Source organism: Emticicia aquatica (assembly GCF_923079645.1).
Classification (GTDB): Bacteria; Bacteroidota; Bacteroidia; order Cytophagales; family Spirosomataceae; genus Emticicia; species Emticicia aquatica.
Window position 1 is genome coordinate 1 of record NZ_CAKLPY010000004.1, and the last position, 57,671, is coordinate 57,671.

Annotated in this window: 33 protein-coding genes (1 of these 33 running past the window's edge); 13 read left to right on the forward strand and 20 right to left on the reverse strand. The window is 34.4% G+C overall.

The window, feature by feature from the left end:
* The 8 genes from MJQ71_RS18090 to MJQ71_RS18125 all read right to left on the reverse strand — a co-directional run.
* Window positions 1–5,704 (reverse strand): Ig-like domain-containing protein (locus MJQ71_RS18090; protein WP_238808267.1); only part of this gene is annotated, 5,704 nt, incomplete at its 3' end.
* Window positions 5,705–5,999: 295 nt separating this feature from the next.
* Window positions 6,000–7,055: a type IX secretion system protein PorQ gene (gene porQ, locus MJQ71_RS18095; protein ID WP_238808269.1), complete on the reverse strand. Its 1,056-nt coding sequence runs from the start codon at window positions 7,053–7,055 to the stop codon at window positions 6,000–6,002.
* Window positions 7,056–7,189: 134 nt separating this feature from the next.
* A complete protein-coding gene (locus MJQ71_RS18100; RefSeq protein ID WP_238808271.1) occupies window positions 7,190–8,722 on the reverse strand; it encodes a bifunctional metallophosphatase/5'-nucleotidase in 1,533 nt (510 codons plus the stop codon).
* Window positions 8,723–8,809: 87 nt separating this feature from the next.
* A complete protein-coding gene (locus MJQ71_RS18105) occupies window positions 8,810–10,888 on the reverse strand; it encodes a glycoside hydrolase family 97 protein (RefSeq protein ID WP_238808273.1) in 2,079 nt (692 codons plus the stop codon).
* A gap of 183 nt (window positions 10,889–11,071) precedes the next feature.
* Entirely contained in the window at window positions 11,072–12,406 is a 1,335-nt protein-coding gene (locus MJQ71_RS18110; protein WP_238808275.1) for an ABC1 kinase family protein, read from the reverse strand.
* 62 nt (window positions 12,407–12,468) lie between these two features.
* Complete coding sequence (locus MJQ71_RS18115) at window positions 12,469–13,110, reverse strand: TetR family transcriptional regulator C-terminal domain-containing protein (RefSeq protein WP_238808278.1); 642 nt, start codon at window positions 13,108–13,110, stop codon at window positions 12,469–12,471.
* A 68-nt stretch (window positions 13,111–13,178) separates the two neighbouring features.
* Window positions 13,179–14,147 carry an oxygenase MpaB family protein gene (locus MJQ71_RS18120; RefSeq protein WP_238808279.1) on the reverse strand — a complete coding sequence of 323 codons (969 nt, stop codon included), beginning with the start codon at window positions 14,145–14,147 and terminating at the stop codon, window positions 13,179–13,181.
* Between the two features lie 11 nt (window positions 14,148–14,158).
* Window positions 14,159–14,830: a hypothetical protein gene (locus tag MJQ71_RS18125; protein ID WP_238808280.1), complete on the reverse strand. Its 672-nt coding sequence runs from the start codon at window positions 14,828–14,830 to the stop codon at window positions 14,159–14,161.
* Between the two features lie 219 nt (window positions 14,831–15,049).
* Between MJQ71_RS18125 and MJQ71_RS18130 the strand changes: the two genes are divergently transcribed.
* The 4 genes from MJQ71_RS18130 to MJQ71_RS18145 all read left to right on the forward strand — a co-directional run bounded on the left by MJQ71_RS18130 (window position 15,050) and on the right by MJQ71_RS18145 (window position 21,366).
* The gene (locus MJQ71_RS18130; RefSeq protein WP_238808281.1) at window positions 15,050–15,868 is read left to right on the forward strand and encodes a hypothetical protein; all 819 of its coding nucleotides are present in this window, start codon (window positions 15,050–15,052) and stop codon (window positions 15,866–15,868) included.
* A gap of 144 nt (window positions 15,869–16,012) precedes the next feature.
* Entirely contained in the window at window positions 16,013–17,650 is a 1,638-nt protein-coding gene (gene pyrG / locus MJQ71_RS18135; RefSeq protein ID WP_238808282.1) for a CTP synthase, read from the forward strand.
* 99 nt (window positions 17,651–17,749) lie between these two features.
* Window positions 17,750–19,612 carry a membrane protein insertase YidC gene (gene yidC, locus MJQ71_RS18140; protein ID WP_238808283.1) on the forward strand — a complete coding sequence of 621 codons (1,863 nt, stop codon included), beginning with the start codon at window positions 17,750–17,752 and terminating at the stop codon, window positions 19,610–19,612.
* Window positions 19,613–19,692: 80 nt separating this feature from the next.
* The gene (locus MJQ71_RS18145; RefSeq protein WP_238808285.1) at window positions 19,693–21,366 is read left to right on the forward strand and encodes a hypothetical protein; all 1,674 of its coding nucleotides are present in this window, start codon (window positions 19,693–19,695) and stop codon (window positions 21,364–21,366) included.
* Window positions 21,367–21,422: 56 nt separating this feature from the next.
* Here the strand turns inward: MJQ71_RS18145 and MJQ71_RS18150 are convergent, their stop codons facing one another.
* Both MJQ71_RS18150 and MJQ71_RS18155 read right to left on the reverse strand, forming a co-directional pair.
* On the reverse strand, window positions 21,423–22,406 hold the full coding sequence (locus MJQ71_RS18150; RefSeq protein ID WP_238808286.1) for a hypothetical protein: 984 nt from the start codon (window positions 22,404–22,406) through the stop codon (window positions 21,423–21,425).
* Window positions 22,407–22,558: 152 nt separating this feature from the next.
* Window positions 22,559–23,224: a hypothetical protein gene (locus MJQ71_RS18155; RefSeq protein ID WP_238808287.1), complete on the reverse strand. Its 666-nt coding sequence runs from the start codon at window positions 23,222–23,224 to the stop codon at window positions 22,559–22,561.
* Window positions 23,225–23,491: 267 nt separating this feature from the next.
* Between MJQ71_RS18155 and MJQ71_RS18160 the strand changes: the two genes are divergently transcribed.
* The 3 genes from MJQ71_RS18160 to MJQ71_RS18170 are packed head-to-tail and all read left to right on the forward strand — an operon-like array spanning window position 23,492 to window position 27,565.
* A complete protein-coding gene (locus MJQ71_RS18160) occupies window positions 23,492–26,239 on the forward strand; it encodes a DUF1553 domain-containing protein (protein WP_238808288.1) in 2,748 nt (915 codons plus the stop codon).
* 51 nt (window positions 26,240–26,290) lie between these two features.
* Window positions 26,291–26,608, forward strand: coding sequence for a low molecular weight protein tyrosine phosphatase family protein (locus MJQ71_RS18165; protein WP_238808290.1), 318 nt, complete (start codon window positions 26,291–26,293; stop codon window positions 26,606–26,608).
* 54 nt (window positions 26,609–26,662) lie between these two features.
* Window positions 26,663–27,565, forward strand: a complete 903-nt coding sequence (locus MJQ71_RS18170) for a sugar phosphate isomerase/epimerase family protein (protein WP_238808292.1) — start codon at window positions 26,663–26,665, stop codon at window positions 27,563–27,565.
* Window positions 27,566–27,617: 52 nt separating this feature from the next.
* On the opposite strand, the gene porD is transcribed toward MJQ71_RS18170, so the two are convergent.
* Together porD and coaBC are read right to left on the reverse strand one after the other, a co-directional pair.
* Window positions 27,618–28,523 (reverse strand): type IX secretion system protein PorD, encoded by a 906-nt coding sequence (porD, locus tag MJQ71_RS18175; RefSeq protein WP_238808295.1) that lies wholly within the window; start codon window positions 28,521–28,523, stop codon window positions 27,618–27,620.
* A gap of 71 nt (window positions 28,524–28,594) precedes the next feature.
* Window positions 28,595–29,794, reverse strand: a complete 1,200-nt coding sequence (gene coaBC / locus MJQ71_RS18180) for a bifunctional phosphopantothenoylcysteine decarboxylase/phosphopantothenate--cysteine ligase CoaBC (RefSeq protein ID WP_238808297.1) — start codon at window positions 29,792–29,794, stop codon at window positions 28,595–28,597.
* Between the two features lie 126 nt (window positions 29,795–29,920).
* On the opposite strand from coaBC, the gene MJQ71_RS18185 reads away from it, so the two are divergent.
* Window positions 29,921–34,819, forward strand: coding sequence for a translocation/assembly module TamB domain-containing protein (locus MJQ71_RS18185; protein WP_238808299.1), 4,899 nt, complete (start codon window positions 29,921–29,923; stop codon window positions 34,817–34,819).
* A complete protein-coding gene (gene tamL / locus MJQ71_RS18190) occupies window positions 34,816–37,227 on the forward strand; it encodes a translocation and assembly module lipoprotein TamL (RefSeq protein WP_238808301.1) in 2,412 nt (803 codons plus the stop codon). Before MJQ71_RS18185 ends, tamL begins: the two co-directional genes overlap by 4 nt.
* 76 nt (window positions 37,228–37,303) lie before the next feature.
* On the opposite strand, the gene MJQ71_RS18195 is transcribed toward tamL, so the two are convergent.
* The 3 genes from MJQ71_RS18195 to MJQ71_RS18205 all read right to left on the reverse strand — a co-directional run bounded on the left by MJQ71_RS18195 (window position 37,304) and on the right by MJQ71_RS18205 (window position 39,534).
* A complete protein-coding gene (locus MJQ71_RS18195; RefSeq protein ID WP_238808302.1) occupies window positions 37,304–37,609 on the reverse strand; it encodes a DNA-directed RNA polymerase subunit omega in 306 nt (101 codons plus the stop codon).
* 88 nt (window positions 37,610–37,697) lie between these two features.
* On the reverse strand, window positions 37,698–38,627 hold the full coding sequence (locus tag MJQ71_RS18200; RefSeq protein ID WP_238808304.1) for an outer membrane protein assembly factor BamD: 930 nt from the start codon (window positions 38,625–38,627) through the stop codon (window positions 37,698–37,700).
* A gap of 118 nt (window positions 38,628–38,745) precedes the next feature.
* A complete protein-coding gene (locus MJQ71_RS18205) occupies window positions 38,746–39,534 on the reverse strand; it encodes a transglutaminase family protein (RefSeq protein WP_238808306.1) in 789 nt (262 codons plus the stop codon).
* A gap of 289 nt (window positions 39,535–39,823) precedes the next feature.
* On the opposite strand from MJQ71_RS18205, the gene ppk1 reads away from it, so the two are divergent.
* Window positions 39,824–42,136, forward strand: a complete 2,313-nt coding sequence (gene ppk1 / locus MJQ71_RS18210) for a polyphosphate kinase 1 (RefSeq protein ID WP_238808309.1) — start codon at window positions 39,824–39,826, stop codon at window positions 42,134–42,136.
* 18 nt (window positions 42,137–42,154) lie between these two features.
* On the opposite strand, the gene MJQ71_RS18215 is transcribed toward ppk1, so the two are convergent.
* From MJQ71_RS18215 to MJQ71_RS18235, 5 genes are all read right to left on the reverse strand, one after another.
* Window positions 42,155–43,165, reverse strand: a complete 1,011-nt coding sequence (locus MJQ71_RS18215; RefSeq protein WP_238808311.1) for a LacI family DNA-binding transcriptional regulator — start codon at window positions 43,163–43,165, stop codon at window positions 42,155–42,157.
* A 58-nt stretch (window positions 43,166–43,223) separates the two neighbouring features.
* The gene (locus tag MJQ71_RS18220) at window positions 43,224–44,945 is read right to left on the reverse strand and encodes a CRTAC1 family protein (protein ID WP_238808312.1); all 1,722 of its coding nucleotides are present in this window, start codon (window positions 44,943–44,945) and stop codon (window positions 43,224–43,226) included.
* The gene (locus tag MJQ71_RS18225; protein WP_238808313.1) at window positions 44,942–46,252 is read right to left on the reverse strand and encodes a vanadium-dependent haloperoxidase; all 1,311 of its coding nucleotides are present in this window, start codon (window positions 46,250–46,252) and stop codon (window positions 44,942–44,944) included. Before MJQ71_RS18225 ends, MJQ71_RS18220 begins: the two co-directional genes overlap by 4 nt.
* 178 nt (window positions 46,253–46,430) lie before the next feature.
* Window positions 46,431–48,314, reverse strand: coding sequence for a RagB/SusD family nutrient uptake outer membrane protein (locus MJQ71_RS18230; RefSeq protein WP_238808315.1), 1,884 nt, complete (start codon window positions 48,312–48,314; stop codon window positions 46,431–46,433).
* 15 nt (window positions 48,315–48,329) lie between these two features.
* Window positions 48,330–51,527: a SusC/RagA family TonB-linked outer membrane protein gene (locus MJQ71_RS18235; protein WP_238808317.1), complete on the reverse strand. Its 3,198-nt coding sequence runs from the start codon at window positions 51,525–51,527 to the stop codon at window positions 48,330–48,332.
* A 710-nt stretch (window positions 51,528–52,237) separates the two neighbouring features.
* Here MJQ71_RS18235 and MJQ71_RS18240 point away from each other — a divergent pair.
* From MJQ71_RS18240 to lacZ, 3 genes are all read left to right on the forward strand, one after another.
* Complete coding sequence (locus MJQ71_RS18240) at window positions 52,238–55,579, forward strand: VCBS repeat-containing protein (protein ID WP_238808318.1); 3,342 nt, start codon at window positions 52,238–52,240, stop codon at window positions 55,577–55,579.
* 241 nt (window positions 55,580–55,820) lie between these two features.
* Window positions 55,821–56,999 carry a galactokinase gene (gene galK, locus MJQ71_RS18245; RefSeq protein ID WP_238808320.1) on the forward strand — a complete coding sequence of 393 codons (1,179 nt, stop codon included), beginning with the start codon at window positions 55,821–55,823 and terminating at the stop codon, window positions 56,997–56,999.
* A 69-nt stretch (window positions 57,000–57,068) separates the two neighbouring features.
* Window positions 57,069–57,671, forward strand: the 5' end (the start) of a protein-coding gene (lacZ, locus tag MJQ71_RS18250) for a beta-galactosidase, LacZ type (protein WP_238808322.1). Its footprint extends 2,577 nt past the window's final position; the window shows 603 of its 3,180 coding nt (coding positions 1–603); its start codon is at window positions 57,069–57,071; its stop codon lies beyond the right edge, outside the window.

Sequence of the window (57,671 nt, forward strand, 5' to 3'; positions counted from 1 at the left end):
TGCTCACACAACCATTCAAACTACATTCTACATAATACGTTGTCGTCGTTGAAATACTTGGGGTCGTGTAACTTGCTCCGGTTGCTAAGGAGGTACCGCCTGTTAAACCTGCATACCATGAAATTGTGCCGCCGGCACAACCACTTGCACTTAAACTAACTGTGCCTGTACCACAGCGACTACCGCCCGCACTTGTTGGTGATGAAGGGATTGTTGTAATAGTTGCAATTGCAGATGACCTTGTACTCACACAAGTCCCTAAAGTACAATCTACATAATACGTTGTGCTTGTGGAAATACTAGGTGTTGTATATGTTGCTCCTGTACCTAAACTCGTCCCGCCTGTTAGTGCTGCATACCAGATATAAGTTCCTGCACAGCCACTTGCACTTAAACTAACCGTTCCTGTACCACAGCGACTGCTACTTGTCGTTGTCGGTGAAGTAAGACTTCCTGTTGTTGTAAGGCTAATTGTACTTGTAGCAGTACATCCACCTGCATCAAGGATAGTAATTGTATAAACTCCCGCTGCAAGACCTGAAAAAATATTACTAGACTGAAATGACCCACTATTTAATTTATACTGATATACTGGAGTAGTTAATGAGCTTGCTACATTTGGTCTGATTTTATCTCCTGGAATAACCTCACTTGGAGTAGTTGTACTTTCGCCAGGTTTCGACCATCCAATTGCAATATTATCACCTCCTCCACCTTCTTTATAAAGTGCCTCAAAATAATAGATTTGACCAGCTACAAGATTCAAGGCTATGCTTTTTTGACTTGCATATTTATTCCATTCTCTCGACGCTGTATAACCACTTACACTTGCAATTAAAGATTTATTGGCTGGATTTGAGTCTGAGCTTCCCCATAATTCGCTATAATCATCAGAAGAAATCCACAAATAATAAGTCCCAGTTGTTGGCGGCACCAAATAACCCGAAATTTTACCCCCAAAATTTTCATAAGCATTTTTGTATCCTTCAAGAATACCAATAGTAGTAGAAACAGAGGGTGCATTTGGATAACTAGCATTTGACGTTAAACTAGCAACATCACTTCCAGAAATGCCTAACCATAATTGGTATGTTGCTGAGCCTAATCCAGTTGTTCCTCCACTCCCTGTAACAGTTATACTACCAGTTGTTGAACAAGTTGGGTCTGTTTTTGCGAGATTTAATAATGGAACTTCAGTTGTATTAATGATCGTAAAGTTAGCATAAGAGCTACACCCATCTCCTTGTATTCCGATGGTGTACGTACCTGAAGTTAAATCGGTATAACTATTTTTAAATTGTGTCCATGATCCACCGTTAATATTTGTCAAAAAACCATCAGGTAGATTTGTTATTGAAATGCTTCCCAAAGCTACCGAACAACCAGTATTGACAACAGTGGCAGTAGGAGTAGCTGGAATAGCTACAATTGTAGCAATTGCTGATGACCTCGTACTTACACAACTACTAACTGTACAATCTACATAATAGGTTGTACTTGTGGAAATACTAGGTGTTGTATATGTTGATCCTGTGCCTAAACTCGTCCCGCCTGTTAGTGCTGCATACCAGGTATATGTGCCTGAACAACCACTTGCACTCAAACTAACCGTTCCTGTACCACAGCGACTACCGCCTGTAGTTGTCGGTGCGGATGGTATTGCAGTAACTGTTGCAATTGCCGATGACCTCGTACTTACACAACTACTAACTGTACAATCTACATAATAGGTTGTACTTGTGGAAATACTAGGTGTTGTATATGTTGATCCTGTACCTAAACTCGTCCCGCCTGTTAGTGCTGCATACCAGGTATATGTGCCTGAACAACCACTTGCACTCAAACTAACTGTGCCTGTACCACAACGACTACCGCCTGTAGTTGTCGGTGCGGATGGGGTTGTGGTAATCGTTACACTTGCTGTTGCTGTTGCTGTACATCCAGATGCGTTTGTAACAGTAACAGTATAAACACCTGCCATTGCACTGGTTGCTGAAGCAATAGTTGGATTTTGTGATGCACTTACAAATGAATTTGGACCTATCCAAGAGTATGATGTTCCACCTGTTGAGGCTAAAGAAATTGTTCCACCTGAACATTCAACATCTCCTGTGGCAGTAGCCGTTGGATTAGCACTTACAGTTACCGTTCCTGAAGCTGAACCACTCGTTGTAGATTTTGTAAGTGAAAAATTATCTAAATAAAAAATAGTTGATGGGTCTGCCCAAGCAAAAGCCTCAACCCAAGCAGTACCTGCGGGGGCAGTTCCAGTATAGGTATATTGTTGAAAAGAAGTTGAATTTATATCATCACTAAACTCACCTATTGATGTCCATGAAGAATTATAAAATTGTATTCCTGCTCCTGACCAAGGGGTTGTGCTACTTGCTTTCCCATAAACTGTCAATGTAAAGTTTTCACCAGCAACAGCTGCAACACTTTGAGCAAAACCACCTCCAGATGAAGATGCACTCACTTTTGCTCCATATGTTCCACTCTGACGTTCTGATGAAGTAGAAGTTATTGTTGTATAATTCCAGTTAGACCAAGGTGAAAGAACTCCTGTTTCAAAACTCGGATTTGTCAATAAATTAGCCGATGTTGAACCACAAGTTGCTGTATAAGTTGTAGTTGTTGTCGGATTCACTGTAATTGTAGTTCCAGTTGCCCCTGTGCTCCAAGTGACCGTTCCCGAACAATTACTTGCCGTCAATGTGGTACTTTGTCCTTGACAAATTGTTGCACTTGAAATCGAAAATCCAACATTAACCACCACATTAGTGGTTGCTGTTGCTGTACAACTACTATTTGTAACTGTTACGGTATAGACTCCCGCCATTGCAGTGGTTGCACTTGTTCTACTTGGATTTTGGGCGGTTGAAGTAAACGTGGCAGGTCCTGTCCATGAATAAGTGCCTCCACCAGTTGATGTAAAGTTGATTGTACTTCCAGTAGTTACTGGTGAATTTGAACTTGCAGTTACCGAACTACTCGAAACAACCGTAACTGTAATAACATTTGAAGTCGCAGCGTAAGGAATACAACCACTTCTACGAGCTTTTCTTCTATATTTTGTAGTTATTGTAATTGTATTTGTTTCATCATAAGTTGCAGATGTTGCACCTAAAATTTCAATCCATGTTGTTCCTTCATCAGTACTTTTTTCCCATTGATATTCAAGCGTTCCAGTGCCTCCCGATGCTGCAACTGAACTTGTAAATGCTGCTGGATTTCCTGAAGCACAAAGCGTTTGGTCTGAACCAACTGTACCGCCAGCCGTAACGTTTGAACAAGTTGTACAGTTCTGTGCAATACAAAAACCATCCAATGCAATACCATTATAAGGAGAACCCGTTGAATTATAAACTTTTAATCTTGAAATATCTACATAAGGCGTAAAATCCAAACAAATCTGTTGCCAATTAAGGGTTCTCCAATCGACAACTTGACCCGCAGCACCTGTGAAAGTGGCTCCATTAATGTCTTTTACATTGGTAGAAGCTGGTAAATTCCAAGTGAGTGTATTAAATGACCCGCTTTCGGAAATTGCACTAGGTGTTATCGAAAAATTTGATGCAACTCCAGGGTCTGTACTTCCATAAGCATCTTCATATTCTAAATTATATTCTGACGAAACATTAGCATTCGGATTTGTCGGGTCAAATTGTGCTACCCATAAACATATTTTGTAACAAGTATTTGTTGCATGTGTAAAGCCCATGCCTGAATTTGGGAACAAACATCTACCTCCTCCTGCCACAGAGGGAAATGCAAATAACCGATTCCCATCTTTCGCCCCCAAACCTCCATTTGTTGTAGCATCAACCCAATATCCTGTATCAATCATATAGCCAGTTATCGGCATATCAGCAACAATGTTTCCACTTGGAGCTCCTGATAAATAGACAGCTTGGCTACCACCATAAGTTGTTAATGTTCCTGTAACACCTGGTTCGGAAGTTGTGAAATTTGCAAAAATTCCATTTTCAAAACTAGCATTCGCATTCGTACACACACCCGACGTAGAACTGGAAACTGTTACACTTGTTGTTGCAGTAGCAGTACAAGCTCCAGAAGTAACAGTAACTGTATAAATACCACTCATAGCGGTTGTTGAGCTTGACCTAGTTGGATTTTGTAAATTTGAGGTAAAACTTGATGGCCCAGTCCAAGAAAAAGAAGTTCCAGTTGTTGAACTTGAAACTAAATAAAGTGTATTTCCAGTAATAACAGGCGAGTTAGAACTTGCTGAAATATTAGGTGTTGAACAAGTAGTTGTTAAACAAACTTGGTCTAGTTTTAGATAATCACCCGAGGCATAAAATTCTAAACGTAAATATGAAACACCACTTGGAGCTGTTGCTTTAAAATTATAAGCCATCAAATCTCCATAAAGGTCAACATCGTAATCTATCTTTTGAGTTACCGATGACAAAAGCGTTCCAGATGAATTATAAAATGCAATTTTTGCGGAGTGATTATAACTTGGGTCATGCGTACCTGAATAAAAATTCAAAGTATATTCTTTCCCAGCAGTAATACCTGAAATTTGTTGGTAAACAGAAGCACTTGAATTATATGCTTGCAAAAATGACGCATTAGCCCCACAAACCACATACGCACCTCCAGTGTAAAAATAACCATTTGTTGAGTTATATGTCCAACCTGTCGTTCCTGATTCAAAACTAGGATTTGTCACAAGATTCGTTCCGACACAAGAACAATATGATGGATTAAAAGGATGATAATGTATTTCTCCACCAGTTTTTGTCAATGATTGTCCGATTACTTGCCCATTGATGTTCGCTGAATTTGACTTAGTAATATTAGCATTCGGAGCTAATATCGAACCCATTATGGTGCTAGAAGTACTGATTGTTAAAGTTGTTGCATTATAAAAATTAAATAATATGTAACGTCCATTCACATCACCAATACCGTTCATGTTAAACTGTGTACTCCAATTATAATTATTGGAAACACCAGCTGTATTCACATTTACTATTAAAAATCGACTAATTGAAGGTGCATTATTGAAATTTAACTCATTAAATGAAGTCAATTGTGCTGCAGTCAAATTCAAAACGTTTTGACCGCTTGCCAACGTAATTTTTGGTTTGTTTGACCCTAGCGAATAATCTAACGTAACATTATTGGTCAAAGCACTAAGTGTTGTTGCGTTTGCTTGAAGCGTTGTAAATGCACTTGCAAAATCAATTAAACCTGTCTGATTAATTGATGATGTTGGTTGTGCCGTTTGAAGATTTATTCTTGGACTCGAATTATTATTTCCAGTGCTTGGATAAATCCTCGTATTCCCTAAATTATTATCGTAGCCCGAACCAGTAATACTTCCAAGTTTAAGATAAGTACTTTGATTTAGATTAATTCCCGAACCACCTGTATAATACACTCTTCCATTTATCAAAAGCCCCGTTGGACGAGAATCTGTTGACACATAAAAATCACCAGAAATATTCGTAGCAAGATTATAACTTCCCGATTGCATCGTAAAATCTCCACCAACAGCTGTTGGGCCGTCAACATCACCAGAACCATTGAGTACTAAGCCATTACGAGTAAAAATATTGAAATTTTCCGCAGGAGCTAATGGATTTTGAGAAGTTTGTGAAAAAATATTCGAGGTAATCAAAGAAAACAACACAAGCGAAAAAACACGGAAAAACTTATTAAAATAAGTCAACCGAGCGAAGCTTCTCTCTATGTTGTAACATTGATGAGATGAAAATATATGTTTTTTAGTTTGGGACACTTATAATCTATAGCTTATACGTTTAATTTTGGATTTGCAAAAGCACCAAATCATTACAACTGATTTGTACATTATATTATAGCAAAACTTATGCCATAAGTTATTGAGAGGTATCAATAAAAGCACAAATCATTTATTATCAAGCTTTTATTTTTATAAAATAATGTGAAGGAGCAAAAATATTCACAGAAATATTGTAATTTCAACGCTGAAAAGGCAGAGTAAATTATTTCTTTCTAAGCCAAATTATACTAAAAACAGTATTTCCATTTCCAGCAGATAATACAGAATGAGAAGCAGAAATACCCCAATTTTTTAACTTTAAATTCACACCAAATGAGAAGCCCGAAGCCCCACCTAATGAACTGATTAGTAACTCTTTACGTCGAAGATAATTATAACCAAGCAGTAAATGAAAATTTTGATGAATTAGTATTTCTGTACCAAATACTAAATGTCTAAATAGCTTATCAATGGTTGATGCTTTTTTCTCAATTTTGTTTCCTTGACTATCAAAAATATAATTGATTGGTTCATTATTTACTATATCAAAAACATATAAATGATGAGCAGTTAACGAAAAACGCACAGGCATATACATCGGTTTAAATGATGAGCCAATTTGCAAATCAAAAGGTATTTCTGGACGAAAATTACCATATTTTTTAAGAACAAAACCAACATTTTTTGCTAATACTCCAAAATTTAAGTCGTATTTTGGATGTTTCAATGTTCCGCCCCAATCAGTCAAAAAAGCAATTGAACTGTACGATTCTAGTACAGACCCAACCAATTTTGAAGTGATTCCGAATGAAATATTATTAATTTTTCGAGCATGTGTAACACCTAAAGAAAAGTCATTTGCCGTGAAATTATTGGTTAAATTTCCAACAGCATCAGTACCTTGAAAATTGCCATAATGAAGATTTTGCAAGCTAAAACCCCAATTTCCTGCATTTGTTTCTGTCCTATTTTTGGGTGAATAATTCAGCGATAAAAACTTGCTTTGAGCCAAATATGGAGAATAGTTGAATCCAATTTGTCCTCTTTGTGATGTATCTAACAAAGCAGGATTAAACGAAAAAAGATTTATATCGCCATCTGCAATTGAAATATTTACTCCACCAAGAGCATTTATACGAGCATTATTGGCTATATTAAGAAAAGAAAAGCTATTTTGAGCAAAAACTTTAAGGTGTAAAACCATGCAAATAAATAGCAAAAAGTAAGCTTTTTTACTACTTTTAAAATAAACCTCCCCTACTTTCAAATTTCGTTTCATGCTAACTTAATAATCACTTTGGTTGAAAATTAACATTTTCATATTTAGCTTTTTTCATAAAAAAAGTCATGGTAAAAGTTAACAAACTTTCACCATGACTCAAAAGTCAAAAAAATTGACTATAATAAAAAATATTATTTTTTCTTTAAATAAGCAATTACAGCTTTACGAATATCATTTCTTACATCATCGTCTGGAAAAGTATCCACAACTGATTGAATATCAGGATTTTGCTTCGTAAAAAAGCTTAGATTTCTTTCTTTACCAGTCAATAAGAAATCACTCGTCATAACCGAATAAACTTGGTTTACATCAAGTAGTTTTCCATTGATTTTCCATTCTTTTTTTGCTTCATCGTAAGTAATTTTCCCCCATTGCAAATAACCTCCGCTTCCTTTGTTTTTCAAACCAGTTTCCAAAACATTTTCTAAGAGTCTTCCACGCATTTTTATCTCAACTAATTTTCCGCCAAAAGGTAAAATTCTTAATACGTCCAATTGTGTAATTTTCCCTGAAACATTGTCATCAATTCTAATAGAACCACCATTAAAAAACGCACAATCAAACGTATTTGGCGAAGCTGAAAGCATTGCATTTGCAATCATATTTCCCATATTTCCTTGGGCATTTCTGACCGCACTTTCGTGACCATCAAGTGGTTCTTTCAAATCAGTAATTACTTCATTTTTATTCAATCCTAAAGCTTTAAACGCTCCATCTTCAATATTTTCCCACTTATGTACAACCGCTGCAACTTCTTGATTATCAACAATTTGATCGTTAATTTTCTTTAATTCAGAAGTTACTTTCACTTCTTTTGTATCTGTATTATAGACAATTCGATGAATGTAGGCTGACTTGGCATTTGCATCAGCTTTTGCGAGCGTCACGCCACCAATTTTCTGAAACATATTATCGTGGTCATGTCCGCCCATCAATAATTTTACTTCAGGAATCATTCCTGCTAAAATTGCATCATCAACCTTATTGATGTGCGTAATGCCAACCACAAAATCACATTGCGGTTTTAACTCATTATAAGCTTTTTTGGCTGATTCAAAAAAATCATCGTACCAAACGTATTCCTTCGGATTTGAAGGCAACACAACGCCAAACATGCCAATTTTTACTTCTGCTCCTTTGGTGTTTTTAAAACTTAAAATTGTGGTTTTCACAAAAGGAGTTTTTGTTCCATTGGCAATTTTCCCGAAAGGCACTAAATCTCCATTTGTTTTTTGTAAAGCATTGGTATTCAGCCAATTAAATTTTGATTCGTTGATGCGTTCTTGTAAATCTTTTTCATCTAAATCAAATTCGTGATTACCAAAACAAACCCAATCAACACCAACAGCATTCATCACATCAACCATTTGACGACCTTTGATTCCTTTACCTTCATAACGTAGCGTTCCGATGACAGATGGACTTAAAAAATCGCCTGAAAGGACAGTAATTGTATTTGGATTTTCTTTCAATAAATCTTGACGAACCGTTGCCACACGAGCCATTCCACCTACTTTACCGTTATCTAAGGGTGAAATTTCGTAAACGTCATTGAGATGAAGAAATGTTACATTTATTTCATTTTGGGTTTTTTGAACAGTTTTAGTAGTTTTACAAGCCGTCAAAGCAGCCGTTACTACAAAAAGAAAGATAAGTTTTTTCATACCTAATATTTAAGCCTCTATCAGTAAAAATTTTTCTATAAATCAAATGAAATTGAAGAATTAGTAGCAAATATAAAATAAATATTTCTACAATTTCACAAAGCTGATGGCACATCCTCCACCTTTTGCCAAACTCAATTCAATAATATCATTATTGGACACTACTCTTTTCTCAATTTTATATGCTTCTGGATTTGTCTGCCAATCAGCATTTGCAGCATCTTTATAAATTGTGGCTTCGTATTTTGCATTTTCATCCAAAAAGTCAAGTTTAATTGTGCTTTTTCTACCATTTTCATCAGTTATTGCACCTAAAAACCAATTTTCTTTGCCTTTTTGCTTACGAGCAATTGTTATATAATCAGCAGGTTCGGCTTCTAAAATTTTTGTATCATCCCAATCTACTGGCACATCTTTGATAAAATGAAAGGCATCCAAATGTTGATTAAAATTTTCGGGAAAATCACCTGCCATTTGCAATGGACTATAAACCGTTACATACAAAGCTAATTGTTTTGCAAGCGTAGTTTTGACCCGTGTTTTGCGTGAAGCATCATATTGATTCAATTGAAAATGGAAAAAACCTGGTGTATAATCCATTGGGCCGCCCATCAATCTTGTAAAAGGTAAAATTGTCTCGTGCTCTGGCACAAGTCCCAAATTGGGTGCATTATTAAATTCGTTGCCACGAGCGGCTTCATTGGCTAGCCAATTTGGATAAGTTCGGTGTAAACCCGTAGGATGAACTGGCTCGTGTGCTTCCACCATAATTTTGTATTCAGCGGCTTTTTCAGCTACTCGTTGGTAATGATTAACCATCCATTGGCTATCGTGATGCTCACCTCTCGGAATAATTCGACCAACATAACCCGTTTTTACTGTATTTATATGATGGTCTTGCATGAATTTAAAAGCTTTATCAAAATGACGCTCATAATTTGTGGCTGAACCTGATGTTTCATGGTGCATGATTAATCGAACACCTTTTTGTTTGGCGTAAGCCGTTAATTCTTCGATGTTATAATCGCTGTAAGGAGTAACAAAATCAAATACATTTTCTTTCCAATTACCAAACCAATCTTCCCACCCTTCGTTCCAGCCTTCTACTAAAACACCATCAAAACCATGTTTAGAAGCAAAATCTATATACGTTTTAACATTTTCAGTATTAGCACCATGTTTGCCCGAAGCTTTTTCCCAAGTAGCTTTTCCGACGTGCATTTCCCACCACATTCCAATAAATTTCTGTGGTTTTATCCAAGAAACATCCGTAATTTTTGATGGTTCATTTAAGTTTAATATCGTTTTTGAAGCTAAAATATCCGCCGCTTTATCGCTAACAATAATAGTTCTCCAAGGTGTTTGAAATGGTGTTTGCAAATATGCCTTATTTCCAACTGCATCAGGCACCAAATGTGAGGTAAAAGTGAAGGTTGTTTTATCCAACGTCAAATTCATGGCTGGATAATTAACCAAAGCAGCTTCATGGATATTGATATAAATTCCATTAGCCGTTTTCATCATCAAAGGCGTTTGAACGGTATTTATTCCAATCACCGATTTTAAGGCAATATCCGTTTCTTTATTTGCAGCTTTTATTGCATCAATTTCACTTAATTTGGTTGTATTATATAAATATTCGTTTGTGTCATAGTCGCCTGGAATCCAAAAGGTTTTATGATTTCCTGCCAAATTAAATTGCGTTAATTCATCTTTAACGATAAAATGTTTGATAGCAGATTCTTGTGGGAATTCATAACGAAATCCCACTCCATCATCAAAAACTCTAAAGATAACATTTACCAAATTATCAGCTTTTGTTTTATCTTTTAGCTTGATTTTCAGTGCTTTATAATTATTTCTAATACTACTTACTTCTCCCCATACTGGTTTCCATGTTTCATCAAAAGTTGAGGTTTCAAAATCAATTAATTGAAATTTATTGAGTTGAATTTCTGGTCTTTTCAACGAAAATCCCAATAAAGACGGCTCAACGATTATTTGCTTTTTATAAGTTATTTGATAGGTAACATTTCCATTTTCAGCAACATTAATTTGTAACGAAATAGCACTATTTGGAGAGGAAATTGAGGCACTTTTCTGAGCAAAAAGCCCAAAAGACGAGCACAGTAAAACTAGACTTAAAGTAAATCTTGAGCAAAACATAATTATTTTTTTATAGGTTTGGTAAAGTATTTTCGTCTTTTATTATAGGAAATAAAAGTCTAACAAACTAAAACCAAATTGCGGAATTATGCAATGTTTTGAGTTTTTTTCTTGTGAATACCCTAAAAAGCAAATAAGCCGTAGAATAATTATTCTACGGCTTATTCAAAATCTGTATTAATTTTAAACCATTTCTGCCTTCAAATGCTTCGGTGTTAACCAATCTGGTTTTGTGGTTTTGATTTCTGCTTTTAAATCGTTCAAAATTGTATAAAGTCCAAAGTAAGTACGGTTTACATATAAACCATGTTGAGACCCACGAGCCGCTTTAGAATCTTTCAGTTCGGGAAGTTTCGACACATATTCAAAGAAATTATAAATTTCATCCACATAACCTTCTTGACCAAAATCAAATCTATTTGAGTTAAACGGACGACCAAGTAATTCTATCATTTTCTTGAATAAATCAGAAAAAAATACTCTTTTTTGAGGTGAATCTTCTTCAACGATAAACTCTAAAGTCCAAAATATTCTTTGAATTTCGGCCTCATCCTGTAGGGTATCAGGATTTATTAGTGCAAAATAATTGATGTAATAATCTTCTGGAATTACTTTCACACAGCCAAAATCTATCACGCCCAAACGGCCATCTTGCGTCATCAAAAAATTACCAGGATGTGGGTCAGCATGAACCTGACGAAGGGTGTGCATTTGGAAATCGTAGAAATCCCAGAGCGTTTGCCCAATCTTGTTACGCACTTCTTGTGATGGGTTGGTGTCTAAAAACTCTTTCAAATGCTGTCCTTCAATCCAATCCATCGTCAAAATTCTTTTCGATGAATATTCAGGATAATATTTCGGAAAAAACAAATTTGGAATCAGACTACACGCATCCGTAATTTCTATTGAACGCTGCAATTCTAAATCATAATTAGATTCTTCAAGCAGTTTTTCTTCTACTTCCTTAAAATATCTGTCAATTTCCGCATCATTTAGATTTAATAACTGTACAGCCAGAGGTCTAGCCATTTTCAAATCTGAACTAATACTATCGGCAATTCCTGGATATTGAATCTTTACAGCCAACTTTTTGCCATTTTTTGTTGCTTTATGTACTTGACCAATTGAAGCAGCATTTTCTGCTTTCAAATCAAATGTATCAAATATTTCGGAAGGCGATTTATCAAAATATTTCTTAAAAGTTTTAATAACTAAAGGAGCGGATAAAGGAGGAGCGGAATATTGCGACATGGCAAATTTGTCGGTATATGCTCTTGGAAGTAAATTTTTATCCATGCTCATCATTTGAGCTACTTTTAAGGCACTTCCTTTCAAATTACTGAGCGTATCATAAACATCAGCGGCATTTTCTTGGTGTAATTGTTCTTTACTCAATGAAGGGTCAAAGATTTTTTTACCATAATGTTTGATATAATTGCCGCCAACTTTTACGCCTGCTTTAGCAAATTGAGTAGCTCGGGCGACTTTCGATGTGGGGATACTTTCTTGTGAATTCATATTTTTGAAGAATAGGTTTTAACCTATTTTTAATGTGTTCCAAACAAATTTAAAAACTTGTTCTATTTCCTGTTTTGGAAAATAAATTTCCCTAAATCAAACAATGAATCGAGTGGCGAATGTCCTAACAAATCGAAAGCTGTATTCACCGTTTTTTCAATCATTGTATCCGTTTTCTCAAACGATTTACTTGTATCGTTTATCCAAAAATCCAAAATAAAAAGCGTTTTTGCCCAAAATAAGTCTGGATAACGCTGCATTAATTGTGGAATTGGCCTTTGCTCCACTTCTCGAGTTTCACGAGCCTCCATTAAAAGTTCATTCATGAAATCATAAAATGAAGCTTTAAAATCAACTAGCTGAGTATTTCGTTTAACATAAATTGGCTTTTCAAAACCTTGATAAGATTTCAGAATATAACTTCGATTTTTCTTCAAAATCTCAATCCAAGTATAAAGAAATGCTAATAATTTTTCACGCACAGAGTAATTCTGATAAACTTCTTCGCTTTCAGCTGATGCACGAGCTTCGACAAACAATGCTTTCCAAATTTCGCTTTCTATTTGTGGGAACGACGAATATTCATCATAAAAAGCCTCTTCTTTGATTTTAAGTTTTTTACAAAAAGCATAAACCGATTCGGGTTGTTTGCCATTTTCGAGCAAGTATTCTGTATATGCTTGTCTTATTTTTTCTTGTGTCATGTTTCGTGAGACAGTTTTTTGACTGTCAATAGATTGAGAAAAAAATTATCTTTGAAATGAGCCAAAAACTAAAATATTTTTGACATCAATACAGCTGTTGTATTATATACTTTCAACAAAGTGTTTGGGATATTTGTTTCGGCAATGCCAAGCATTTTAGCATATTTTTCACCGAGAAGAAAACGAGATTGTTCTTGAAGTAAATCTGCTGTAATATTGTTTGGAGCAAACGACCGAATTACTTGCATCAAAGAAGCTGTAAGTTGCTGACTTTCAATAGATTGCTTAAATTGTCGTTGGGCAATTTTTTTATCAATTTTTACTGTTTCCAAATAATTATTGGGCATATTTTCGGAAATAATTCCGAGTAAAAAACCAATTACATTCCAAGTATTTAAGTAAGCATTTTCATAAGATTTATCAATCTGATAACCTAATTTTTCCATTCCACGCAAAACAATGAGCGAAAATGCAAGGTTTGTTCCTAACATATCTTCTTGATTAATAGGAAATCCCCATGACATATCCCAACGATTGCTATTAAGCGTAAAATAGCGAATCGAAGCATGTAAAAGCCTGACTTTCAAGCAAATAACAAAAATATTTTGTTCTGACCAATTATCATAATTCATTACTGCCTTCAAGAAATTACCAGTTTCGAGCAGGCGTTTATAGGTATCATTTCTAATTCGTTCTGAAAAATATAGTACTTTTGCTCCATCAGCACCTAAATAGCAATAAGGCAACGAATAAAGTCCTAATATCAAACCAATGTTTTGCTGATTTTCACGGTAAAAATCAGTTGCTCGAATTAAGTTCTTTTTATCATAAAAAGCAGGAAAAGAAGCATTTAATAAGAGAAAATCTTGCAGAATTTGAGGTTGATTTTGAAAGCTAAGATTCTGATAATCAGATAAAAAAGGCATCAATTGCCTAAGAAAATGAATTCCTTCTTGCTCTACTAATTTATGTATAATATCATCAGCATTTTTATCACCCAAAGAGCGAATTTTCTTTAAATCAATATTTGCTGCCATAAAGTCCTGTTCTATTGTTTTTTAACAGTTTGTGGCTCAGAAATGTTTGCTTGTTCAGAGATTAATTTAATTTTAGCAAGACCAGCAACAAATAATAGATGTCCAAAATTGAGAGAAATTCGAGTTATTGCCTCAATAAACCAACGAGGGTCAAATTGAAGAATTTTACCAAAAATCATGGCTAAAACTATCAGTGCATAACCCAAGTAAAGTTGTCTAAAATAGCCAACATTTGTGGCTCTAAGTGATATAAAAAATAAAACTGCTGCAGATAAAGTTGCTCCTACAAAATATAACCAATTATCATTTCCGACTACAAAATAGCAGAATATTAGAGCCGCAATAAAATAGTTGAAAATCCAACGATAAAGCCTTTTTGATATCTTTGGCTTAACATTTAGGTTTCTGTAAAGAATTATTATAAAAAAAATATTCTTCAGAAATAAGAGCATCAATAGAATATTTTCATTGACAAAACCCGTTGAATAGAAGATATGTTCAAAAATTGAAGTCAAAAACAATGGACAAAAAAGCAGAAAATTGTCAATGAATGGCCGTTTTTTTTGATAAATCCATAGAAAAAGAACCTGCATTTGGAGTGGTCTAAGCCAAATGCTGTATTCTTGCCCTGGCAGGGTACAAGTGTATAAATCAATCAAAAGAAGTATAATGAAAACAAGCATTATACCTTTTTTTATGCGTGGCATTTTAAAATTCTTAGAGTTTAATCTGATAAATAAATCAATAATAATCTATTTCAGCAAATTTTTCTTAGTATAAAAGCTTATATTTGGTTGCTTTTATGATTCTCGCATGGTTTTTGTCAGTTAAATAAAATATTATCTAAGTTGAAATAGTTAATTGTTTGATACAATTATATTTCAATAACATAGCCACATAAGATGTACTTTTTAAAACCAATACATATTCTACTTTTACTGTTTTTGGGTATTTTTATTTCTTGTAATACAAATGAAATAAAATTATTGAAAGAACAAGAAGCGAATAATCTAAAAAAACAATGTTTTTTAAATCAAGCCGACCATGGTCATGGTGTTGTTTATAACTTTGGCTATAATGCTAAAAATCAATTGATTTCGATGGATGGATTCCCCGATTTTGATGAGCTAATTTACGAAAATGATTTACCGAGAAAAGCCACGAGTTCATTCGATAATTCTTACTACATAGCCTATGATTATAACACTAAAGGTGCTTTAAATCTCATCAATTTTGTAGGAAAAGATAGCCGTGACAGGCCTTTTGAGTTTAAAAGCAAAGTTTATACAAACGACAAAAAACAAATAGAAAAGATAGATTTATCATTGCCAGTTTTTGATGAAATAATTGTTACAAAACTTGAATATGATGCGAATGGAAATCTAAAAAAAATCATTTTAGTAGAAAATAACAAGGATAAAACAATTTTAGAAAACATTGGTTTTGACAATAAAAAATCGCCTTACATTAATACACCATTTAGTAATGTTATGGCCTATTTTACTGTTTTTTCAGCCATGATTGGTAGTGAAAATACTACTTATTTTGGTAATAAAAACAATGCAACTTCAACAAAAATTTATACTGATGGCGGCGAGATTTTATTTACCTATAGTTATGAATATGATTCGGAAGATTTTCCAAGCAAAGTAAAAGTATCCAAAAAAGCCAAATCAAAAGAAGAAATCTACGAAGAAAGATTTACCTACAACTGTAAGTAAAAATTGTATTTCAATCAAATTAATGCCTTAATTTACTTATAATCAAGCACTTACATAAAAACCAAAAAACTTATAAAAGTTTACTCCTCAGAATCCACTAAAATTCCGTACCTTTGTATCCCGTAATCAAAGACAACAAACCTCATGTCAGTAAACGGGCAAACACGAAACCCTAAGTATATTTTTGTAACGGGTGGCGTAACATCTTCACTCGGAAAAGGCATTATCGCCTCCTCACTTGCCAAATTGCTGCAAGCCAGAGGATTATCAGTAACCATTCAAAAATTTGACCCGTATATCAACGTTGACCCGGGAACACTCAATCCTTACGAACACGGCGAATGTTATGTAACCGACGACGGAGCAGAAACTGACCTAGATTTAGGCCATTACGAACGCTTCTTGAATGTACCAACTTCGCAAGCCAATAACGTAACAACAGGTCGTATTTACTACAACGTAATCACGAACGAACGTCGTGGCAATTATTTAGGAAAAACAGTACAAGTTATTCCACATATTACTGACGAAATTAAACGAAACATTTTACAATTAGGTGAAACTGGCGACTACGACATCGTTATTACGGAATTGGGCGGTTGTGTAGGTGATATTGAATCACTTCCTTTTGTTGAAGCTGTTCGTCAATTAAAATGGGATTTAGGTTCGGATAATCTACTTACAATTCATTTGACACTTGTTCCTTATTTAAGTTCGGCTGGTGAATTAAAAACTAAACCTACGCAACACTCTGTAAAAATGTTGCAAGAATCTGGCGTTCAACCTGACATCATTGTTTGCCGTACAGAACACCCGCTTCCTATCGAAATTCGTAGAAAAATAGCACTTTTCTGCAATGTTGAGCAAAATTCAGTAATTGAGGCAATGGATGCTGAAACGATTTATGATGTACCTTTGTTAATGCAAAAAGAGCGACTTGACCAACGAGTGCTTTATATGCTCGATATTTATAACGACCAAGATGCTGATATGGAAGCTTGGAAAGGGTTTTTAGATAGATTCAAAAATCCAATTGAACATGTCAAAATTGGTTTAGTCGGAAAATATGTCGAATTGAAAGATGCCTATAAATCTATTATTGAATCGTTTATACATGCAGGTGCTGCCAATAAATGCAAAGTAACACTCGAATGGATTCACTCTGAAAGTTTAGAAATTGATAACGCTGCCGAGAAATTTAAAGGTTTGGATGGCGTTTTGGTCGCTCCTGGATTTGGTGAAAGAGGTATTGAAGGGAAAATCGCAGCGGTTCGTTATGTACGTGAAAACAATATTCCATTCTTTGGAATTTGTCTAGGAATGCAAATGGCATGTATCGAGTTTGCAAGAAATGTAATTGGATTGCAGGAAGCACATTCAACAGAAATGTATCCCGAGACCGCTTTTCCAGTCATAGACTTAATGGAAGACCAAAAAACGGTAACTAACAAAGGCGGTACAATGCGTTTGGGAGCTTATGCTTGTAAAGTAAAAGACAAAACATTGGCTCGTAAAATCTACGGCAAAGCTAACATTAGTGAGCGTCATAGACACCGTTGGGAATTTAATAATAAATATTTAAAAGATTACGAAGCAGCAGGAATGGTGATTTCAGGTGTAAATCAAGAAAGCGGATTGGTTGAAATTGTTGAATTACCAAACCATCCATACTTTATTGGTGTACAGTTTCATCCAGAATTAAAAAGTACTGTTATGAATCCTCATCCGCTTTTTGTCAATTTTGTAAAAGCGGCAATAGAGTATTCTGCAACAAAAAAGTAGTTATTTAGGAAATATAACTAATCTTTGCGAATTTTGCACTTATTGTAGGGCGATTTTGATGAATCGTCATTTATATTTTTTACGCATTTTAAAACTTTAATGGAAAAATTAGTAGATAAAAATCAGCTTATCGGCATAGTGTTGTTGATGTGTATGTGGGCGGGCTATATGTATTTTATGCCCCAAACGCCTCCCGAAGCTCCTGCAAAAGTTGTCCCAAAGGCTGCCGTTAAAACAGTTGCAACACCAAATGTTGTAAATGATACATTAGGTCTCAAAGCCGCTTATGGTGACTTCGCCACCGCAGCAACAGGCACTTCACAAGATATAGTTATTGAAAATCAGGATACAAAATTTACTTTTAGTACACTTGGTGGTTCAATCAAAGAAGTCGTACTAAAAAATTACAGTACTTACAAGGCTTTCAAAGCAGGTACGAAAAATCCGATGGTCTTAGTTGATGAAAAAAACTCAACAATGAGCCTTGAAGTGCAAACGACCAAAGGAAAAATTGATTTAAAAAAATTATATTTTTCTTCAGATAATAAACCAGTTGTATTAAAAGAAGGCGATTCAACAAAGGTTGTTTTCAAACTTTCATTAGCTGAAAATCAATACATTGAACAAGTTTATTCTATCAAAGGAAAAGGTTTTACAGTTGATTATGACATTAATTTTGTTGGTTTAGATGCTCTTGTACAAAACCAACCAGTACGTTTTTACTGGCAAGATAATTTAAAAGTTTTGGAGCATGATATTGCTGAAAACAGAAAATCTGCTCAAATTAACTACTGGAATGCAAAAGAAGATGAGTTTGATGATTTAGGTGCAAATGCAGCAGGAAATGCCAATTTAGCCGTTGAAGACCCAATCAAATGGTTTTCGTTCAAACAAAAATATTTTGTAACTGGCTTTGTGGCTAAAAATCAGCCAATGAGTGCAGCAAAATTAAAGTTGGTAACACCCGAAACCGATAGCAGCATTGTAAAAACCGTTGAAGTAGATGCTGACTTGGCTATTTCTGATTTAAAAACTGGTAAAGGTAATTTCCGTTTTTACTTCGGCCCAAATGATTATAATTTAGTAAAAACGGTAACAGATGGTTTTCATCGCAACGTTTATTTGGGTTACGATTTTGTAAAACCAATCAATCGTTTTGTTTTTGTACCACTATTTAATTTGGCTGAATCTTTTATTAGTAACTATGGTTTGCTCATCATTGTAGTGGTTCTTGTCTTGAAAACCTTACTAACTCCTTTGATTTACAAATCATATATTAGTTCGGCTAAAATGCGTATTATGGCTCCAGAACTTGCCGTAATTAAAGAAAAAGTTGGTGACGACCAAGTAAAAATGCAACAAGAGCAAATGAAACTATATCAACAAGTGGGTGTAAATCCGCTAAGTGGTTGTGTTCCAATGTTGTTACAAATGCCTATTTTAATGTCGGTTTTCTTCTTGTTTCCAAACATGATTATGTTCCGTCAACAAAACTTTTTATGGGCTTCTGACCTCTCAACATACGATTATCCAATCAGTTGGGCAACAAATTTACCTGTGGTAGGTAATCACATCAGTTTGTTTGTTGTATTGATGACACTTTCAAGTTTGGCGTTTACTTACTATAACAATCAAATTACGCCAGACCAGCCAGGGCCGATTGATATGAAGAAAATGAGCTATGTTTTCCCAATCGTTTTCTTTTTTGTTTTAAATAGTTTCCCAGCAGCATTGAGCTTTTATTACTTAGTTTCAAACGTGGTGACAATTGCTCAACAACAAATTGTGAGAAGATTCGTTGACGAAGATAAGATTAGAAAGATTTTGGATGATAACAAAGTAAAATACCATGCTAATCCGCAAGCAGCGAAGAAAGGTAAATTTGCTCAATTCATGGAAAATCAAGTAAAATTAGCTGAAGAGAATCGCAAAACGCAAGAAAAAAAGCCTAATAAAAAATAGATATAATGAATGATTTGAGAGGTAAATTAAGTAATTTGTCTCTCAAATCAATATTCAACCCCTTAAACTATAAATAAACTATGAAAAGGTCTTCTAGTCTTTTCATCCTTTTGCTGGTATCTTATGCACTAGTAGCCCAACAAGTTACTCTTTCGGAAAAAGATTATGCTTTAAAATATAAAAAAGCAGTACAATTGTACGCTGACCAACAATATTTTGAAGCTCAAAGCGAACTCATTCCTCTCACCAATCGAAAGTATAATAATACAATGGTGCCTTACTCACATTATTATTATGCACTTTGTTCTTTCAAAATAAATAAGTTTTTTGATTCAAGAGTCGTTCTCAGACAACTGTTTGAAAGATACCCAGATTGGAATAAAATTGACGAAGCTTATTACCTTTATGCTAATGCTGCACTTTCGGATAATTATGTTGACGAAGCAATGCAATACATTAATCGTATTTCAAGCAATACTTTAAAAAAAGACAGTGAGAATATGCAATATTTTCACCTCAGCAAAATTACTGACCGAACTCAATTAAAACAACTTCATCAAAAATTCCCAAATAATCATGTCATTGCTCAAATATTAGTTGATAACATTCAAAAAAGCAAAAATGTTAGTAAGGAAGATTTGGAAATTTCCGACCGTCTTACCAATCAATTTAATTTAGGAGAAACTATCGGAACTAGCAAAAAGAACAGTACGAAAAAAGACACAAAAGGTGTTGTAAATGTTGCTGTACTTTTACCATTTCGTTTACTAGATTTCGACCCGAGTAAATCAAATAGAGCTAATCAATACATATATGATATGTATGAAGGGATGAAATTAGCAAAAGAAAAACTTGAGACTGAACAAATCAACGTCAACTTATTTACGTTTGATATTGACCGAGATGCAACGCTGATTAGTGAATTAGTTAATAATAATCAGTTTATCAATCTTGATTTATTGATTGGCCCGCTTTATCCTGAAGCGAATAAAATTGCTAATGCCTTTGCCAAAGAAAATGGCGTGATTCAGGTGCATCCATTATCAAATAATCAGCAATTAGTGGCCAATGAAAAAACAACATTTTTAGCTTCTCCTTCTTATGAAATGCAAGCAAAAAAAGCTATTGAATACATGAATGGACAGGTAATTACTCGTTCTGTTGCAATCTATTTTGGCAATACTCGCAAAGACTCAACTTTTGCTTATGCTTATCGAGACAAGGCTCTTGTAAGTGGTTTTGATGTAATAACCATAAAGAAGTTTACCAATGCTGAAGACATTGATGTAAGAAGAAAACCAGGTCATATTTTTATTTCTGGAAGCGATGCTACATTTGGACCAAAGGTTATTAATGCTTTGGACAAAAAGAAGATTGTTGTCCCGATGATAGCAGCGGCATCAGCATTTGATTTTGAAAGTTCTTCAATAAACATTTTTAACCGACCACTCTCACTTATACAATTAGATTATATAAATCGAGATAAAGAAGAAGTAAAAAATTTTAGAAGTATCTATTTTAATGCTCAGAATATTACCCCGTCATATTATGGCTATTGGGGACATGATATGTTATTATTTTATGCTAGAATGATTAACAACGGTAAAAATAGAATTCGTACCAGTCTCAATGCCATTGAATATACGCAAGGATATACACTTGATGGTTTTGATTATACAAATGGCTCTAATGAAAACCAAATTGTGCCAATCATCAAATTTCAAGATGGCAAATTTGTTGAAGTGATGCGATGAGAAAACAAAAAAGGCTGCTAAAACTAATTTTAGCAGCCTTTTTTGTAACTCAATTTTTATTCAAATAATTTATCGTATTGATTTCCAGAAGATTTACTCGACGAAACACTGCTACCCGCAATCAACGCTTTTTTGTCATCACCAAGTAGTAAAGAAACACCTTCTTTTTCCCATTTCTCAAGCATATTTAAACCTTCTTCTTCAAAAACACCATTTTGTAAATCAATAGAGTCCATAAAGTTTGATGAAACTTCCATGAAACGTTGCATTTCACCAACTTTTTGGCTTACATCATCTGTAATTGATTCTAAAGCCATATCAAACATTTGGCGTTGGTCTTTGTTTCCGTTCATAATATTCATTGCCGAACGCATTGCGGAATGACTCGCACGAATCGCTTTTCGCTCTTGTTCTTTCACAACAACTTGGTCTTTAATATCTTCTAACATTACTTCCGAATTTTCGTACATTTTGCTCAAAACTCTGTAAAGAATCTCCATTTTCTTGTATAAATCATCCAATTTCATGTTTGATTCTTGCAAGCGGCCAGCTTTACGAGCCTTCAAAACCATCATCGCTTGTTTATCAGTTTCTTTGGCTTTGCTTGCTAAATTCAAGTCATTTTGAATTTGTTTTTTGTTATTTTCGATAATCGTTTTTAGATTAACCATCTGCCCTTTCAGCTTAGAAATCTGTTGATTCATTTTTCCAAGATTATCTTGCAACTCATCAATATAGGTTTTCAAAACTCCAATAGGGTCAAGTTGAATAAACAAACCTGTAATCCAACGCATAATACTTTTGTACATATAAAACACCAGATTCCGCATTTTGGGGTCTAGTACCATATAAATTACTGCTGCCAAAGCAATCAACAAACCTGCTAAATAAAGTGTATTTGAGGCTAATGTAATTAATATAGGCAGTGCTTGGTATAATAAATATCCTCCACCAAGCAGAATTCCTGCGGCAAAAAGCATACCTGTTGTACCTTCTGGTCGATTCCAAAATGATTTTGGTTTTGAGTCTTGTAGTTCCATTGTAATAAACCCCCAGCCCTTGGGGAAGTTTTTGTTTTAGATAAATTCCATTGGGAGTAGGGCAAACACTCTTTTTGGTTTAGGTATTTTAAAAATGGCACTTAATTGTTATTAGCCAAAATTTGTAATTTTAGCACAATATCAAATATTTTTTACTTCAAATATTTCTTCATATTTTCAACATCTTTACTTATTTGACCTATTAAGTCACTATAAGTGGCATGAAAATCGCTCAAAGTTGTCTCAATTTTCACAACCGCTTCAGATATTTCAGCTTTTATTTTGCCCATATCATCTTGATGAATGGCAATTTCTTGAGTTAATTTGGCAATCTGCTCGCCTTTAGCTTTGATTGTTGCATCGAGGTCTGCAATTGCTTTTTCTTTACTTCCAATTTGTTTTTGACGTTGCTGATTAACTGATTCTTGAAACTTTGCATCTTCGCTCTTCAAAACATTCAAGTAAAACTGTGCAGACTCACTTAATTGCTGACTCGTTACGCTCATGGCTTGTGCAGCAGCAAAAGCAGAACCATAACGAGTTTGTTCATCCATTGGCATTTTGGCTAATGTTTGAAGAGATTTTTTGAATTCCAAATAATCAAATCCAGGCTGATTATTGGTTTCCATTGCTCCAAATAAAATTTCATAAAATTTATCAGAAACCTTTCCATCAGGAGCCAACACCTCTGCTTTCGGCGAAGGTGGAGTTGATGATTGATTTGATACTACTTTTGTTGGTGTAGCCTCTGTTGATTGTCCATCCGTAGGAGACTGTACAATAAAAATACCTTTCAGTTTTGATAAGAAATCGCTCATTTTTTTAATTTTATATTTTAGTCTTAGGTTATAAAAATGAAAGACAAAATGTTTTTTTATCAATATCATAATTACTATGACCTAATTTGGCATCAAATCTTCGGGTATTTCAAAGATTCTACAAATACTTTCATACAATCCAAGCAAAAGATGTGTCGAATGGCTAAATTTAGTGATGATATTCTGAATATAAATTATTCTAATGAAAAATTATTATGAAATTAGCTCGAATCTATTAAATTTGTACAGGCACTTGTATAGACATCTATGAAACTTCCCAATATTGCATTTCTGAGTATTTCGTTTTTAGCCATTATTGGCTTAATGGCTTTTAGTTTTAATCCATTCAATGATGATATTGATTTTAATACAGAAGTGAAACCTATTTTGAATAAGCATTGTGTGGCTTGTCATGGAGGTGTAAAAAAAGCAGGGAATCTAAGTTTTTTATTCTCACAAGAAGCAATTAATACCAAAGGAAAATCTGGAAAAACAGCCATTATCCCTGGTGATGCTGAACATTCAGAGTTTTATAAAAGACTAATTACCAATGATTTAGATGAAATAATGCCCAAAGGAAAAGAGGCATTAAAAAAAGAAGAAATAGCCATTTTGAAAAAATGGATTGAAGAAGGAGCAAATTGGGGCGAACATTGGGCTTATCAAAAACCTGTAAAACCTGAAGTACCTGCTGTTGGTGGATTTTTTGCCAGACTCGGACTTTTTAAAGATGATGAAACTCGTTTTGCTAAAAATAAAATTGACCATTTTGTGCTTGAAAAACTTAATAAAGAAGGGCTAACACATTCGGTAGAAGCAGATAAAGGTACTTTACTACGTCGAGTTTATTTAGATTTAATTGGTTTACCTCCTACTGAACAACAATTGCAATCTTTTTTGAATGACAAATCGGAAAATGCTTACGAAAAAGTTGTCGATAAACTCTTAGCTTCTCCAAATTATGGCGAACGTTGGGCAGCCATGTGGCTTGATTTAGCACGATATGCCGATACAAAAGGCTACGAAAGAGATGTTTATCGAAATATTTGGCGTTATCGTGATTACGTAATCAATGCCTTTAATCAAGATAAGCCATTTGACCAATTTACAATTGAACAATTAGCGGGCGATTTATTACCACAACCGACTGATAATCAACTTATTGCAACAGCTTTTCATCGAAATACCATGACAAATGATGAAGGAGGAACAGTTGATGAAGAGTTTCGAGTTGCCGCATTAATTGACCGCGTAAATACGACATTTGATGTTTTTCAGGGAACAACAATTGGCTGTGTACAATGTCATACGCATCCTTATGACCCATTTGTTCACGAAGAATATTATAAAACAATGGCGTTTTTTAATAACACACGTGATGAAGATGTTGTAAGTGAAACGCCATATTTACGTTTTTACAAGAAAGAAGATTCGACAAAAATTCAAGAAGTTAAACAATGGATTTTAAATAAATCTTCGCTCGAAAAAGCCTTAGAATTTGAAAAATTTGCTAAAGTTTTAGAGCCAAAATTCAATTCGCATGATATTACTCCACTTTCAAGTGGTACTTCAACTTTGTTAGATTCAAAGTATCTGGGCTTGCAACATACAGGTTATGGCCGACTGCAAAATGTGACGCTTACTGGTAAAAATCGTTTGTTGATGACCTTTAACACAGGTAATGAAAAAGGTACTTTACTCATCAAAGATAATTCGTTAGAAGGAAAAACAATTTTGTCGATTCCGATTTTCAAGACTCGTGATACGGTAATGTTTTATACTTTACCAAAAATGGAAGGAAAGCACAATTTTTATTTTGTTTTTATAAATCCCAAAACACCAAAAGAATGGTTACAAATTAAATGGATTTCATTTCAAAGTACGTATGCAGAAACCCCTGATTATCAAGCTATTGAATCAAAATATAAAGAAATATTAAATGCCAAAGCCGATTATAGTCCAATTATGATTGAAGGAACTGGCGATTTAGCAAGAAAACAGTACATTTTTGAAAGAGGAAATTGGCTAGTAAAAGGAAAAGAAGTAAAACCTGATGTGCCAAAATATTTACCAAAACTTTCAAATGAATATCCTAAGAATCGACTTGGATTTGCCAAATGGCTTGTTGATGGAAAAAATCCTTTAACTGCAAGAGTAACTGTCAATAGATTTTGGGAACAAATTTTTGGAATAGGAATCGTTGAGACTGTCGAAGATTTTGGTACACAAGGGTCACCTCCTTCTCACCCAGAACTGCTTGATTATTTGGCAGTTAGCTTCCAAAATGACATGAGATGGAGCGTAAAAAAATTACTCCGAATGATTGTCACATCAGGTACTTATCGACAATCTTCGGAAGTCAACAATGTCCTTCTTGAAAAAGATCCTGCCAACAGATTATTGGCTCGTGGACCACGCATAAGACTAACGGCTGAGCAAGTTCGTGACCAAGCCTTGCTTGTGAGTGGTCTTTTATCAAATAAAATGCTTGGAAAAAGTGTCATGCCTTATCAACCTGAAGGGATGTGGCAATCGCCGTGGAGTGGCGAATCATGGAATACTTCAAACGGCGAAGACAAACATCGCAGAGCAATTTACACATTTTGGAAACGCACTTCGCCGTATCCTTCAATGATGTCGTTTGATGCACCAAGTCGAGAGTTTTGTCAATCTCGCAGATTACGCACCAACACACCTTTACAAGCACTCGTTACGCTCAACGACCCTGCCTACGTTGAAGCTGCTCAACAACTGGCAAAAATTATGATTAAACATGGAAAAAGTCCCGAACAACAAATTCAAGCAGGGTTTAATTTGATAATGATGCGAAATATTGATGGACGTGAATTACAAGTTTTGACTAAACTTTACCGACAAACCGAACAACAATACAAAAAAAATCCCGTTGAAGCTTATAAGTTTTTTGGTCGTTCGGATACATCTCCTTCGTTGGCTGCAATGGCTGTTACAGCAAATGCAATGCTAAACTTGGATGAAATCGTGACAAAAGAATAAGTAATTTATTCATTATTTCTAAATCCAGATACTTTTAAATATAAAAATTCTATGAATCTACTTTTTGTATGTAGCAGAAATCAATGGCGAAGCCCAACGGCTGAGGCAATATTCAAGAATAGTCAAGAGCATCAAGTTCAATCGGCAGGAACTGAACCCTCCGCTCGCATTAAAATTTCCGAAAAATTAATTAATTGGTCAGATATTATTTTTGTCATGGAAAAAAAACATAAACAACGTATCGACCAAAGATTTGCCTCAATTAGTAATGAAAAAGAGATAATTATTTTAGATATTCCAGATGATTATCAATTTATGGACGAGGAATTGATAGAACTAATAAAAATCGCTGTTTCACCCTATTTATAAATTTAGTACATTTAAGCATTCAATCTAAAACCAGTAAAAACTACGAAAAAAATTATGGAACGAAGAGAATTTCTTCAAAAAAGTGCCTTAGCATTAGCGGGTACAGCTGCCTTTTCAAGCGAATTATTAGCTTCCAAAAAGCCAAAACACATGGTTGGGGTCCAACTTTATTCTATCCGTGATGACATGAGAAAAGACCCAGTAGCTAATTTGAAAAAATTAGCCGAAATGGGTTATACCAATGTTGAACATGCCAATTATATTGACCGCAAATTTTATGGATTTTCAGCAAAAGAATTTCGTAAAATATTAGATGATTTAGGTTTAAAAATGCCTAGTGGCCACACTGTTATGGGCAAACAACATTGGGATGAAAGCAAAAACGATTTCTCAGATTCTTGGAAACAAACGATTGAAGATGCGGCCATTTGCGGACAAAAATATGTAATTAGCCCATGGTTGGATGTTGCATTACGTAAAAACTTTGATGATTTGAAGCGTTACATGGAAGTTTTCAATAAATCGGGTGAACTTTGTAAAAAATCAGGAATGAAGTTTGGTTACCACAACCACGATTTTGAATTTAGCCTTAAATTAAGCAGCGTTAAAGTATATGATATCATGCTCCAAAATACTGACCCAAATTTGGTTGCTCAACAACTAGATATTGGTAATATGTACGGCGGTGGTGGTCGTGCTGCCGATTTGCTCAAACAATATCCAAGTAGATTTGAATTGATGCACGTAAAAGACGAAATCAAGAGTGAATCTGAACACGGTGGTTGGGAAAGTGCCATTCTAGGCACTGGAGTAATCGGTGTAAAAGATATTATTGATATGGGCAAAAAATCGGGAGGAACAACCCAATTTATTATTGAGCAAGAATCTTATCAAGGAAAAGCTCCGCTAGATTGTATGAAAGAAGATTTAGCTATTATTAAAAAATGGGGCTATTAAGCAAATAAAAAGCGAGACGTTGCGGTGCAACGTCTCGCTTTTTTACACAATCTTATTTCACTAACTTCCGATAAAGTTCTGTTTTTGAAGGGTCAACAGCCGATAATAACTGAAATGCTTTTTGCTTCTCATCTTTTGATGCCTCCGAAAAAATATTAACCATTTCTTGGTTTTTTGCATTCATAAAACTGTTCAACAACACCGAATTTGCTCGTAATTGTTGCATTGTTTTGATAGCGTTCAAAAAATCAATCACTTGTTTTCTGCCTCCAACTGGGTCAATTGTAAAATTATCCAAAGCTATGCGATGATAATTATAAAGCCCTTCTCGAAAAGGCAATAATTGCTGATTTTGAAGATTTTCAACCAACCAATAACGGTTTCGTTGGTCTCCTGACTGCTCCCATCCGCCTTGTCCTGCACTCGAAGCTAGATTCGCAATATTGTATGCTCTTTGCAAATATGGATTTCCACCTAATTTCCCGAAAGAATCATAATCAACTGTAAGAGCAATCAATGAATAAAAGCCCAAAATTGAAGTTAAATTATTAGAAAAAGTTTGCTCATTAAAAATCATTTGTCGGTCGTCTGGTGTAAACGAAACATTGAAATTTCGGTCAACATAGCTCAAAATTACCGTTTCATAAGTTGCATTATAAACTGGCCGAATAACTTGAAATTGAGCATTTCCTTGAAAAACATTTTGTTGCGGTGACTTTGTAAACGTAATAATTAAGTTACATTTTATGCGTTCTTCTTGGCTATAAATATCGTTCGTCCAGCGTTTATTATTCATAAAATCGTTGATAGCAGTTTTCATTTCTACAAAAACCTGCTTTTCAGCCATTTGCTGAGCCTGAATTTGGTCTGAAACAATTGTCACATTACAATTGATTTCTTGGGCTTGAAGCAAAAAAGTATAATTTGCTAAAAAAAATAGACAGATAAATTTTTTCATTGATTTTATGGACGCATCACAAACACTTTTTTGTGTTAATTTCTTGATTTGGATTGAAAACGTTGTAATTATTATGCCAAAAACGTAATAATTGTGTTTAAAATATCTTGAGCCACTTCTGTTTTGGTTTTCAAATCAAAATCATAAATATTTCCTGCTCGGTCTATAATTTTAATTTTATTTGTATCATAACGAAAACCAGCTCCACTATCTTGTAAGGAATTTAAAACTACGAAATCAAAATTTTTGCGTTCGAGTTTTCCTTTTGCATTCTCAAATTCATTATCCGTTTCTAAAGCAAACCCAACAATTATCTGACCATTTTTTTTCTGTTTTCCTAAAGTTGCTGCAATATCAGTTGTTTTAGTCATTTCAATAGTAAACACATCTTCTTTTTTCTTGATTTTTTTATCGGCTACATGCAGAGGTGTATAATCTGCCACCGCTGCCGACAAGACAACAATATCACTATTGGAAAAATATTTTGAGGTAGCCTCAAACATTTGTTGTGCAGATTGCACTTTTTCAACTTTTACACCTTTTGGCGAAGCAATCGAAACAGGGCCGCTCACCAAAGTTACTTCCGCTCCAGCCATTGCAAAAGCTTCTGCAATAGCAAAGCCCATTTTCCCTGAAGAGTGATTACTAATAAACCTTACTGGGTCAATCGGCTCTTGGGTCGGGCCCGCTGTAATCAATATTTTTTTGTGTTTAAAAATTAGTTTTTTTGAGAAATGTCGTGACAGTTGATAAACAATTTCTTCTGGTTCAGCAAGTCTTCCCTCCCCTACCAAACCACTCGCTAATTCACCAAATTCGGCATTAATTATCTCATTTCCATACGATTGTAATTTTCCAAGATTAGCCACAGTACTCGGATGAATATACATATCCAAATCCATTGCTGGAGCAAAAAAAACAGGACATTTTGCTGATAAATAAGTTGCTATCAATAAATTATCGGCAATTCCATTGGCACATTTCGCAAGCGTATTTGCCGATGCAGGAGCAAAGATCATTGCATCCGCCCAAAGTCCAAGTTCAACATGGTTATTCCATTCACCTGTTTCGCCTTTTGTAAATGACGACAAAACAGGGTTTTTAGATAAAGTTGAAAGTGTGAGTGGAGTAATAAAATCTTTGGCAGCATCTGTCATTATAACCTTTACTTCTGCCGATTCTTTAACTAATAAACGCACCAATAATGCTGCTTTATAAGCGGCAATACTTCCTGATACTCCAAGTACAATTTTTTTGTTTTTTAAGCTCAATTTGAATCAGTTTAATGGTTTATTGACATGTAAAATTGCGACAATTCATAATAAAAATCAAAATCTTCATGCTAAGTATTTACTTTCTACGTTAAAAGTAAACAGTTTTTTGACTAAATTGCATTAATGAAACGATTTCTCCGCATAATAGTTTGGCTATTAATCGGAATTTCTTTTCTTGTTGGGGGACTTTTCATCTATCTTCAATCTCCCACAGGGCAAGATTTTCTGACTAAAGAGGTTGTTTCGTACCTTAGGAAAAAACTACATACGAAAATTGAAATTGAAAAAGTCAGATTTGATATTCCTGACTGGATTTCTTTCGAAAATATCTATATCCAAGACCTTCAAAAAGATACGCTTATTGCTGGAAAACGATTGTATCTTGACATAGATATGATGGCTCTTTTACAAAATAAAGTAGTTATCAATCAAGTCGAACTCGAAAATATCCGTTTGAAAGTTAATCGTACACTTCCTGATACAGTTTTTAACTTTAATTTTATTCTGAAAGCATTTGATTCAGGAAATTCAACCCCTTCAAATGCTAAGCCTTTTGAAATTGGTTTAAAAAATATCAAACTCAAAAACATAAGTATTTCCTACAAAGACGCCGTTTTAGGTACTGATGCTGATGCGAACTTTGGTGATTTAACAACCAGTTTTGATAAATTTAACCTCGAAAAATCACAATACCGCTTCGCTGATATTAACGGAAATAATGGCAATTTTATTCTAAAGCTTTATCAACCTTTGCTTGCTTCAAAAAGTAAAGATTCAGCCAAAACAACAACTGATAGCCTTGATTTTAACTTCAAAAGTTTGAGTTTAACAAAAATGAATTGGCTTTTTGAAAGTGAAACTGATGGCATCAAAAATGGCGGCAAATTAGGTAAACTTGAAGCTGAAGGCGATAAATTTTATTTTGTTAATCAACAGATAAAGTTAAAAAAAATAAGCCTAGAAAATTCGGAAACTTTTGTAGCTTTTGCCAAAAAAAATCAAATTAAGCCATCGGTTACAGCTAAAAGCACACCAAACAATTGGCTCATTAATATTGATAAAACTCAGCTCAAAAATAACGCTATTCGCTACGACGATTTCAACGGAAATATTCAACCAAAAGGCTTTGATGCTTCACATATCAATATAAAAAAACTTGGTTTTGACTTAAATAACTTAATTTTTAGTCCAAAACAGATTTCAGGTCAATTAAAAAATACGACTTTTAACGAAAAAAGTGGCTTAGATATTAAAAATATCAGTACCAATTTTAATTATACCGATAAACAATTAAGTCTCAAAAAACTTTTGGTAAAAACACCCAATACAATTTTACAAGATGAACTTTCGATGCAGTACAATTCGGTGGAGGATTTCACTAAAAATCTTGGAAATGTTCGTGTAAAACTTAATCTTAAAAAAAGTCAATTAGCTGTCAACGATTTATTCATTTTAGTACCTTCATTGGCAGAAAATCCAACTTTCAAGGGAAAAGAAAACGAAATTATCAAAGCAGATGGAATATTGAGTGGAAAAGTGAATAATCTTTTAGTTGAAAAATTGGTGATTGATGGTTTTGGTGAAGCACATTTACAAGTAAAAGGACGAATTGTAGGTTTGCCAAATACCGACAAATTAGGTGTTGACATGGAAATCGGTCAATTAAGTTTAACAAAAAAAGATATTTTGCGAGTTGCGGGCGATAGTCTCATTCCAAAAAACATCGAATTACCTGAGCATTTGAGTCTGGAAGGCTCAATTAAAGGTAAATTACAGGATTTAATCATTGATGCCTCTGTTGATTCAGACTTTGGTGGTGGAGCATTCAAAGGAACACTAAAAAATATTACTGCAGATAAAAATCAAACTTATGATGGCAGAATCACATTGCAGCAATTTGACCTAGGAAAACTAACCAAACAGCCAGAAACCGTTGGAAAACTTACGCTTGATGCCACCATTAAAGGTTCAGGTTTTGACCAAAAAACGATGAATGCTGACGTTGTTGGTATTGCTCAAAAAGCAGAAATTCAAGGCTATGAATACAACAACTTAGCTCTTAATGGCTCTATTAAAAATCAAATCGCTGATTTTAAAGCATCAGTTAATGATGAAAATGCGAAAGTAAAAATTAACACACGAGTAAATCTTGCAGAAGAATTTCCCACCATCGAAGCAAAAGTGATGATTGATGAGTTAGACCTACAAAAACTCAAACTTTACACCGAAAATTTGAGTTTGAAAGGCAATATTGAGCTGAATATGGTTTCTACGAATCCTGAAAATCCTGTAGGAAATATTTTGATAAATAATGCCATTTTGAAAAAAGATGGACGTACAATTCCGCTAGAAAATGTTTATTTAGATATTAAAAACACCAATAATGTTCGAGATATTACACTAAAATCACCTTTCTTGAATGCACAAATCGACGGAAAATTTATTTATACACAACTCAGCGATATTCTTTTGACCGAAATAAATAAGTACTTCGCTTTACCTTCCATTCCTTATAAAACCATTATTACACCTTATGATGTAAAGATTACAGCCAAGCTTAATAATCATCCATTTATTCAAACTTTTGTAGCTGGAATTACTAAACTTGACACCATTCATTTATCAGCTCAAATTAATAATTTGAAAGATACAACTTTGCAAGCAACGCTTTTTGTACCTTATCTTGAATACGATACTTCGAGCGTTTCAAATGCTCAATTTAAGATTTTCGGTGCAAATAATAAAGCTTCATATCAAACTACTATTGCCCAAATCCTTTATGATGATTACAAATTTAGAGGAATTTCTCTGGGTGGCGAGGTTGTCAATAATGTGCTTTCAATGATGTTATTTGCCAAAGATTCACTCAATGTTAATCGTTATGGTTTTGCAGGAAATCTTCGTTCAATCGGAGATAAATTTAGGCTTAATTTTAGTAAAAAAGGAACGCTTATTGACTATCAAACATGGTTATCTGATTCAACTGGTTTCCTAGAATATAGCCCAAAAGGTATCTATATTAATAATTTTTCATTGGCACAAGACCGCCAACGAGTAAGAATTAATAGCAAAAGTTTTGAACCAAATTCGCCACTTAATATTCAAATTGACAGCCTTAATATCAAGCCTTTTGTAACTTTGTCAACACAAGATTCTACGCTGGCTGGCGGTACGCTCAATGGTACTTTCCAACTTCGAGATTTTATGAATACACCAGAGTTTACAGGAGATTTAGCCATCAAAAACTTTATCTTCACACAAATTCCGATTGGTAATTTAAGCCTTAACGCAGCAAATGAGACCAATGATAAAATCAAAGTATTAGCAACTATTTTGGGGAACAATAATGATATTCGTTTAGACGGAAATTATTTTTTAAAACAAAAGAAGCCGCTTGATTTCAAAATTAATATTAATAAAATTGGAGCAAAAACAATCGAGGCATTTAGTTTTGGTGAATTAAAAAATGCACGTGGAAGCCTGAACGGAGAACTTTACTTAAAAGGTGAGCCAAATAAACCAATTATTGATGGCGATATAAAATTTGATACAGTATCATTTAGTTTGGCTCAGCTTGGTTCAACCTATCGCATTCAAAATCAACATTTTAACTTCAAAAATAGTATAATTGCCTTCAATAAATTTACCATTGCCGACACACTCGGACAAAATTTATATGTCAATGGCAACCTCTATTTGCAAAACATTCCTGACTATTCTTACAAACTCAACATTGACACTAAGAATTTCATGGTATTGAACGGAAGTAGAAAAGACAATGATTTTTTCTACGGTAAAGGCTTCGTTGATGCTAATTTGAATGTACAAGGCATTGGCACAAAACCTGCCATTGACGGTATCGTGAAGGTAAAAGAAGGAAGCGATATTACAGTTTTACTACCAGACCGTGAAATCGATAAAGCCGAAACTGATGGCATTGTTGAGTTTGTTAATCTAAAAAATCCAAACATTGATAATATCGTATTAACTGATTCTACTCAACTTGCAACACCCTTTGATTTTGTTGAAGAAGTTTCACTTAATATCGAAGTTGATAATAAATCACAATTAACTATCATCGTTGATGAACTTAATGGAGACAACATCAAAGTCAAAGGAAATGCTCAACTTAACACAGGAATTACACCAAGTGGTCAGCCTTATGTACTTGGATTGTATGAGCTTTCTTCGGGAAATTATGATTTGTCTTTTCAATTTTTGAAAAAACAATTTGCCATTGAAAAAGGTAGCTCACTCCTTTGGACTGGCGACCCAATGCAGGCTCAAGTTGATATCACAGCGGTTTATAAGATAAATGCTGAAATACCCAAATTAGAAAATTTAGGAAAAGTACCGCTTGAAGTTTTATTAAAAATGAGTGGAAATCTCTCTAATCCTACAATTGATTTTGATATACGAGTTGATGCAAAAGCTCCTTCTGATATTACAGAAGCCATCAAAAACAATGGTTATCTTACAGAAACCAAACAAAATCAGGTAGAAATGAACAAGCAAGTTTTTGCTTTATTGATGCTCAACAAGTTTTTGGGTGAACAATCAAGCGATTTCTTTTCTGGAATAAATCCAGAAGCAATTGCCCGACAAAGTGTTAGTAAACTCCTAACCGACCAACTCAATTTATTAGCTGGAGACCTCATCAAAGGAATTAAACTTGACTTTAATCTAAATTCAACAACACTAAGTACTGATGCAGGAAATAAAGCAAAAACAGATTTGAATGTAGGCCTTAGTAAAGCATTTTTAAATGACCGTTTAAAAATTGCTGTTGGACGAAATTTTCAGCTTGAAAATACCACTGGCTCAGCCGCAACTTCTACCGAAATTGTCGATAATATTTCGCTCAATTATAATTTGAGTAAAGATGGGCGTTATTTATTTAGTGCGTATCGTAAAAATCAATATCAAGCCATTCTTGACGGTTTTGTGGTTGAAACAGGAGTAGCATTCACAATTACGCTTGATTATGAGTATTTTAAGGAGTTATTTGAAAAGAAAAAATGAGACAAATAAAATACATATTTTACCTTTTTGGGCAAAAGAAAACTATTCCAAAACCCCACTGGGAAAAAGGAATTATCGGTTTGCTAATTCTCATCCTTTCTTCATGTTCGGTCAGTAAATATATTCCTCAAGGTGAAAGTTTATACACAGGTGCAAAAATTAAAACTTATACAGATTCGAGTTTTACAAAAAAACAAAATCAAGCCATTAATGAGCAGCTAAAAACAATTATTCGTCCAATTCCAAACAGCACAATTTTTGGTTTCCCATACAAAGTTTGGTTTTATTATATTTTGGGTGAACCAAAAAAAATTAAAAGTCCACGACGATGGTTTAGAACCAAATTCGGTGAAACGCCAGTTCTTGCAAGTAAAAGAGCTGTTAATACTAACACCGAAATCATTAACAATTTTTTGAATAATGAAGGTTATTTCCGCTCGACTGCTTCTGGTGAATTAGTGATAAATGGTAAAAAAGCTGAAGCATTATATTTGGCTAATGTAAAACATAGATATACCATCAAAGATGTTCAATTTATAGTAAAAGACAGTTCTACTTTTGGTAAACATTTGCTTGAAACCAAACAAAACTCTCTGCTCAAAATCAATGAGCCTTACCGTTTTGATAATATAAAATTAGAGCGTGACCGAATAGATAAAGCCTTAAAAATCAATGGATTTTACTTTTTTCGTCCAGATTTTCTGATTGTAAAAGTTGATTCAAACCAAAATTCACATCAAGTAAATCTATTGCTTGAATTAAAACCAAACATTACACAAACTTCGCTCAAACAATACAGAGTTAAAGATATTTTTGTATTTGTTGATACCCAAGATAGTATTCGGAATGCCATTAAAGCAAGGCGTGGACTTCTAATTTTCGACCCTAAAAATTCATATAAAACCAAAATTTTTAATGATGCGATTGGTTTCCGAACGGGTAGATTTTATAGTAGCCAAACACACGATGCGTCACTTTCTCGGTTAATCAATTTACGGAATTTTAAATTTGTAAAAAACCGTTTTGAGATGGTCAATCGCTCCGATTCGGCTTTCATAAATGTTATTTATGACCTTACTTCACTTAGAAATAAATCCTTTCAAGCAGAATTGAACGGTTTGACTCGCTCAAATAATTTAGCAGGTACACTATTAGGCGTTAATTGGTCCAATCGAAATATATTTAAAGGAGCAGAAATCTTGAAAATTGGTTTTAATACTGGTTTTGACTTTCAACTCGGAGGTAAAATAAATAACAATGCCAATAGTTATTTTCGAATTGCTAGCGATGCAGATTTGACTTTTCCTAGGTTTTTATTGCCTTTTTATAAAGTTAGAGAAGGTCGGAATCAGGCTCTTCCCAAAACAAATATTAATATTGGCTATGAACGATTAATTCAAAAAGGGATTGGTCTTGCCGAAGATAGTTCTTATTACAAATATAATCAATATACAATTACGTCATTAAGAAGTTCGCTGAGTTATAGTTGGCGAAAAAATGCCACGACCGAACATAATTTTACGCCACTTTCTATCAATTTGATAAAGCCCAAAAATATCAGTGAAGAATTTGTAGATAAAATTTTGAGAAGTAATAATATTCAAGATTTGTTGCGTTACTATAAAATTTTAGAAACTCGTCTAATTTTGGGTGGCCAATATAATATCGTTTACACACCTAAACAGCCTCTCAATAGTAAGCAATATTTTTATCTCAATGCTGGAATTGATATTGCAGGAAATATAGCTGGTCTATTAGCCAATAATAAGAAAGCAACATCTAAAGAGCTTTTTGGAATTTTATACGAACAATATGCTCGTTTTGATGCTGAAATGCGTTATTATTTAGATTTATCGCCAAATATTCGTTGGGCAAACAGAATGATTTTAGGCTACGGCTTACCTTACGGAAATTCATTGAGTTTGCCTTATCAGGTAAAACAATATTTTGTGGGTGGAAGTAATAGTATTCGGGCATTTTCTGCTAGATCTCTTGGTCCTGGAAGTTTCAATATTGCTGCCGATTCGATGGCAATATTTACAAATGCTTACGGCGATATTAAGCTTGAAATGAATACAGAATTACGAATAAAATTTAGTCAGCTCATTAATTTTGCGGCTTTCATTGATGCAGGAAATGTGTGGTCAGCAAAATATAATGAAAACTCATTTTATACTGAAGAGGGTGTTTTTGGCAAAAAGTTTTATAAACAATTAGCCGTTGGTGGTGGCTTAGGGCTTCGATTAGACTTCACTTATGTAAAACTAAGGTTAGACCTTGCCACACCTTTCCGAAAGCCATGGCTGCCCGAAAAAGAGCGTTGGGTGCTGAATCAGTTTCAACCTTTTGTAAAGGCTTGGAGAAAAGAAAACCTTATTCTAAATATTGCAGTTGATTATCCATTTTAAGATTCTTATATACCAAAAAAGCAGTTGAGACTTAACAAAGCTATATCTCAACTGCTAAAAGTATAATTATCTGAAATTATTCAGCGTCTTTCCAACGGTATTCTACTTTATCTTCAATAAATTCTTCCAAAGCAACAGAAGTTGGTTTTGGTTGACGCTCATAAAATCTTGAGATTTCGATTTGCTCACGGTTCTCAAAAATTTCTTCTAAATTATCAATATTTGAAGCAAATTCGCCCAATTTTTGGGTTAATTCTTCTTTTGTTTTGATTGCAACTTGTCTTGCACGTTGCGAAGCAATATATACCGACTCATAAATATTGCCAGTCTTTGCAGCAATTTTATCTAAGTCTCTCGCAATTATTGAAGGATTTACTGCCATAATTTTGATTCTACTCCCAATTTCAAAGGAGTATTTGTTTTTTTATTATTAATTTATTTTTTGCAAACTTCCTCTTTAATCAAATAGATTAAGGATTACTTTTGCCAACTTTTTCATCTTTTTTTGCTGCTTCTTCTTTCTCTTTCGCAACTTTAGCCGCTTCTTTTTCCTTTAATTCTTTTACTTCTTTTTCGTATTTTACAGCTTTTTCTAATCCTTTAGTTGCACCATCATACACTTTTTCAGCCTGTTTGATATACTTACTTTTTGGGAAAACATCAATAAATTCTTCATAAAATTTAAGTGCATCAGAAAAACGCTCCCTTTGTTTGTTTTCAAAGCTTACTGTAGCTAAGTCATATTGAGATTGTACTTTTAAGTAAGATAATTCTTCTATATATTCAGAATCAGGAAAATCTCTTTGAAAATTATCAATCGCAACAACTGCAGCTTTGAAATTCGCAATCGTCACACCACTCGTTTTGTAATACAATTTTGCCTTTTCGTAAGCTTTTTCTTCCAAACGGTGTCTCAAATCTTTCAAATCTTGATTACAGCTTTCTGCATATTTACTATCAGGATATGAATTGATGAATGTTTGCAATGCTTCAATCGCTGTAAGGGTACTAGTTTGGTCAAGATTATAGTTCGGAGAATCCTTAAACATTGAGTTTGCATACATATAAAAAGCTTCTTCTGCCATCGGGCTATTGGCATACGTTGCATAGAAACTTTTAAACAAATAAGCACTCATACTGTATTGCTTTTGCTGATATTGTGCATAAGCATTATAAAACTGTGACTGCTCGGCAAGTGAGTCTCCTTTCAACAATGGAATTATTTCTTCAAAAAGAATACCAGCTTTGTAATAATCTCCTTTTTTATAATAATCATTGGCGGCTTTATACTTTTCTTCGGTAGTACCTTTCTTTTGTAGTTTCATAAACTTGCTTGAACAAGCCGATAACAACAAAATACTAACAAACAACAGGGCGATATGGGGTCTTTTTAAAAACATGGGTGCAAAGATAATAAAAATGCTACGCTTTTTTAACGAAATTCATAGCTTAATTATTTCTATTTATTTAAATAGTTGATTTTTTCTAGAAAAAGCTTCTTCACAAGCGAAATTTTGCTTAGCGAATCTCTGCTGCTGTAACTGAAACTTGCATATCACACAGCATTATATTACCAAATTGAGTTGCAAATGCCACATCGCTTGCATCTCGACCATAAGCAAGTACCACCCGATTGCCTTTTGGATGTTCTTGCGTGGCATCAAAAGTAAACCATTGATTTTCAAGATAAACTTCAAACCATGCGTGTAAATCCATTGGTTCGAGGTTATAAAGATACCCAACCACCATTCGGGCAGGAATATTTATTCCACGACAAAGAGCAATACATAAATGAGAAAAATCTCGACAAACACCAATTCTACTCTGATTTATATCACATGCCGACGAAGAAGACGAACTGTAACCGTATTCATAAACAACATTACTCCTAACCCAACGCCTAATTGCCTCTACTTGTTGGTATCCTAATGGAAGATTTTGTGTAATATCTGCTGCCATGAACGAAAACTTATCCGATTCGCAATAACGACTTGGCAATAAATAAATGAGCGTATGTGCTGGGAGGTTTTCGACTGGAATAAAATTTGCCCTAAAATTCACATCAATAGTATCACTCGTTTCGACTAAGGCGGTTGTTGTAATAGTCAAATTTCCGATTGGACTATGGATTCTTTGGCATAAATTTCCATAAATATCGCTATATTCGGTAAAGGTGATATTGGGTGAAAGCAAAAATTGTTCTTCGATTACTTGCTGACCCGAACCACTTTGTGGACGAAGCATCAAAACTAAAGGGACATTTTCTTGAGATTCATAGTTGAGTTGGCAAGCAATATTTAATTTCATTAGTTTCAGGAAAATCTTTTTGTAAAGATAACTCTTTTTGTACCACACTATGGGTTATATAAAACATTATTTAATTAAACCCCTTTTTTATTGTAGAAGATCTCTTTTTTATGAAGAAGCAAATATCACCTAATATATGATTATTCATCAATAGGAAATTCATAATAAAGCTAAAAAAGAGACTTCTTTTCTCATAAAAATACAATTTTACAAAGTTAAATTATTGTTAAATCCTTGAATATTTCGGCATTTTTAGCTTATTTCGCACAAAACAGTTTGTTATTGAGCGATGAAGGAAAATGCAAAAAATACCCCAACTGACAAAGGCTCGAAAAGTAGCCTTTTTTCGTTTTTAAATGGCTTAGTCGCACCGACCAAAGATAATGAAACAAAAAGTAAGTCAGAAGATTCTAAAATCAACCGTTACGCTGATAGTATTGAGCAATCAAACTACCTCAGTCGTGATTTGAGTTGGCTCAAATTTAATGAACGTGTACTTGACCAAGCCCGTGAAAAAGACCTCAACTTGTTTGAAAGGTTAAAGTTTTTGGCTATTACGGCTTCTAATCTTGACGAATTTTTTACAGTTCGACTAGGTAGTTTGTATAATTATTTAGATTTCAACAAAGAACGAATTGATTATTCTGGACTAAGAGAAATTCCTTTCAGAAAGGCATTGATGCTTTCTGTTAAACAATTTTGTCAGGAACAAGACCGAATTTTTAAAGAAGAACTAACACCGCTTTTTCCTGAATATAAATTCAGAATAACAAAAGTTAATGACCTCACCAGCAATGAATTAGACGAAGCAATTGCGTATTTTGATAATACCATCTACCCAATGCTTACGCCCATGCTTTTTGACCATACGCATGCTTTTCCAGTTTTGATTGCTAAAACTTTGATTTTTGGCGTCGTAACAGATGCTAATCGGTCAACACTTTTTCCTGACGATAGTGAAAATAAAAAAATATCATTTGTACAGATTCCAGGAAATTTGCCTCGCTTCTATTCAATTGAACGTGGAGAAGAAATTTTGTTTTTACCGATTGAAGAGATTGTTCGACATGAAATAAAAAAATTGTACAGAAATGTCGAAATTCAATCGGCAAATCTTTTTAGAATCGTCAGAAATGGAGATTTTACACTAGAAGAATCTGATGATATTGAAGCCGATTTTGTAGATGAAATTAAGCAAAAAATCAAAAGTCGTAGGTTGGGTCGAGTCGTACACATGGAAATTGAACCAAACGCCAATGAATGGATGCTAACAATGCTCCAAAAACGCTTTGAGATTGACAAATACAACATCTTTTTTGATGAATTTTTGATTGATTATACCTGTTTATGGCAAATTATCCGTCATCCCGAATTTCAAGAAGATATAAAACCAGTTCATCCACCTATTTCTCCTTTGCGATTGAGGGACAAAAATGCTGATATTTTTGAGGTTATTCGTGAGAAAGATTTATTGCTTCATCATCCTTACAACAATTTTGAACCTGTCTTACAACTTATCGAAAAAGCAGCCGAAGACCCCGACGTTCTTGCTATTAAACTAACGATTTATCGTTTGGCAAAAAAATCTAGGGTTACGCAAGCACTCTTAAAAGCTGCCGAAAATGGCAAACACGTATCTGTTTTGTTTGAAATTAAAGCTCGTTTCGATGAAGAGAACAATATCAGAGAAGCAGATCGATTACAAAGAGCTGGTTGCTTTGTAATTTATGGTATCGGTTGGTATAAAACGCATACAAAGTTGATGTTGATTGTACGAAAAGAAGGCAATAAAGTAACTCAATATGCACATTTAGCTAGCGGAAATTATAACGAAGACACAGCCAGACTTTATACTGATATTGGTTTACTGACAAGTAATCCAACTTACACAAAAGACATTTCAGAGTTTTTTAATGTAATTACAGGACATTCACAACCAGCCGATTATCATAATCTTATCACTTCGCCACGTGATATGAGAAATAAACTAATCGAAATGATTAGAATTGAGGCCGAAAACGCCAAAAATGGACTTCCAAGTGGTATTTGTATCAAACTTAACTCGGTTGAAGACCAATTTGTGATTGACGAACTTTACAAGGCATCTCAAGCAGGTGTTCGCATCAAAATGATTGTTCGAGGAATTTGCTGTTTACGTCCTGGTCGAAAAGGATTAAGCGAAAACATTACCGTTCGGTCAATCGTTGGTTTATTTCTTGAACACGCCCGAATCTTCTATTTCCATAATAATAATCAACCAAAATTATATGGTGGAAGTGCCGATATTATGGTTAGAAGCTTCGATAAACGTATTGAGTCATTGTTTGAAATGGTTGACGATGAAGTAAAACGTCAAATCATGCACATTCTTGATTATAACCTGCGAGATAATGTAAATTCATACGAACTACAAGAAGATGGAACTTACAAAAAGGTAGTTTGTACACTAACACCCGATGACCAACCGTTTGACATACATCAGAGATTCTTTGAAGTTCGTGAAAAGGAAAGCGAGCCATTCAACTTATTTGACAATATTGTTAAGGTTGATGACAGCAAAGAAACGCAAGAAAACGAAGAGCAATTGACAATCGAAAGTTGATTTATTTTGGGCACAAAATCAGTGAATAATGAGTTTTGTACCCAAAATAATTTCTTGATGAGGAGGCATTTCTTCTGATGGGTTTTCGATGATACTCATCAATAATTCGGTGGCTTTTACGCCCATATTGTACGCAAATTGTTCAACAGAAGCCAAAGGTGGATTATCCAAATAAATGGTCATTGGTAAGTTTGCAAAACTCACAAAAGAAATATCTTTATTGGGCACAATACCTTTTTGTTTACACACTTGCATGGCATAAAGTGCCAAATAATCATTAAAAGTTAGTATGGCTTCTGGTGGTACTTTTAAGGCAAGTAGCTCTTCCATTTTGCAAATACTATCTTCTTTTGACAAATCAGTGGATTTGATATAGCTCGGTGATGTTTGTAGTTTAAACTTTTTAATGGCCATTAAATAACCATTCAAACGTTCATCTGAAACTTCAAAATTTGAAGGCCCATTCAGCAAAGCAATCTTTGTTATTCCTCTGTTAATTAAAAATTCAACTGCTTCAAAAGCACCTTCAGTTATGCTACAACGAACTTTATTTGCCTCAAGATTTCGAGGAACACGGTCGAAAAAAACCAGTGGAGTTCCTAAGTTTTCTAGTTCTTTAAAATGGCTATAATTGGTTGTTTCAGTTGCCACTGAAGCAATTACCCCATCTACTCGACTATTTCTGAATGATTTTATAGCGTTTTCTTCCCTTTCAAATTTATCACGAGATTGACTGATTACAACGTTATAACCTTTTTGCAAAGCAACATCCTCGATACCCGAAATAGCCATTGAAAAAAACTCTTCTTGTAAATGTGGCAGCAGTACTCCAATGGTAAATGTTCTGTTTTTTTTCAAAAAAATCGCCGCTGGATTTGGCACATAGTGCAATTGTTTGGCAACTTTCCAAACTTGTTCTCTTGTCCGTAAACCAATGCGAGGATTATTTTGCAAAGCTCTCGAAACTGTTGAGATAGAAATTCCCAGCTCTTGGGCTATTTCTTTAATTGTTACTTGATGTCTTTGCATAGATTAGTGTTATTGATGACCAGAAAGAAAAATTTATGACATTGAAAAATAGGTAATTTTACTTTTTCCGAGTTTTACGCCAAAAATATAAAATTCCAATCAAAACTATTAATCCAACGGCAGCCCATTTCACAATCGAAAACAAACTTAAATGTTTTTCTTCGGTGATAATCAACGTTTGATTTGCTTTTTGATGTTTTAAAACCTGTTTATTTCCTCCTGTCCAATGAATAATAATTTCCTCGATTTCGGTTGCATTTCCTACACCAAAGTGGGCAAAAGAAGTATTTTGAGATAAATGACTTGAACCACCGCCATCAATTTCACGAATTTGATGTTTTCCATTGACCACAATTTCAATTTTCGAGCCTAATCCATGCGACTCTGCCTCAACACCTTTCAGAGCAATTTTTATCCAATTCCCTTTTGTTTCATCATTCCGTAATAATCTTGTTGTTGATTCAACTGGATAGCCAGCCAAAACTGGTTTTTGATTCACTACCAAAATATCTAAATCTCCATCGTTTTCTAGATCAAAAACAACTGAACCTCGTCCAATTCCGTAGTCACTTACCCCTTTCAAACGACCTTTTTCTTCAAATCTGACGCCTAAATTATCAAAATAATAATCACCCATTGGTACACAATTCGGATTCAAATCTCCGTTGGCCACAAACAAATCAAGGTCTCCATCATGGTCAAAATCGGCAAAGTTTGCTCCCCAACTAATCGTAATATACCCCATTCCTAACTCACGAGATTTCTCAACAAATGGTTTTCCTTTACCAGCATTTACCATAAACTTATTGAATCGAATATTTGTGATAAAATAGTCCATCCAACCATCATTATTATAGTCACCCACTGCGGTAGCCATCGAATTTATTTTCAAATCCATGTTCGTTTTTTTACCAACTTCTTCAAATGAACGCCAAGGGTAATTATTTTGATAGAGCAAATCGGGAGTACGTTTATAACCAAAATCATGATTTACAAATAAATCTTGATCATCATCATTATCAAAATCAGTAAAAACGCCTCCAAAACCAAACCCTTTATGATTCATTCCATAATCTTTATAGACATTTTTAAAGGATTTTCCTGCTTTATTCAAAAACAAATAACCTTCGGTAATTTGATTGGCACTCACAATCATGGCATCATTAATTGTGCTAAGGTCACCAGGATATTCAGTAAAATAATTTCCAACATAAAGGTCTGGATAGCCATCCGCATTAAAATCGCCAAAACTTGCACCTGTGCTAAATGAATTAAATTTATCTAGTCCAAAATCTTTTGTTGCCTCCCGAAAAGTATTATTTCCATTATTGATATACAAGAGATTAATGGCTCTTGGAATGATTTTTTTTGTTCCTTTTGAAGTAATTGTCGTAATATATAAATCAATAAAACCATCCCGATTTACATCAGCTGCTGCAGCTCCTTGGGTTATGAAACCTTTAGTTGCCAATAAACCAGATTTTGGATAAATATTAGTAAATGAGCCATTTTTGTTGTTGAGATAAAGCACGTCATCGGCCATTCCACCTGCCAAGTAAATATCATCAAACCCATCATTATTGATGTCAAAAACACAAGCTCCACCGCCTAAAAAGCCTTCAAAAACTTGAAATTGATGCTTAATTCCGGCTTGCTCAGTAATATCTTTAAAAGCCGTTTGGGCAAATGAAATAGTAGTCTGACACAAGAATATCACAAAAATCTGAAAGTAAACTGTATTTTTCACTTTAAAATAACTATTTATTTGATGATTTTTCATTTCTTCCATTTCAATTGGTTAATATTTTCTGCAACAACTTTTCCTTTTTCTAAACCTGCTTCATTGTCTTGCGGCACATGAATTCCACCATAAAAACGTGAGTTTGCAGTTTCTTGTGCCACTTGCCAAAATGAGTCAAAGTGTCTTTCTTTAAAATCTACATTTCTTAATTCATCTCTTTTTCGGCCAACATGGGCTTTATCGGTAAAAGAAAACTTTTCGCCGTACAAATCACTTAAAATTGTTGCTGTTGTAGCCGCCTGAATAGCATGACCCGACGGAAACGCAGGAAATGGCGGGTCAGGCCAAAAAGATTCCCAAAATTTATCAATATGTTGCGGAATAAAAGTGTTTGGTCTTTCTGTAAAAAATTTATATTTCCATTTCCAACAATTTGTAAAAGCATCGGCTACGCCCATTCCTACTTTTGCATAAGTCTCGGCACATTTGATTAGGTTAGGATTTGCTTTTTTTATGACCACAGTTGCCAAATAATAAGAATGCCCTGGTGGAGTAAAAGTTTCATCTGGGTCATCACCCCACCAAATAGCTGCTTCTTTTTGGGCTTGAGTAAGGCTTTTTTCTTGCTGATATACGGCCAAAAACTGTTTATAATAGGCAGAATTTGGCAATGTATCATAAGGAATTACTTTAGGGTCTGAAATTTCGTGGTTCTTTTTCAAGAAAGTACGATTTTCTCCCCAATGTGGGTGTAGCGGAAAATGGCTAAATGACTGTCCATATAAAGGCGGTTTCCAAGAACCGAGTTTAGTTGGATAAATCATTTTTTTGTCAAAATTTTTCAAATAAGCACGATGTCCTCCATCCGTTTTTGACCATTCAAAAATTCTGGATGCAATTGCTTTTCCAAAAGTTACTGACCTATTTATTAATTCTTTATCTTCATTTTTTGTAGAATATTCTTCAAAAATTACTTTTTCTAGCGAATCAATTTTGAGCTTATTTAGGTCAGAAGTTTGGTTGTAAATATTTTTTAGTATCAAAGCTTGTGCGGCATTGAGCGATAATTTCCAGTCATATTCTTTTCCAATTTCAGGCTTAGGAAGGCTATCAAGCCCATCCAACTGCCCTTCAAGAGATTGATAGTTTGAATCAATATTCACAACAGATTCGTACATTGTTAGTCCGATATAACCTAAGCATCTTGACGAATAAGTAGGTGAATTAGACGGAGTATTTTTAGTGATGAACAAAGTCATATCTGCCCATTTGGTAGCTAAATCTTGGTCAGTTAGCGGTGTTTCTTTTTTGCAACTAATCAGTAAAATAATTAGTATAACAATCATATAGACTTGGGATAGACGCAAATAATTCCTTTCCATGCTGGCTAAACAAATGATAAAAGAGGTTAGTATTGAAGCCGAAAATTACTCAAATATTTTTAAAATAGTCTTTAAATTTAAAAATCTACCCCAAAAAGGAGTAGATTTTTAAATTACTTTTTGAAATTAAATCAAACGAATTTTACTGAGCATGTCCAGGATTCTGAACTAACTTAGTATTACGCTTAACTTCATCTCTACTTAAAGCTCTATAATACATTTTATCTGTCCATTTACGGGTTTCATTCGAAGTATTATCTTCTACTGTATAAACATAGTTATAAACAGATTTATCGTATTTATAAGTTTTAGGAGCTTTTGCACCAGGTTTTAATCTAGCATCAACGTTGATTGATTTGATACCTCTACCAACAGTAGTTGCAGGAATCATCCAACGACGTGCATCATGGTAGCGATGCTCTTCATATACTAATTCTATACGTCTTTCATTACGAAGTCTGTCTCTCAAAGCAGTTCCTTTATCTGATACGGCAGGCATACCTGCTCTAAATCTGATTTTGTTAATCCATTTAGTGGCTTCTGCCTCGTCGCCAGTTTCGATACAAGCTTCAGCATAACTCAAAGCCATTTCAGTATATCTGATAAACGGCCAAGGAATAACCTGAGCTGAAGATTGGTTATCTGCTAACGCTGGATTTGGGTCGATGAATTTTCTTGTATAATAGTGCGTTCTACTTCCGTTCCAGTTTTCAACTGCAGATTCTCTTGTATCAACGCCATTAATTTTGCCACCATTACCATCATCATAATATCCAGTTTGGATTTGGTTGGCTGGGTCAATTGCAGCTACATCAGATGGTCTTGGTTTCCAAGGAGCACCATCGTAAAGAACAGTTGCATAGAAACGAGGATCTCTGTTATCATAAGGAGCTTCTTTGTGTTCTTTATTACTCCAATCAAATTTAGAACCATCCATCATTTCATAGTCATCAACTAAGTTTTGGATTGGAGTATTTCCAGCCCAGTTATGATAACCGTTTGGTCCGTTATTGATACCATAGTGAATACCACCTAAAGGCCAGTTATCTTCTTGCGTGTAAAGAGCCGTATGCGTACGTTGTAAAATCAATTCAGTAGCTGCCGAAGGGTCACCTACTGCACTTTGACCACCCAATGCAATTGACATATAGTTATTTTTACCTTCATCTGCCGATACTGGGCCAGATAAGTTCATTTTATAACCAACACCTGCATCAAGAACTGCTTTTGCAGCAGCTTTAGCGGCATTCCATCTTGCAGCACGGTCGCCTGATGGATAAGCAATTAAATCTAAATTAGAATATCCAGCTAAAAGGCTAGATTTAGCTTTTACAGTTGGGCCATCATGCAAATCACTTGCTGCATAGAGCAATACACGAGCTTTTAGAGCCATTGCTGCTAATTTTGAAGCTCTACCAGGTGTGGTAGCTTTTCCATCCAACATTTTGATTGCGTTGTCAAGGTCGCTTGTGATAAATTTCACACATTCGTCATACGTATTACGAGGTGCTGAGTAATCTTCATCTAAACCGTAAGGTTTACTGATAAGCGGAACACCACCATAAAATCTAAGCAATTGTTGGTAGTAATATGCTCTCAAGAAATAAGCTTCACCAATCAATTTTTCTTTCAATGTTGCATTATTGAAAGTAGCTTTTGGAAGATTTTCAAGAGCAACGTTAGCTTGTCTGATTGCTAAATACATCGTTCCCCATCTGTAGGTATCACTTTCCCAAGCTAAGTTATTTGGGCTTTCAGTACCTTCTGTAAAAGTGTTGATATTTCTACCTGCGTGCGTAAACATCGCCTCATCAGTATAAGCTGCTAAAGCTTGCTCTTCAAAACCACCATATCCTAAAAACGAATAAACGTTAAAGATAAATGCTTCTGATAAGGGACCATCAGCCCAAGTTGCAGCACTTGATATTTTATCAAGCGGCTTGGTATTTAAAAACTCTTTATCACACGATAAAGCAAATGCCATCACGATAGCTATCAGGCTTGCTTTTAATTTTATATTCTTCATTTTTTTTATTTCGATTTAGAATGAAAGACTTAAACCTGTATTGATTACACGAGATTGAGGATAATAAACTCCACTTTGAGCAGTAGCCTCTGGGTCAAACACCTTATTTTTATCAATAGTAAATAGGTTCAAACCATTTACATAGAGTCTTACGCTTCCTAATTTAACTTTATCTGTAAAAGTACTAGGAACAGTATAACCTAATTCTAAGTTTTTCAAACGAATATAGTTTTTGCTAAACAAATAGTAAGTGTTATTACCATAGTTTCCACCTGTGTAATAGGTATCACCTCTACTTGCCAAACGTGGGTCAGTGCTACTTGGATTGTCAATTGACCATCTGTGGTCATAAGAGTATTTCAAGAAGTTACCAATATCACCAGATTCTGTTTGAATACGAATAGCTGCACCCGAAGCACCTTGAAATAAAATATTCAAGTCAAAGCCTTTGTATTTTACATCTAAAGTTGCACCGAAGTTAAACGTAGGTGTATCGTTTTGGTCTAATCTAACACGGTCATCACCAGTGATTTTTCCATCACCATTGTAATCCACAAACTTCATATCACCAGGGATAAGTTTTGAAGTAACCGCCGAGTAATCAATTTTATTAGCATCAATCGCAGCAGCATCTTTAAATACACCATCAGATTGATAAACTAAATAACTATTGATTGGCTTACCTTCTTGTAATTGGTAACTTGGAGCACCTGGAATTTCATCCATAAATACTACTCTATTTTTAGCATAACCTCCGTTTAATCCAGCTCTGAAAGTCAAAGCATTTGATGGTTTGCTATTAAATCCAACGTTGAATTCAAATCCACGGTTATCTACTTTTCCTGCATTTACTGGAGGCAATAAAGAGTTAATACCTGATGAAGAAGGAGTTGAACCAGTTTTTTGAATCAAGATTTGGTCTCTTCTATTGTAGAAATATTCCAAAGTCAAATCAATTTTACTGTTCAAGAAAGTTCCATCTAAACCGATGTTGTAATTATTTGCTCTTTCCCAAGTAAAGTTAGGGTTAGCCAAAACTGTTTCTTTCAAAGTAGTTACAACTTGGTTATTGATTGGATATTGTCCAAAACCATAAGTTGACAAATAAGCATATTCTTGCAATTGGTTGTTGTAATATACTTGGTCATTACCCATTTGCCCGTAAGATGCACGTAGTTTTAAGTAATCAATACCTGGTACTTTGAAGAAACTTTCATTTGAAAGGTTCCAACCGATTAATAAACCTGGGAAGAAACCAAATCTACTTGCTTCAGGGAAGATATAAGAACCATCATAACGATAGATACCTTCTACTAGATATTTTTCTTTATAGTTGTATTGTAAACGACCATAATAACCCAAACGAGCTCTGTTATATGCACTACCATCAGTATTTTGTTGAAGTGAACCACCCGCAAAAATTTGGTCAATTGCAGGAGAGATATAGTTTCTTCTGAATGCACTGAAGTTATCACCAGCAAAAGTTTCTTTTGTTACACCCACTAAAGCTGAGATATTGTTATTTGCACCAATTTTCTTGTCATAAGTCAATGCTGCACTCAAGTTAGTATTCAATACTGAACGATAACTTTGTGTCAATCTTGGGTCACTGAAGTTCGAACGAACAGCTCCTTCTAACTTTGGTGTTACGCCATCAGCTTCGTAAGATTGTTTATCCCAATAATAAAGAGACCAAGGTGTTTGCCATGTTTTGGTTACGCCATTAGTTTTATCAACTGCAGCCGATAAGCTCAATTTCAAACCTTCAATCCAAGGATTCGTGATATTTACACCACCATTTGCTTGAATATAATCTGTTGGAGAATCTTGGTAACCGGTTGCATTTGTTGTGATAACGTATGGGTTTTGACCATTTTCAATATCTGGACCTGGTTTTCCGTTCGGCCAAACTTCTGGCTCAGTTGGACGACCACGCATTAACATTCTGAAGATTGATCCAGCACTCTCAGTTGGATAGCGACGATTCTCTCTTCTTACCATTATACCTAAGTTGGTATTGATGTATTTATTTACTTTCGCATCAAGATTTGTTCTGAAACTGTATTGTTGGTATCTAGTTGCAGAATTTTTGTAATATGCGTCTTGGTCAACATAACCCAAAGATGCCATATATTTAACGGCTTCTGTACCACCTGATAATTGTAAGTTTTGGCGAGTTTGTGGCGACCATGTTTTGAATGCATCACCAAACCAATCTGTATCTGGGTATTTCCATGGGTCATTTCCAGCAGCATAACCTTTTACAGCTTCTGGGCTGTAATTAGCACTTAATGAGCTTATCCCAGCCGTTGGAGATTTGTAAACACCAGTTGTTTGAATTGCTTGCCAAGCTGAAGACCACTCTCCCGCTGGGATTGATTTATAAATCGGCAATTCATTCATAATTGCTGCATACTCAGATGCATTTGCCATTTGAGGTGTTCTTGCAGGTTGAGAAAAACCTTGATTGAAATCATAAGTAATCGTAGGCTTACCAGATTTTCCTCTTTTTGTTGTTACTAAGATTGCACCGTTCGCTGCTCTAGCACCATAAATCGCCGCTGAGGCATCTTTCAATACTGAGATTGACTCAATATCACGTGGGCTTAAACGACCTAAACCACCATCTCTGTCAGGAATACCATCAATTACAACCAATGGGCTACTGTTTCCAAGTGTGTTAGTACCACGAATTGAAATTTTAGCACCATCATTACCTGGCTCGCCGCTTGTTTGAATAACAACCAAACCAGGAAGACGACCAGCCAATGAGTTTGAAATATCAACCGCTGGTGATTTAATTAATTTCTCGCCTTGTACTGCAACAACTGCACCTGTTACAGTTACTTTTTTCTGAGTACCATAACCAACTACAACTACCTCGCCAAGAGCCTTGGTATCTGTTTCTAAGCTCACATCAACAACAGAACGGCCATTTACGGCTACTTCTTTTGTCAAAAAACCGATGTATGAAATCACCAATGTGGCATTTTTACCTGCCGAAATTGTGTAATCGCCATTAACATCAGAAATACCACCAACATTTGTACCTTTTACTAATATACTTACGCCAGGTAAGCCTTGCCCTTTGTCATCAGACACTTTGCCTTTGACGCTTTGTGCAATTGCATTAGTAAAGATTGTAAAAATAAACATCAACAAAAGAAAATTCACTTTCCTATTGAGATGAATACACCGAGTAGAAATAATCATAGTTTTAATTTTAGAATTGTTAAACAATTAAAAGTTAGGAAATAAAAACAATAATTTATTGAATGCTAGCATTCAATACTGAACACGCAATCACAATAAAATATGCTTTGCAAAACAACTTTGTGTATAGAGAAACTCAAATAACAGGCTGTAAACATGGCATAAAATACTTTTAGCAATATAATCAATATAAGCTTTGATGTATGCAAATTGCAATAATAGTATAAACAATACAAGAAATTCTTGGACTATTCATGTCAAAAATTGACTAAATTGGACAGTGCAAACGTTTGAATCTTAATAATTCAAAGAACTCTAACAGGTGCAAACCTTTGCACAGATTTGTTTTTTTTGCACATATTTGAGTTTTAACGTACCTTTTTTAAGAAAATTAAGCTTTTTTTATCGGCTTACTATAACAATGTGAGTCTAGGCGATGCAAAACTTTAAATTTTCACGCATCAATAGTCTGTTTTCAATAACAATTAATTCATATTCCTCAACTCTTATCATGGTTGCGTTTGCGTTAATTAATTTTATTCATATAGATTTGTCGAAAAATTAATTACTATTCTAAAATCTGTATGATGTTTCAATCCTAATATTTCAATTCTTACCAAAGCGAAACCAAACTATTAAACATCTTTGTATATTTGTTTTCTTGTTTTAGTAAAATCAAATCCGACTGTCATACTCCTACCTTATCAAAAATGAGAATTTCGACATTTATTTATTTAATTATTTTACAAAGTTTCTTCTTAATTGGCTGCGATAAATCCATTTCTTCAAACGAAAACGCCGATGCAGAGAGAGAAAAACAGCCAGCTATTTTTACCTTACTATCTCCCGAAAAAACACACATTGATTTCCAAAATATCATTAACGAAGGTCTAAATACCAACGTTTTAATGTATGAATATTTCTATAATGGTGGTGGTGTAGCTGTTGGAGACTTAAACGGCGATGGTTTTGATGATATTTATTTCACGAGTAATATGCAATCCAATCGTCTTTATCTTAATAAAAAAAACATGGAGTTTCAGGATATTACCGAGCTTGCGGGTGTGGCAGGAAGAGAAGGCCCTTGGAAAACTGGTGTGACAATGGTTGATATAAATGCTGATGGAAAATTAGATATTTATGTTTGTCATTCAGGAAATTTATTGCCTGAAAAAAAAGCAAACGAATTGTTTATTAATCAAGGAAATGGAGCTAATGGCATACCAACATTTATAGAGAAAGCTGCTCAATTTGGTTTAGACAGTCCTGCTTCAAGTACCAACGCATATTTTTTTGATGCAGATAAAGATGGGGATTTGGATTTATTCTTACTAAACCATAATATAAAATCACTTCCAGTTTTAGACGAAGCTCGAACGGCTGCCTTAACTAAGGTCGATGATGCCATTAGTGGTTCAAGGTTTTATAAAAACGACAAGGGTCTTTTCAAAGATTTCTCTAAACAAGCGGGTATTCAAAGTTCGGCTTTATCTTACGGTTTAGGAGCAGGAATAGCCGATTTTAACCAAGATAATTGGCCTGATATTTACGTAAGTAATGATTACGCGGTACCCGACCGTCTTTATATTAATAATGCAAATAGCCGAAATGGCGAACCATCTTTTAGAGAAGTCAGTAATGAACAATTAGGACATACTTCTAATTTCTCTATGGGAAATGATGTTGCAGACATTAATAATGATTTATTGCCTGATATTTTTACGCTCGATATGCTTCCAGAAGATAATCGTCGTCAAAAATTATTGATGGCTCCAGACAATTATGATAAATTTGATTTGAGTGTGAGGTCAGGTTTCCATCATCAATATATGCGAAATATGCTTCAACTAAACAACGGTAATGGCAATTTTAGCGAAATTGGGCAAATTGCAGGTATTTCAAATACAGATTGGAGTTGGGCTGCACTTTTTGCAGATTATGATAATGATGGTTGGAAAGATTTATACATCACCAATGGATATTTGCATGATTATACCAACCTTGATTTCTTGAAATATATGGATGATTTCATGGCTAATAAACAAGGCGGTTTTCAACGACAAGATGTACTTGAATTGGTACAAAAAATGCCTTCATCGAATGTGAAAAATTATATTTTCCGTAATAATGGTAAGCTAAATTTTCAAAATCAAACAACTAATTGGGGGCTTGGCGAACAGTCTAATAGCAGCGGAGCCGCTTACGTAGATTTAGACAATGACGGAGATTTAGATTTAGTGGTCAATAACATTAATTCACCCGCTTTTATTTACCAAAACGAAACAAATAGTAAACTCGGTAATCAGTTTTTGAAAGTCAAATTGGCTGGTGAAAAAGACAACAAAATGGGTATTGGGGCAAAAGTATATTTATATAGCCAAGGCAACACACAATACCAAGAGCAAATGCCAACGCGTGGTTATCAATCAAATGTGAGTTTCACTTTAAATTTTGGTTTAGGAAAAACTGCTAAAATTGACTCAATAAAAGTACTTTGGAATACTGATAAAAGCCAGGTTTTGAAAAATATTCAGCCAAATCAAACGCTTGTTTTGGAAGAAAAAAATGCAGTTTTCAATAAAAATATAACGCCAAACCTACCAACTATTTTTGCAGAAATCAACAGTCCAATTGCTTCAACACAAGCAAAAACTACTCAAAATGATTTCAAAAGACAAAGTTTAATGCCAAACTCACAATCATTCATAAGCCCAATAATGGTTAAGGGCGATATAAATAATGACAAATTAGAGGATGTTTTTGTAGGTGGAAGTTACGGAAAAGCAAGCGAAATATTTGTTCAGCAAAAAAACGGCAATTTTACTAAGAAACAATTTTCATCAAACCCCAATGCAGATGTGAGCGATGCCGTTTTCTTCGATGCAAATGGTGATGGATTTCAAGATTTATATGTTGCTCATGGTGGCTACTCAAATTTTACTGAAGACGATGCAAATCTTCAAGACCAATTATTTTTGAATAATGGCAAAGGTGATTTTCAACTAAGTGCATCAGCTTTACCAATCATGCTTACAAGTACGGGCTGCGTTCGAGTTGGAGATATTAATAACGATTCAAAACCTGACCTTTTTGTTGGAGGAAGAGTAATTCCTGGAAAATATCCTTCAATTCCACGAAGTTATATTTTAATTAATGACGGAAAAGGAAATTTCAAAGATAATACACAAACCGATTTACAAAATATCGGCATGATAACCGATGCTGCTTTTGTTGATTTGAATAAAGACAAAAAACAAGAATTGGTTGTTGTTGGGGAATGGATGCCAATAACTGTTTATGAAAATAGTAACGGAAAATTTACCGACCAAACTAAAACCTATTTTGATAAAAATTACAGCGGTTGGTGGAATAAATTATTAGTAGAAGACCTCAACGGCGATGGTTCACCTGATTTATTAGTAGGAAATTTAGGTCTTAACAGCCAAGCTAAAGCATCAGCAAATGAACCAGCTGAACTTTTTTACAAAGATTTCGATGAAAATGGTAGTATCGATCCAATATTGTGTTTTTATGTGCAAGGGAAAAGCTATCCATATCTAACCCGTGATGAATTATTAGAGCAAATTGGCTCAAAAAGACCAAAATTCACAAATTATGAAAGTTATTCTAATGCCACTTTAACTGATATTTTTGGCGAAAATGAGTTGAAAGATGCCAAAAAATTAGAAGCTAATTATTTTAAAACAGCTTGTTTTATACAAAATGACAAGGGACAGTTTCAAGAAAAAACTTTACCAATTGAAGCACAATTCGCCCCTATTTATGCTATTGCATCGCTTGATTATGACCAAGATGGCAAAAAAGATTTGGTTCTTTGTGGTAATTTGAACAAAACTCGCTTGAAATTTGGAAAATATGATGCTAATTATGGTCTATTGTTAAAAGGGAATGGAAATGGTGTATTTTCGAGTATTCCACAACGCAAATCTGGATTTCACATTCAAGGAGATGTTAAGTCAATAGTGATTTTGAAAAACACTTTGCTTTTCGGAATAAACCAAGAAACTGTCAAGGCATATTCTTTAAAATAAAAAGATTAAAAATGTGCAAAGCTTTGCAATTATTTAAGTTGGCCAAAAAAGTACATAACAAACGATTGCACGTTGCACTCCAAAGTTTTTCCTCTAAAATAAAGATAATATTAACTAAAAAAAACACTATTTTTGGTACAGTAGAAAGAATCAAAAGTGATTAAGTTAACAAAACATTAGTAGAAGCCCCTAAGTTTCTTGGGGCTTTCTTTTTTACTTTTAACCACAAATTACGATAATAATGTTTAATGAGCTGATAATTCAAAAATTTGAACATATTTTTGAACATACCCCAACTTATATTGTTAGAGCTCCAGGGCGAATTAATCTAATTGGGGAACATACAGATTATAATTATGGCTTCGTATTACCGGCTGCTATTGACAAAGCTATTTACTTTGCTGTTTCATTACGTAATGACCAAGAATGTCATTTATACGCGTATGATTTGCAAGATTCTATTCAATTTTCATTAAATAATGTTAATAAATCGGATAAAGGATGGGCGAATTTTTTGATTGGAGTTTTGGCTGAAATCTTAAAAAAAGGTTGTGTAATTCCAACAGGGTTCAACCTAGTTTTTGGTGGAGATGTACCACTAGGAGCTGGATTGTCATCGTCGGCAGCAGTTGAAAGTGGAATGGGTTTTGCTCTAAATCATCTTTTTAATTTGGGACTTTCAAAACTAGATTTAGCCCTAATTGCTCAAAAAGCTGAACATAATTTTGCAGGAGTAAATTGTGGTATAATGGATATGTTTGCTTCAATTCATGGAAAAAAAGACTCAGTTATCAAACTTGATTGTAAGGATTTAAGCTTTCAATATTTCCCTTTTCATGCACCAAACTATACATTAGTGCTGTGTAATACAGGTGTAAAACACAACCTCGGCGATACCGAATATAACAAACGCAGAGCCGAATGTGAAGAAGGTGTGAGTATTATGCAAAACGCTTTTCCACAAATTGAAAGTTTACGAGATGTCTCAGCTCAAATGCTCAGAAGTCAAGCAGATAAATTATCTCCAAAAGTATATTGTCGTTGCAAATATATTGTCGAGGAAATTGAGCGAGTAACAGTTGCTTGTGAAGCACTTGAAAAGGATAATTTAGAAGCTTTCGGTCAAAAAATGTATGAAACACATGAAGGTTTAAGCAAAGAATACGAAGTTAGCTGTCCTGAATTAGATTTTTTGGTTGAACAAACTTTCAACATGAACGGTGCTGTAATCGGGGCAAGAATGATGGGTGGTGGTTTTGGCGGTTGTACCATCAACTTGGTAAGAAAAAATGCTGTTGACGATTTTATTGATAAAATGACAATTGCTTATAAGAATAAGTTTAATAGAGTATTACTGTCTTACAAAATAAACATTACTAACGGAGTAGAAGAAATTAAGCATGTTATGGATCTCGCTTAAACCAACTCTCTACAAACTGACTTTTACTGGAGTTTTCTTTTAAACTTCATCAAATAAATCTATTCTCCTATGAAAAAAAGCTTAATCTTCATAATTGCATCACAGCTTGTGGCATTGAGTGTTTACGCACAAATCAATTTTACTTTCAAAGAGTGGGAAGACCCAACAATTGTTGATATCAACAAGGAAGCACCACACGCTACCTTTATGAGTTATGCCAATACAGAAGATGTCTTTGCAGATAACTATTCCTCTTCACCTTACTACAAATTACTCAACGGAAATTGGAAATTTTATTATGTAAACCGCCCAGAAGAACGGCCTACTGATTTTTATAAAGATGGCTTTAATGACTTCAATTGGTCAGATTTACAAGTTCCTTCAAATTGGGAACTCAAGGGTTTTGGGATTCCAATTTATACAAATCTTGTTTATCCTTTTCCAAAAAACCCACCATTTATCGACCACGCTTATAATCCTGTAGGAAGTTATCGTACAAAATTTACAGTACCTGAAAATTGGGATGGCAAAGATGTGTTCATTCATTTTGGTTCAATTTCTGGAGCTGCGTATATATGGATTAATGGCCAAGCGGTTGGTTTTTCAAAAGTTTCTAAAACCGCTGCTGAGTTCAATATTACCAAATTCTTAAAAAAAGGAAATAATACGTTG

Excerpts from the sequence above, each read along its gene's own strand:
- porQ (WP_238808269.1), bottom strand. The coding sequence starts at position 7,055 with ATGAAACGAAATTTGAAAGTAGGGGAGGTTTATTTTAAAAGTAGTAAA.
- MJQ71_RS18100 (WP_238808271.1), bottom strand. The coding sequence starts at position 8,722 with ATGAAAAAACTTATCTTTCTTTTTGTAGTAACGGCTGCTTTGACGGCT.
- MJQ71_RS18105 (WP_238808273.1), bottom strand. The coding sequence starts at position 10,888 with ATGTTTTGCTCAAGATTTACTTTAAGTCTAGTTTTACTGTGCTCGTCT.
- MJQ71_RS18110 (WP_238808275.1), bottom strand. The coding sequence starts at position 12,406 with ATGAATTCACAAGAAAGTATCCCCACATCGAAAGTCGCCCGAGCTACT.
- MJQ71_RS18115 (WP_238808278.1), bottom strand. The coding sequence starts at position 13,110 with ATGACACAAGAAAAAATAAGACAAGCATATACAGAATACTTGCTCGAA.
- MJQ71_RS18120 (WP_238808279.1), bottom strand. The coding sequence starts at position 14,147 with ATGGCAGCAAATATTGATTTAAAGAAAATTCGCTCTTTGGGTGATAAA.
- MJQ71_RS18125 (WP_238808280.1), bottom strand. The coding sequence starts at position 14,830 with ATGCTTGTTTTCATTATACTTCTTTTGATTGATTTATACACTTGTACC.
- MJQ71_RS18130 (WP_238808281.1), top strand. The coding sequence starts at position 15,050 with ATGTACTTTTTAAAACCAATACATATTCTACTTTTACTGTTTTTGGGT.
- pyrG (WP_238808282.1), top strand. The coding sequence starts at position 16,013 with ATGTCAGTAAACGGGCAAACACGAAACCCTAAGTATATTTTTGTAACG.
- yidC (WP_238808283.1), top strand. The coding sequence starts at position 17,750 with ATGGAAAAATTAGTAGATAAAAATCAGCTTATCGGCATAGTGTTGTTG.
- MJQ71_RS18145 (WP_238808285.1), top strand. The coding sequence starts at position 19,693 with ATGAAAAGGTCTTCTAGTCTTTTCATCCTTTTGCTGGTATCTTATGCA.
- MJQ71_RS18150 (WP_238808286.1), bottom strand. The coding sequence starts at position 22,406 with ATGGAACTACAAGACTCAAAACCAAAATCATTTTGGAATCGACCAGAA.
- MJQ71_RS18155 (WP_238808287.1), bottom strand. The coding sequence starts at position 23,224 with ATGAGCGATTTCTTATCAAAACTGAAAGGTATTTTTATTGTACAGTCT.
- MJQ71_RS18160 (WP_238808288.1), top strand. The coding sequence starts at position 23,492 with ATGAAACTTCCCAATATTGCATTTCTGAGTATTTCGTTTTTAGCCATT.
- MJQ71_RS18165 (WP_238808290.1), top strand. The coding sequence starts at position 26,291 with ATGAATCTACTTTTTGTATGTAGCAGAAATCAATGGCGAAGCCCAACG.
- MJQ71_RS18170 (WP_238808292.1), top strand. The coding sequence starts at position 26,663 with ATGGAACGAAGAGAATTTCTTCAAAAAAGTGCCTTAGCATTAGCGGGT.
- porD (WP_238808295.1), bottom strand. The coding sequence starts at position 28,523 with ATGAAAAAATTTATCTGTCTATTTTTTTTAGCAAATTATACTTTTTTG.
- MJQ71_RS18185 (WP_238808299.1), top strand. The coding sequence starts at position 29,921 with ATGAAACGATTTCTCCGCATAATAGTTTGGCTATTAATCGGAATTTCT.
- tamL (WP_238808301.1), top strand. The coding sequence starts at position 34,816 with ATGAGACAAATAAAATACATATTTTACCTTTTTGGGCAAAAGAAAACT.
- MJQ71_RS18195 (WP_238808302.1), bottom strand. The coding sequence starts at position 37,609 with ATGGCAGTAAATCCTTCAATAATTGCGAGAGACTTAGATAAAATTGCT.
- MJQ71_RS18200 (WP_238808304.1), bottom strand. The coding sequence starts at position 38,627 with ATGTTTTTAAAAAGACCCCATATCGCCCTGTTGTTTGTTAGTATTTTG.
- MJQ71_RS18205 (WP_238808306.1), bottom strand. The coding sequence starts at position 39,534 with ATGAAATTAAATATTGCTTGCCAACTCAACTATGAATCTCAAGAAAAT.
- ppk1 (WP_238808309.1), top strand. The coding sequence starts at position 39,824 with ATGAAGGAAAATGCAAAAAATACCCCAACTGACAAAGGCTCGAAAAGT.
- MJQ71_RS18215 (WP_238808311.1), bottom strand. The coding sequence starts at position 43,165 with ATGCAAAGACATCAAGTAACAATTAAAGAAATAGCCCAAGAGCTGGGA.
- MJQ71_RS18220 (WP_238808312.1), bottom strand. The coding sequence starts at position 44,945 with ATGAAAAATCATCAAATAAATAGTTATTTTAAAGTGAAAAATACAGTT.
- MJQ71_RS18225 (WP_238808313.1), bottom strand. The coding sequence starts at position 46,252 with ATGATTGTTATACTAATTATTTTACTGATTAGTTGCAAAAAAGAAACA.
- MJQ71_RS18230 (WP_238808315.1), bottom strand. The coding sequence starts at position 48,314 with ATGAAGAATATAAAATTAAAAGCAAGCCTGATAGCTATCGTGATGGCA.
- MJQ71_RS18235 (WP_238808317.1), bottom strand. The coding sequence starts at position 51,527 with ATGATTATTTCTACTCGGTGTATTCATCTCAATAGGAAAGTGAATTTT.
- MJQ71_RS18240 (WP_238808318.1), top strand. The coding sequence starts at position 52,238 with ATGAGAATTTCGACATTTATTTATTTAATTATTTTACAAAGTTTCTTC.
- galK (WP_238808320.1), top strand. The coding sequence starts at position 55,821 with ATGTTTAATGAGCTGATAATTCAAAAATTTGAACATATTTTTGAACAT.